Raw genomic sequence first — 55,785 nt, 5'->3', positions numbered from 1 at the left:
AGCGCTCGACCAGCGGCGGCCAGCTCGCGCTGCTGCGTTCCACCGAGCAGCAGATCGTCTGCAGCGGTCATGCGGCCTCGCCGGGAATGCCGGCGCGGGTCGCCATCATCTTCCACGGCTACGGCCGCGGCAGCATCGCGTCCGGCCAACGCAGCTGCGAGTTTGCCGACAACGACGTCTCGGTGTGCGACCTGCAATCGCCGTGGCGGATGACCTTGCGCGAGGATTTCGAGATCCTGTTGCTCGAACTGCCGCGTGAGCGGCTGCTCGGCCGGCTCGGGCATAATCGCTTGCGTTTGCCGGCGGTGCTCGGCGCGACGATCGCCGCTGCGTCCGTGCGTCCGGTGATGCGGACCCTGGGCGGCAATTTCGCGATCCTGGACAAGGCCGATCTCGCCACCGCCGAGGTCGCGGTCACCGAACTCGTCGCCGGCGCGCTGCTCGGCGAGACGCGGCTCGATGCCGAAGCAATGACGCAGGTCCAGGCCGGCCATCTGCGCCGGGTCGATGCCGCGATCGAGGCCCAGCTCGGCAATGCCGGCCTGACCATCGCCGACATCGCGCGGCAGGAAGGGTTGTCGCAACGCTATCTGCAACGGCTGTTCGAGCGGCAGAACACGACGTTCTCGGCTTATGTGCGCGAGCGGCGGCTGGAGCGCTGCTGCAACGACCTGATCGATCCGAACTATGCCGACCAGCGCATCGCCGAAATCAGCTACCGCTGGGGCTTCACCGATCAGGCGCATTTCAGCCGGATGTTTAGCGCGACCTACGGCACCTCGCCGCGCGACTTCCGCAAGGCGGTGCCGCGCGATGTGGAGGGCGAGCGCACGCGCGGCCGGCCGCGGCTGGCGCGTGGCACCGCAACGGTACTGCGGCTCGCACCAAGCCCGGTGGCGCGCGAGACGGTTGCGCCGCTGGAGCCGATCGTACCGGTTGCACCGCCGGCGGCTGTGCCGGAAGGGCGGGGCGCCCCGCATCACCATCTCAAGGTGTCCAGGGAGACCGCGCATTGGGGCTATCTCAGCCGCGCCATCCCGCCTGTCATGAGCGTGCAGTCGGGCGCGGTGGTGACAATCGAGACGCTGACCCAGCACGCCTTCGATGATTATGAGCGCATGATCAAGGGCGATCCCGGCGCGGAGAGCGTGTTTCGCTGGACCGCCGAGGGCAAGTCGGTCGAACGGCGCGGCGCCGGTCCGATGGACGGTTCGATCTTCGGCCGCGGCGCCGGCGAAGGGTTCGGCGTGCACATCTGCACCGGGCCGATCTATGTCTGCGGTGCGGAGCCGGGCGATGTGCTCGAGGTGCAGATCCTCGATATCTGGCCGCGGCCATCAGCCAATCCGGCCTACGCCGGCAAGTCGTTCGGCAGCAATGCCGCGGCCTGGTGGGGATTTCAGTACAACGATCTGATCGATCCGCCGGCCAAGCGCGAGACCATCACGATCTTCGAGACCGATGCAGAGGCCGAGTGGGCCCGCGCCGTCTATTCCTACCGCTGGACGCCGCAGACCGATCCGTTCGGCGTGCGCCACGAGACGATGGATTATCCCGGCGTACCGGTCGATCACGCCACCGTCGAGAAGCAGCCCGGCGTGCTCGCCGGCGTGCGGATTCCGGCGCGGCTGCATTTCGGCTTCATGGCGGTGGCGCCGCGCGAGTCCGACATCATCGATTCGATTCCGCCCGGCTATTTCGGCGGCAATGTCGACAATTGGCGCGCCACCAAGGGCACCACGCTCTATCTGCCGGTCGCAGTACCAGGCGCGCTGTTCTCGATCGGCGATCCGCATTTCGCGCAAGGCGATGGTGAGGTCAACGGCACCGCGCTCGAGCTTTCGCTCACCGGCCAGTTTCGCTTCATCCTGCACAAGAGCGGCAAGGCGACCAAGCCGCATGTCGAAGGGCTGGCGCACCCGCTTTTGGAAACGCCGGAGGAGTGGATCCTGCACGGCTTCAGCTACGGCAACTATCTGCGCGAGCTCGGGCGCAATGCGCAGTCGGAAATCTACCAGCGCTCGTCGGTCGATCTGGCGCTGCGCAACGCGTTCCGCGTGACGCGCAAATTCCTGATGGAGTGTTATCGCCTCAGCGAGGATGAGGCGCTGGCGCTGATCTCGCTCGGCGTCGATTTCGGCGTCACGCAGGTTGCCGACGGCAATTGGGGCGTGCATGCGATCGTCCGCAAGAGCATGCTCCCCGGGGCAAGCGGCGCCTGACGCCGGCCGGAGTTGCCGCCGTCAGGATTTCGCGAAACGATAGCGGCCGGTGCATCCGGCCGATCGGCGAAGCGACCTACTCGTCCTTCTTCGTCGGCTGCGACATGCGCTCGAGGCGTTCCTGCATGTCCTTCATCTGGCGGCGAAGATCGTCGATGTTGCCGTCATCGGGCGTGGGCTCCGGCACCTTTTCGGCCTCGCCGCCACCGCGTTGCGGCGCAAACGGCTTGAACATCGAGAAGGTCTGCTGGAACAGCTCCATGTTGCGGCGGACCTGTTCTTCCAGCGGCGCAAACGGCGTGCCGCTCAGCGCGCCCGCGATCTGCTTGCGGAATTTTTCCTGTTCCTTGGTCAGCGTCTCGATCGACTGTTCGAGATACTTTGGCACCACCATCTGCATGCTGTCGCCGTAGAACCGGATCAGCTGGCGCAGGAAGGTGGTCGGCAGCAGATTCTGCCCGGCCTTGTTTTCCTGCTCGAAGATGATTTGCGCGAGCACGGAGCGGGTGATGTCGTCGCCGGTCTTGGCGTCATAGACGAGGAAATCCTCGCCTTCCTTCACCATCGCCGCGAGATCCTCGAGCGTCACGTAGGTGCTCGTCCCGGTATTATAGAGCCGCCGGTTCGCGTATTTCTTGATCGTGGTCGGTTGTTCAGATTTTGCCATGGGCTCTCACTTCAACACCGAAGAACCTGGAACCCTACGGCATCGCCGCAGGGCAAAATGCAACGCATCGCAGCAAAGGTAAGCATTTTCAAAGCGGTTCGGCTACAGTTTTGTGCTGTGCGGTTAATTCCAAAGCATAGGATTTGCTCAGGAAAGTGCCAAGGGCGTCATTTTGAGTGCGTCGCGGCGCGATTTGCCCGACAGTGCGATTGACATGTCTCAACGAGGTTTACAGGATAGCCATCAAGAGACAGGCCCGCCAAATCGGCCGCCCGCCGTCGAGAAACCCAGCTACAACCCATAGGAGATGTCCATGTCAGACGATGTCGTCATCGTCAGCGCCGCCCGCACCCCCGTCGGTAGCTTCAACGGCGCTTTCGCCACCACCCCGGCCCATGACCTCGGCGCGATCGCCATCAAGGCGGCGCTGGAGCGTGCCGGCGTCGAGGGCGGTCAGGTCTCCGAAGTCATCATGGGCCAGATCCTCACCGCCGCGCAGGGCCAGAACCCGGCGCGCCAGGCCTCGATCGCGGCCGGCATCCCGGTGGAAAGCCCGGCCTGGGGCGTCAACCAGCTCTGCGGCTCCGGCCTGCGCACGGTGGCGCTCGGCTACCAGGCGCTGCTCAACGGCGATTCCTCGATCGTCGTCGCCGGCGGCCAGGAATCCATGAGCATGGCCCCGCACGCCCAATATCTGCGCGGCGGCGTCAAGATGGGCGGCCTCGAGCTGATCGACACCATGATCAAGGACGGGCTGTGGGATGCCTTCAACGGCTACCACATGGGCAACACCGCCGAGAACGTCGCCAAGCAGTACCAGATCACCCGGTCGCAGCAGGACGAGTTCGCGGTCGCTTCGCAGAACAAGGCCGAGGCGGCGCAGAAGGCCGGCAAGTTCAAGGACGAGATCGTCCCGGTCACCATCAAGTCCCGCAAGGGCGATATCGTGGTCGATGCCGACGAGTATCCGCGCCACGGCGCCACGCTCGACGCGATGGCCAAGCTCCGCGCGGCCTTCGAGAAGGACGGCACCGTGACCGCGGGCAACGCCTCGGGCATCAATGACGGCGCCGCCGCCGTCGTGCTGATGACCGCCAAGGAAGCCGCCAAGCAGGGCAAGAAGGTGCTGGCCCGCATCGTGTCGTGGGGCCAGGCCGGCGTCGACCCCAAGATCATGGGCACCGGTCCGATCCCCGCCTCGCGCGCCGCGCTGAAGAGGGCCGGCTGGAACATCGCCGACCTCGACCTGATCGAGGCCAACGAGGCGTTCGCGGCGCAGGCCTGCGCGGTGAACAAGGACCTCGGCTGGGATCCGGCCAAGGTCAACGTCAATGGCGGCGCGATCGCGATCGGCCATCCGGTCGGCGCGTCGGGTGCGCGCGTGCTGGTGACGCTGCTGCACGAGATGCAGAAGCGCGATGCCAAAAAAGGCCTCGCGACGCTGTGCATCGGCGGCGGCATGGGTATCGCTATGTGCGTTGCACGCGACTGAACAAAAGGCAGCGAGGCCGGTTAGGTGATGAAAAGATCATCTGTCAACCGCGAAGCGAGCTGATAAATAAGATGCCCGGCTTTGCGCCGGGCATTTTTGTTTCGAGGGGTTGTGAGTGCGTAGGCCGGAGTTATCCGGTTATAAAAGACGGCCAAGGAGGAAACGGACATGGCACGTGTTGCATTGGTGACGGGCGGAACGCGCGGTATTGGAGCTGCGATCAGCAAGGCGCTGAAAGCGGCGGGCTACGAGGTGGCGGCGAGCTACGCCGGCAATGACGCCGCGGCGGAGAAGTTCAAGGCGGAGAGCGGGATTCCGGTCTACAAGTGGGACGTCGCATCGTTCGACGCCTGCGCGGCCGGCGTCAAGCAGGTCGAGGCCGATCTCGGCCCGGTCGACGTGCTCGTCAACAATGCCGGCATCACCAAGGACACCGCGTTCCACAAGATGACGGTCGAGCAGTGGAATGCCGTGATCAATACCAACCTCGGCTCGCTGTTCAACATGACGCGCCAGGTGATCGAGGGCATGCGCGCCCGCAAGTTCGGCCGCGTCATCTCGATCTCCTCCATCAACGGCCAGAAGGGCCAGTTCGGCCAGGTCAACTACTCGGCGGCCAAGGCCGGCGACATCGGCTTCACCAAGGCGCTGGCGCTGGAGAACGCCAAGGGCGGCATCACCGTGAACGTGATCTGCCCTGGCTATATCAACACCGAGATGGTGCAGGCGGTGCCGAAGGATGTGCTCGAGAAGAACGTGATCCCGCAGATTCCGGTCGCCCGGCTCGGCGAACCCGAAGAGATCGCGCGGGCGGTCGTGTTCCTCGCCGCCGACGATGCCGGTTTCATCACCGGCTCGACGCTGACCGTGAACGGCGGCCAGTATCACGCCTGACGCGAGAAGCGTCGTCGCGTCGCAGGCGCGCACAATCGACCAGCGAATGCCCGGCCTTGTGCCGGGCATTTTCGTCTTTACAACGCGCCACACGCGAAGGAAGACGTGGCCGGCCGGGACATCGGCGAGCGGCTTCAGACCGCCATCCTTTGGACAGCCATGCCCGGCCACGACGGATTGATTTGAGATGACGACCCGAACTGCCACCCTTGTCGGACTGACCGCCATCCTGATGTGGTCGCTGCTGTCGGTCATGACGGTCGCGACCGGGGCTATCCCGGCGTTCCAGCTCGCGGCCATGACGTTTGCGATCGGCGCCGCGGTGGCGTTCGCGAGCTTCCTGTTGCGTCCATCAGCCTTCGGCGCATTGAAGCAACCGCTGGTCGCCTGGGTCGTCGGCGTCGGCGGGCTGTTCGGCTATCACGCGCTGTATTTCCTGGCGCTGCGCTTCGCCCCGCCGGCCGAGGCCGGCCTGCTCAATTACCTCTGGCCGCTGCTGATCGTGCTGTTCTCGTCGCTGCTGCCGGGCGAGCGGCTTGCGGTGCATCACATCGCAGGCGCGCTGCTTGGGCTCGTCGGCACCGTGCTGCTGTTCGCCGGCAACACCGGCGCCTTCACACAAGAGCAGATTCCAGGCTTCGCGGCCGCCTTCGTCGCGGCGTTCGTCTGGGCGTCCTATTCGGTGATGTCGCGCCGGCTCAAGGCGGTGCCGACCGATGCCGTGGCCGGCTTCTGCCTCGCGACCGCCGTGCTTGCCGCGCTGGTGCACATGATGGTGGAGACGACGGTGTGGCCCGCGACGCCGCTGCAATGGCTGGCCGTCATCGCGCTCGGCATCGGTCCGGTGGGAGCTGCGTTCTTCGCCTGGGACATCGGCATGAAGCGCGGTGACATCCGCGTGCTCGGTGCCGCATCCTACGCTACGCCGCTGCTCTCGACCGCGTTCCTGATCGCAGCGGGCTTCGCCAAGCCCAGCGCCAACATCGCGATCGCCGCGATCCTGATCGCCGGCGGCGGGTTGATCGCGGCCAAGGACATGGTGTGGAGGAGGAAAGCGTAGGATGGGTAGAGCGAAGCGAAACCCATCAACTCCTATCCACGCGGCAAGATGATGGGTTTCGCTACGCTCTACCCATCCTACGAAGAGGGTTGTTGCTACTGTTTCACCGTCACCCTGAGGAGGCCGCGACGCGGCCGTCTCGAAGGGTCGACGGCCCCGTCTGTGGCCGATTCATCCTTCGAGGCTCGCCCAGCGGCGCAATTGCGCCGCAAGGCTCGCACCTCCAGCGACAAAGGCGAAGCCTTTGCGCGGGGATGACGGAAAAAAGCTCCTACGAAGCCGGCTCCCAGCCCTTCGGCGCTAGCTCGAATTTCGCGAACTCGAATCCCGGCGCGACGGTGCAGCCGACCAGCGTCCAGTCGCCGCTGCTTTCGGCGGCCTGCCATGCATTCGCCGGCACGATTGCCTGTGGCTGCTCGCCGCGCGCCACATCCGGCCCGAGCGTGATCGAATGTGGGGCGCCGTCCTGCGCGATCCGCAATGTCAGCGGCGCGCCGGCGTAATAGTGCCACATCTCGACCGCGTCGATGCGGTGCCAATGCGAACGCTCGCCGCGCGCCAGCAGGAAATAGATCGCGGTCGAATGCGCGCGGCCATTGGCGTCGCAGCGCGCGTCGCGAAACGTCTCGCGATAATGTCCGCCTTCGGGATGCGGCTGCAGCGCAAGCCGCGCGATGATGTCGGCCGCCGAGAGGTCTGCCATCACGACTTGTTCTTGCGCTCGCGGAGTTCGCCGAACACCAGCGCCGGGTCGGCGCCCTTCATGTGCAGCTTGGCCGCCACCGCCGGCTCGTCGGCGCGCAGAAACACGTTGGCCTTCTTCTCGTCGCCGAGCAGCACGGGGATCGTCGGCTTGTTCTCGGCGCGCAGTTTTGTGACCTCCGCTGCGCGCGCCTGCAGGGCCGGATTGTCGGGCTCGATGGTGAGCGCGAACTTCACGTTGGAGGCGGTGTATTCATGGCCGCAGTAGAGACGGAAATCGTCCGGCAGCGAGCGCAGTTTCAAAAGCGAATCCCACATCATGGGGTAGGTGCCTTCGAACACCCGGCCGCAGCCGATCGAGAACAGCGTGTCGGCGGCGAACACCGCCTTCTCGCCATCGAACACATAGGAGATATGGTCGAGCGTATGGCCGGGAGTTTCGACCACACGGGCCAAGAGGCTGCCGACCTTGATGACATCGGCATTGGCGGCGCGCAGATCGACATTGGCGATCTTGGCCGACTGGTCGTGCGGGGCGACGACGCGGCAGCCGTATTTCTGCTTCAGCTCGGCGACGCCGCCGACATGGTCGCCATGGTGATGGGTGATCAGGATATCGGTCAGCGTCCAGCCCTCGCGCTCCAGCGCCTTGATGATCGGGCCGGCCTCCGGCGCGTCGATCGACGCGGTCGCCTTGGTCGCGGGATCGTGGATCAAATACCCGAAATTGTCGGTGAGGCAGCTGAAGGTGCGAATTTCGGCGGTCATGATATCTCCACGAACAAACGGGACGGACATTTTGGAGCATGATGTATTCGAAAAGGCCGGTATCGACTTTCCCGGATCATGCTTTTAACGCGCCCAATATAGGGGCGAAATATGGCGTTAACGCTCCGGCGGCAATGCAATTTTCGGCGCACCCGGGCAGCAGGGGGCGTGTTAGGCTAAACACCATGGACGTCATCGACCTGCGCGACTTCTATTCGCAGCGCCTCGGCATCGTGGCGCGGCAGCTGATCAACCGGGGTATCCGCGCGCGGTGGCCGAACGCGGAAGGCCAGCGCGTGCTCGGCCTCGGCTATCCGACCCCCTATCTCGGCCTGTTCCGTGAGTCCTGCGAGCGCTGCATTGCCTTCATGCCGGCGGCCCAGGGCGTGCTGAAATGGCCGACCGGCCGGCCGGCGCTGGCCACTCTGATCGACGAATTCTCGATGCCGCTGCCGGATGCCGCGGTCGACCGCGTGCTGCTGGTGCACGCGCTGGAGATGTCCGATGATCCGGAGCGGCTGCTGCGCGAGGTGTGGCGGGTGCTGTCGCCGTCGGGGCGGCTGATCGCGATCATCCCGAATCGCCGCGGCGTCTGGACGCGCACCGACGCCACGCCGTTCGGCCATGGCCGACCCTATTCGCGGGCGCAGATCACGCAGCTGTTGCGGCAGACCTGGTTCACGCCGTCGTCATGGGGCGAGGCGTTGTTCATGCCGCCGGTGCAGGGCAGCTGGTTCCTGCGCTCGGCGATGGCGTGGGAGCGGGTCGGCGCGGCGCTGTCGATGCCGTTCGCCGGCGTGCATATCGTGGAGGCGACCAAGCAGGTCTATCGCGCGATCCCCGCGCGCCGCGAGCGCACACAGCTGATCCCGTCATTGCGTCCGGTGCTGGTGCCGTCCTCGACGGCGACGCGCAAATCGACTCACGCAGAGTCGTGACGCGGACAATTCACCCTCCCTGTGAAGGGAGGGTGACAGATTCTCACGATTACTCGTTGCCCGGATTGAAGTCGTCGCTCGGCGCGGGCTGCGTCGCCATGTCCGGGCGCGGGCTGTGCGGACGGCGGCGGCGGCGCGGAAAGCGCTCGCTCCGTTCGCCGCGTTCTGCGCCGCCATTGCCTTCATAGGTGCCATTCACCTGCGGCTGCGCGCCGCCGGTGATGAACGAGGGCAGGCGATCGACGCCACCGGCATCGGCCATCGCGGGCTGCGGCTGGTTCTGCGGCTGCGGCTGATATTGCGGCTGCGGACGATGCTCGCGCTCGCGGTGCTCACGCGGCTGCTGGTCACGCTCGCGATGCTCGCGCGGCTGCTGCTGCTCGCGCTGGTACGGCTGCTGGCCGTTGTCGCGCATGAAAGGTTGCTGCTGCTGCGGCACGAAGCCCGGCTCCTGGCCGAAGCTCGAATAGCCGTCGCTGTCGTCGTCGCCGTCTTCGGTCGGGGTGACCTCGGCGTCGGGGCGCGGCGGCTGCTGATTCTGCCGGAACTGCTCCTGCGCGGCCGCGATGATCCGGTAGTAGTGCTCAGCATGCTGGTAGTAGTTCTCAGCTGCCACCGGATCGCCGGAGGAGCGCGCATCGCGCGCAAGCTGAACGTATTTCTCGGCCACGTGGGAGGCCGTGCCGCGGATCTTGATGTCGGGTCCGTTCGATTCGTACACCCGTGTCAGGGGATTCTGGCCGCGCCGGTTATTGTTGTTGTTATTGTTGTTGTTATTCCGGTTGCGCATCCGCTTGTTGTTCTGACCGTTTCTCATCTGTCGCCTTTTATTCCAGCCCTGAAGTGATTGCAGTCCACAGTCCGATTTCTCAGCAGTCCGATTTCTCAGAAGTCCGATTCCCAGAGTCCGATTCGGCGCGCGCCTAGGCACACGGAATCGCAATACCGTTCGAAGTGGTTTCGATGTCGCCGACCATCTCGTTCAGCAAAGTCGCGTGCAGCAAAGACGCGTTCCCCAACCGCCGGCAATCGCGCCAGCGACCAAATCATTCCGCCCGTTGAGACAGGCCCAGTTCTCGTGCGTAAGTCTTCAAGCGCAATAACAGGCTTTCGTTCGCTTGGCGGTCGAGAGCAGCACAGCTTCGGCTATTGCGCTCTATGTGACCTGCGTTCCTGGAACCTTTCGATCGGCGGGCTCTGCTGAACCCTGGTCATCACCCGTAACGGATTACGGGGCCAGCACCGATGTTGTGCCCGGAACGTAGTCGTTCCCGGGGGATAATCCAAGAGGTTTTTTTTCGTTCCAATAGGACTTTATCGGGGCAGTCGGCGGGCGGAAACGGCCCTCGGGATGCCCCCGAGATCGGCTTTTGGCGGCCCCGTTGGGGATAAGGCGGATGCCGTCATCAGCGCTTCAACGTCGCCGCTCTGACCCTGTCCGACTTCCACAACCAGAAATCCTCCTGAGGTCAGAAGACCCGCAGATTGCGAAATCAGCGCGCGATAGGCGTCGAGCCCGTCGGCCCCGCCGTCGAGCGCCGCGCGCGGATCATGCGCGCGCACCTCGATGTCGAGCCCGGCGATGTCGGCCGAGGGGATGTAGGGCGGGTTGGACACGATCAGCTCGAACGCGCCGGCCAGCCCGCGGCCGTAGTCGCACTCGATCCATGTCGTGCGCTGGCTAAGTCCGAGCGCGGCGGCGTTGCGGCTCGCGGTCTGAAGCGCCTCCGCCGAGATGTCGGTGGCGAAGCCATGCGCGTTCGGCAGTTCCGAGAGCAGTGCCAGCAGGATCGCGCCAGAACCGGTGCCGAGATCGGCGATCCGCAACGCGCGCTCGGCCATGCCGTCGGCGCGCAGCAGTTCGAGTGCGCGCTCGACCACGGTCTCGGTGTCCGGGCGCGGCACCAGCGTCGCGGCGGACAGGTGCAGCGCCAATCCCCAGAACTCCTTGACGCCGAGGATGCGCGCCACCGGTTCGCCGGCGAGGCGGCGCTGCGCGAGGCGCTCGAGGCGATCGGCTTCGTCCTTCGTCAGCGTGCGTTTGGCGCCCGTGATCATGCCGGTAAGATCGAGCCCTAGGACGGCGCCGACCAGCAGTCGCGCATCGAGTTCGGCGCCGTCGTGGCCGGCCGCTGTGAGGCGCGCGGCGAGGCTGCGCCTGATACTCTCGACGGTCTGGCCATTTCCAGCGGGTTCGCTCATGGCGCGTTGTTAGCCGATGGTCGATGCGGCGTCGATATCACTTGCGCCCCGTGCGGCCGGCGCGCACGGTCGAAATCTCAACCGATCGATCCGGAACGCGCGACCATGACGGGCTATGACGACCAGAACATCTTCGCCAGGATCCTGCGCGGCGAGGTCCCGAGCTTCAAGGTCTACGAGACCGACCGGACCTTTGCCTTTCTCGACATCATGCCGCGATCGCCCGGTCACACGCTCGTCATTCCGAAGGCGCCCGCGCGCGGCATCCTCGATATCGCCGAAGACGACCTTGCCGCGGTGGCGCGGTCAGCCAAGCGCATCGCCATCGCGGCGACGAAGGCGTTTGCCGCCGACGGCATCATCATCCAGCAGTTCAGCGAGCCCGCCAGCGGCCAGGTGGTGTTTCACCTGCACATGCATGTGATGCCGGTGAAGGCCGGCGTCGCGCTGCTGCCCGCGCAGACCGTCAAGGCGGAGATGGATGTGCTAGCAGATCACGCTAGGCGGATGATCGCGGCGCTGGGAGGGTGAGCTGCAGCTGGAAGCGGTCAGCGCGGAAGAGCGGCGCCAGCGGCAGTACGCTCCCTCTCCCGCTTGCGGGGGAGGGCTGGGGTGGGGGCTCTCTCCGCGAGTCACATTGTGGAGAAAACCCCACCCGCATCGCATCTCCGATGCGATGCGACCTAAGAGCGAGCTTCGCTCGTCTCGACCCCCGCAAGCGGGAGAGGTGCAGTGAGCGTGCGGTGAGATCTATTCTCCCTGGCTTCATCACGAATTAGCGGGTTAAACCCCGAGATAGCGCTGCAGGACGTCGGGCTGGGCCTTGATCTCCTGCGCCGGCCCCTCATGGACGATGTGCCCGTTGTTGATGATGTAGATGCGCTGCGCCAGCGCCAGCGTCGCGGCGAGGTTCTGCTCCACCAGCACGATGGTCTGTCCGGCCTCGGCCAGATCGCGGCACGCCTTCATCAGGTCGCGCACGATCACCGGCGCCAGGCCCTCGAACGGCTCGTCGAGCAGGATGATCTTGGGATCGCGCACCAGCGCGCGCGCGATCGCCAGCATCTGCTGCTCGCCGCCCGACAGGTCGGTGCCGCGGTTGCCGCGCCGTTCCCGCAGCCGCGGGAACATCTCGTAGATGCGGTCGAGCGGCCAGCGCTGCGAGGCGGTCAGGCCGGCGATCACGAGGTTCTCCTCGACGCTCAGGCTGCCGAAGATGCGGCGCTCCTCATGGACCAGCTGCATGCCGGCCTGCGCGATCTTGTGGCTCTTCCGACCGGAGATCTCGACGCCGTCGAACATCACCGAGCCGCGGCGCGGGGTCACCACGCCCATCAGGCTCTTCAGCGTCGTGCTCTTGCCGGCGCCGTTGCGTCCGAGCAGCGCCACCACCTCGTTGCGCTCGACGCGCATCGAGACGTCGAACAGGATGTGGGAATCCCCGTAATAGCTGTTCAATCCGTTGACCTCGAGCAGGCTCATGCGGCGAGCACTCCATGCACGCCGCCAAGATAGGCTTCCTGGACGGTCGAATTGCTTTTGATTTCTTCCGGCGTTCCCTCGACCAGCACGCGGCCCTCCTGCAGCACGGTGACGCGCTCGGCGAGCTCGAACAGCGCATCCATGTCGTGATCGATGATGATCATGGTGCGGCCCTGGCTGATCGACTTCAGCAGCTTGACGGTCTCGACGCGTTCGCGCGGGCTCATGCCGGCCAGCGGCTCGTCGAGCAGCAGCAGGCTCGGCGACGTCGCCAGCGCCAGCCCGATCTCCAGCCGCCGCTTCTCGCCATAGGCGAGCTCGGACACCGGCGTATCGGGCCTCGATGTGAGATTGACCAGCTCGAGCGTCTGCTGCACGCGCTCGGACAGGCCGGGGATGCTGTCGATGCTGCGGAACAAATCGAGCTTGAACTTGCCGCGCAGCGCCGACAGCGCCGCGATCACCAGATTCTCGCGCACCGTCAACCCGGCAAACAGCTGGTTGACCTGGTAGCTCTTGGTCAGGCCGAGCTGGCAGACGTCGGTGACGTTCATGCCGGTGATGTCGCGGCCGTCAAACAGGATGGTGCCCGAGGTCGGGTGCACCTCGCAGGTCAGCATCTTGAAGAAGGTCGACTTGCCGGCGCCGTTCGGGCCGATGATGCCGCGCAGCTCTCCGTGATTGACGGTGAAGTCGATGTCGCTGTTGGCGAGCAGGCCGCCATAGCGCTTGGTCAGGCCGCTTGCCTGGAGGATCGGTCCGGACGGATTGCCGCCGGCGCGAGCCGCCACCGGCTTCGGCGCGACGGGCGCTGCGGCGTGCCGCTCGCTGGCCACGGCGACGACCTCGGGTGCACTCTCCTCCGGCTCCTTGGCGCCGCGCTGTCCGGTCAGGAGGCGGTACAGGTCGGCGAGGCCGCCGATGATGCCGCGGCGCAGGAAGCATACCAGCAGCACGAACACGATGCCGAGCACGAGCTTCCAGGCCGCGCCGAGCCCGAGCGCCGCCTGCAGGAAGTCCTGCAGCGACAGCCACACCGCGGCGCCGACCAGCGGCCCGAACAGCGTGCCGCGGCCGCCGATCGCGGTCTGCATCACGAGCTGGCCCGACGTGTCGAAGGTGAACGCGTCGGGCGGCATGAAGGCCTGCAGCACGCCGAGCAGCCCGCCGGCAAAGCCGGCATAGGCGGCGGCGATCACGAAGGCGGTCAGCTTGTAGCCGTGGATGTTGTGGCCGACCGCGGTGGCGCGCAGCGGATTGTCGCGGATCGCGCTGAACACGGCGCCGACCGGCGAGCGCACGATGCGCAGCGCGATCACGACGCCGATGAAGTAGCACAGCGCCAGGAACTGATAGAGCGACCAGCCGGTGGTGAAGTGCAGGGTGGTGAAGCCGAGATTGAAGCTCGGGGTCGGCACGCCCGGCAGCCCATTCTCGCCGCCGGTGAAGTCCGACAGCGGATTGAACTCGACGAAGAAGAACACCTCGGCGATCGCCACCGTGATCATCGCGAAATAGATGCCGGTGCGGCGCAGTGCGATCAGGCCGATCAGATAGCCGGTGGCGGCGGCCGCGATCATGCCGATGACGAGCGCGAGCACGACGTAGGGAAAGCCGGCGCGCGTCAGCAGATAGGCGGCGACGAAGCCGCCGGTGCCGTAAAAGGCCGACTGGCCGAACGACAGCAGGCCGGTGAAGCCGAACAGGATGTCGAAGCCGAGGCCGAACAGGCCCCAGACCAGGATCCGGTTCACCGTGTTGGGCGCGAAGCCGAGCCACGGCAGCACGAAGGGCGCGACGATCAGGCCGGCGGCCGTCAGGAATTCGATCAGGTATGGGCGCTGTTTAAGCATCTAAATATCCGTCGTCATTCGCGGCCCTGCGTGCCGAGCAGGCCATGCGGTCTGAGCACCAGCACGAGCGTCATCGCCGCGAACAGCATGACGTAGGCGTAACCGGGGTTGAACATCGAGGTGATGCTGATGATCTCGCCGGCGATCAGTCCGCCGAGGATGGCGCCGGGAAACGAACCGACGCCGCCGATCACCACCACCACGAAGGTCTCGACCAGGATGTCGTCGCCGACACCCGGCGTCAGCGACACCACCGGCGCGTTGATGATGCCGGCGAAGCCCGCGGCCATCGCGCCGATGCCGAACACGATCATGAAGACGCGGTAGACGTTGATGCCGAGCGAATCGACCATCACCGAATCCTCGATGCCGGCGCGTACGATCATGCCGAGCCGGGTGCGGTACAGGATCAGGAATAGCGCGCCGAGCGCGACCGCGACGATGCCGACCACCGCGAGCCGGTAGGTCGGGTAGAACAGGAAGCCGAGCGAGGTGATGCCCTGCAACAGCGCCGGCGGCGGCACCACCTGCGACTGGCTGGTGAAGATCAGCCGCACGATCTCGACGAAGCAGATGCCGAGGCCGAACGTGACCAGCAGCTGGTCCTCATGCGGGCGATGGTAGAAGTGGCGGATGATGATCCGCTCCATCGCGACGCCGAGCAGCATCACGAACAGCGATCCGGCGATCACGGCGAAGATGAACGATCCGGTGTAGGAATAGGCCACATATCCGGCGTAGCCGCCGATCATGAACATGGCGCCGTGGGCGAGGTTGAGCACCCCGAGCGTGCCGTAGATGATCGTCAGTCCGGAGCTGATCAGCGCGAGCAGCGCGCCGAGCGCCAGCCCGTTGAAAAGTTGCGAGACGAAATTTGGCCAGTTGATCATGGCGCGCGTTCACTCAGCCGTTTATCTGGCCCGGTCAGTGGAGGATGCGTTCCGAGAAAAGCGGCGCCGCGGGCCGGGTCGCCCCGCCCACGGCGCCGAGTCTTCCCACGTTAATCAGGTGTAGTCGCCGAGATGGCAGCCGAACGCGTCCGGCTTCTGCATCAAGCCGTCGCCGGGGACGATCTCGATCACCTCGTAATAGTCCTCCTTGTTCTTCATCTCCTTTTCCATCTTGCCGCGGACGATGACGACGGGGCGGACGCACTGGTGATCCTCGGGGCGATAGTGGACGTCGCCGACCAGCGAAGGCAGCGTCTCGCCCTTCTCATAGGCCTTGATGACGTCGGGCGGATAGAAGCTGCCGGCTTCCTCGACCATGCGGGCCCAGTGCGCGAAGCTGACATAGGCGTTCTCGGCGCCCCATTCCGGCTTGTAGCCGTACTTCTTCTCGAAGGCCTCGTTGAACATCTTGGCCAGCGGATATTTGTCCTCGATGGTCCACCAATAATCGGTCGCGGCGTAGACGCCCTGCATCAGGCCGCCGGTCTCGCGGGCGATGAACGGCACCTGGTAGGGCACCACGAGCTTCATCTTGTCGAGCACGCCGAACTGCTTGGCCTGCTGCGTCGACAGCACGGCATCGTGACCCCAGTTGACGTTGATCAGCACGTCGGCGCCGGAATTCGCGACGTTGAGCAGATAGGACGAATAGTCCGGCGCGCCGAGCGGCGAGACCTGGTTGGTGACGGTGGTCCAGCCCGCCTGGGCGAGGTAGTCCTGCATCGACTTGGTGACGGTGTGGCCGTAGGTGTAGTCGGGCGTGAGGTAGGCGGCCTTCTTGTTCTTGCCGAACTGCTTGATCAGCACCGGCGCGATCGCCGCCGCGGCGGTCTGGCCGAAGAAGTTCTGGCGGAAGCCGTAGCGCACGCAATCCTTGCCGGTGGTGTCGTTGGAGCCGGAAATGCCGCAGACGAAGATCACCTTCTCGCGCTGCGCCAGCTTGTTCAGCGCCACCGCGACCGCGCTCGACGTGCCGCCGGTGATCATCACCGCCTTGTTCTCGGAGATGAAGCGCTGCTGCGCCTGCACGGCCTCGTTCGGCTTCGCCGCGGAATCGGCGACGCCGAACTTCAGCTCCTTGCCGAGCACGCCCTTGCTGGTCTTCGGCGAGATCTTCTTGATCAGCTCGTGGCCGCTGTTGATGTGCTCGATCGCGAGCTGGTAGCCCTTGAGCTCATCCTCGCCCTGCACCGCATAGGTGCCGGTGCGCGGCACCGAGATGCCGATGAAGGCCGAAGAGCCCGACGTGCCCGCGGGATAGGTTCCGATCACCGGATGGTCCTCGGCGAATGCCCGCGATGCGATCGAGGCCGGCAGCACGGTGCCGCCGATCAGGCCCGCGCCGGCTTGCAGCAAAGTGCGGCGCGAAACGTTCAGGGCGCTGCCCGGCCGAAAATCCTTGGTGCTCATCGCTCAGTATCCTCCAATTATATTGATTGTTGCCGCGCATGTTCACTCGTCGCCGGATCGGATCGATCGGCGGCACGATGCGCCGGCTGCAATCGAGCAGCCTGTCGCAGCTACAATTCCTCACCGGCATATTTAGTCAATGTCACCTTTCGTCGAATCATATCGGCCTACGATAGAAATAATATCGTTCTACGATGTATCGAGGGTTTACCGACCGGGTGCGGGTCCTGTAAGTGAGGGAGCGATGATCCAGGAGCCTTCAAGTCGCACCGGAAATGCCGGAGAGCACGCCGCGACCGAACACGGTGGCGCCGAGCAATCGGGCAGCCTGAGCATCCGCGCGGTCAACGTCCTGAAGGAGCTGGCGGTCGAGCTGCTCGACGAAGTGCCGCCGAAGATGGGCTGGACGCCGCCGGACGATCTGCTGCGCCTGCTCACCGCGCGCCATCTCGCGACGGCGCGAAATTGCGGACGGCAAACCATGCGCGAGATCATCGATTGGGCCGGGACGCGCGGAATAACGATCCCGTCTCCACATCACACCGGCAAGTCGTTGTCGGAGGTCTGGGGCGATCTGGTCGCGCGCGCCTCGGCCGGGCATCTCACCAAGAGCGAGATCACCGAGGCGCTGGAGAAATCCATTCGCCGCAGGAGCCCGCGGATTCCGGTCGCCTTCCAGATCGTGCTGCTGAAGATATTGAGCTCGACCTACGATCGCTGGCCGCAGCCCTGAGCTTGCCCGGCCCCGCCGCCGCTCGACCGTCAAACCGTTGAAAACATGGGTGGAAGGATGACCGGTAGTATGGTGCGTCCGGCGCGGGCTTGATAGCGTTGCACAGCGTCTGCCGTCCGGCGGAGCGAGCCAGCAGCAGGGCGATCGAATGCCGCAACCAAAGCAACGACGAGCGCCAGCCGGAGCAACGAAACGCAAGGCGGCGGCCGCGCCGGTGGACTACCGGGCGCTGGCGCAGTTTCGCTACGAGTTGCGCAGGTTTCTCGCATTCAGCGAGGAGGGCGCCCGGAAGGCCGGAATGACGCCGCGGCAGCACCAGGCGCTGCTCGGCATCAAGGGTTTCGTCGACCCCGGTCCGCCGACCGTCGGCGACATCGCCCGGTTTCTGCTGATCCGGCATCACTCCGCCGTCGAGTTGATGAACCGCATGGCAAAGCTCGGGCTGGTCAGCCGCCTTGCCGATCCCGACGACGCGCGGCGAGTTCAGCTCAAGCTGACGGCAAAGGGAGAGCAAAAGCTCCAGTCGGTCTCGAAGAAGAACATCGAAGAGCTCCGCCGCGTCGCGAGCCCGGCGTTGCGCCGCTTGCTGAAGTCTTCGCCGTCTTCCGGCGAGCCATGAGTGAAGCATCCGCCGGCGCAAGCGGCGGCGCGCGTCAGGCCGCGGCGCCCTGCGCGGCGAGCTGTGCCGCCTGGTGCTCGGTGGTCAGCGCATCGATCAGTTCGCCGAGCGCTTCGCCCGCGATCACCTGCGGCAGCTTGTAGAGCGTCAGGTTGATGCGGTGGTCGGTGACTCTGCCTTGCGGGAAATTATAGGTGCGGATGCGCTCCGAGCGGTCGCCGGAGCCGACCTTCTCCTTGCGGTCGGCGGAGCGAGCAGCTTCGACGCGCTGGCGCTCGGCATCGTAGATGCGCGAGCGCAGGATGTTCATCGCCGACGCCCGGTTCTTGTGCTGCGAGCGGCTGTCCTGCATCATCACCACGATGCCGGTCGGCAGATGGGTGATGCGGATCGCCGATTCGGTCTTGTTGACGTGCTGGCCGCCGGCGCCGCCCGCGCGCATGGTCTCGATCCTCAAGTCGGTGTCCTTGATATCGACGTCGACGTCCTCGACCTCGGGCAGCACGGCGACCGTGGCGGCCGAGGTGTGGATGCGGCCCTGCGTCTCGGTGTCGGGCACGCGCTGGACGCGGTGCACGCCGGATTCGAATTTCAGCTTCGCGAACGCGCCGCGGCCCTGCACCTCGGCGATGATTTCCTTGTAGCCGCCGACGGTGCCTTCGCTCGCCGAAATCACCTCGACCTTCCAGCCCTGCAAGGATGCGAAGCGCTCATACATCCGGAACAGGTCGCCGGCGAACAGCGAGGCCTCGTCGCCGCCGGTGCCGGCGCGGATTTCCAGCATCACGTTGCGGTCGTCCATCCCGTCTTTCGGCAACAGCGCGATCCGGATCTCCTGCTCGAGCTCGCCGAGCCGCGCCTGCAGCGTTTCCAGCTCGGCTTCCGCCATGCTGCGCATCTCGGGATCGGTCCCGGCATCCGCCAGCATCGCCTCGGTGTCGGCGAGTTCGCTACGCGCAGAACGATAGAGCTTCACCGCGTCGATCAGCGGATTGAGCTCGGCGAGCTCGCGCGTGATCTGCACATAGCGCTCGGACTTGACCTCGCCGAGCAGCTCGGCCTCGAGCGAGGCGTGATGGGCGAGCAGGACGTCGAGTTTGGCTTCGGGTAGCATGGCGGTATCTCGAATTGCGGAAGGTACGGAAGGGCGGCAGCGGCGACGGCAGCGTCGCTACAAGGCCAGCCCCTCGGTTTCCGCAAACTTCGTCAGCGCCGCGCGGATCGAGACGCTGCCGACCGGCGCATCCAGCAGCGGATTGATCATCGCCTCGGCCTTCTTGGCGTCGAGGTCGAGGATCAGCGCCTTGACCGGGCCGTGCGCGGTTGCAGACAATGAAAGCGAACGGTAGCCGATCGCGATCAGCGCCAGCGCGCCGATCGGCTTCGACGCCATCTCGCCGCACAGCGAGGCGGCCTTCTTCGCGGCCTTGGCCTTGCGCACGATGTCGCGCAGCGCGCGCAGGATCGGCGCCGACAGGATGTCGAAGCGTTCGGAGACCTTGGCATTGCCGCGGTCGACCGCAAACAGGAACTGGAACAGGTCGTTGGAGCCGACCGAGACGAAGTCGACCTTCTTCAAGAGCTCGTCGAGCTGGTAGAGCAGCGCCGGCACCTCGACCATGGTGCCGATATCGATCCGCTCGGGCAGCGAATGGCCGTGCTGGCGCAGATAGGTCAGCTCGCGCTCGACGATCGCCTTGGCCTGGTCGAACTCCGCGATGTCCGAGATCATCGGGAACATGATCTTCAGCGCGCGGCCGCCGCCGGCACGCAGCAGCGCGCGGATCTGGCCGCGCAGCAGGCCGGGACGGTCGAGGCCGAGCCGGATCGCGCGCCAGCCGAGCGCGGGATTTTCCTCGATCACGGTCTCCATATAGGGCAGCGCCTTGTCGCCGCCGATGTCGAGCGTGCGGAAGGTGACGGGCTTAGAGCCCGCGGCGTCGAGTACTGTGCGGTACAGCGCGAGCTGGTCGCTCGAGCGCGGCAGGTTCGGGCTCACCATGAATTGCAATTCGGTGCGGAACAGGCCGATGCCGGCGCTGCCGGTGTCGTCGATATGCGGCAGGTCGATGGTCAGGCCGGCATTGATCAAAAGCTCGATCGGCTGGCCGTCCTTGGTCACGCAGGCCTTGTCGCGCAGCGCCGAATATTGCGCCTGCCGCCGTGCCCGGAACCGGACGCGCTCGGCATAGGCGGATTCGATCTCGGTCGAGGGGCGGACATAGATCTCGCCGGAAATGCCGTCGACGATGATGGCATCGCCCGGATCGGCGATGCCGGGCGCGTTCGGCACCTCGCCGACCGCGGGGATGCCGAGCGCGCGCGCCACGATCGAAACGTGGGAATTCGCGGTGCCTTCCTCCAGCACCAGGCCGCGCAGCCGCTTGCGGTCATAGTCGAGCAGCGCCGCGGGGCCCATCGCGCGGGCGATCAGGATGGCGTTGTCGGGCAGCTGCTCGCGCGAGGGCGCATGGTCCTGGCCGACCAGCTGCCGCATCAGGCGATGGCCGAGATCCTCGAGGTCGTGCAGGCGGTCGCGCAGATAGGGATCGGTCGAGCGCAGCATGCGCGCGCGGGTGTCGGACTGCACGCGCTCGACAGCGGCTTCCGCGGTGAGGCCGGTGGCGACCGCCTCATGCAGCTTGTGCGACCAGCCCTGGTCGTTCGCGAACATGCGGTAGGCTTCCAGCACCTCGCGGTGCTCGCCGCCGTCGGCGACATCGCCGCGCTCCAGCATGCGGTCGAGATCGGCGCGCAAATTGGCGAGCGCGGTGTCGAGCCGCTTGATCTCCTTCGGCAGATCCTCGGCGATGTAGTTGGTGATGACGACACGCGGCTCGTGCAGCACGACATGGCCGAGCGCGATGCCGTCGGAGAGCACCGCGCCGGTCTTGTGCAGCGAGTGCCGCGCGGCGGGCTCGGCGCCGGGCTGCGCCAGCGCGGCAAGCTCGCCGGAGGCGATCATCTCCGCCAGCACCATGGCGGTGGTCTGCAGCGCCTCGACCTCTTCCTCGACATAGGTGCGCTTGGCGCGGTTCTGCACCACGAGCACGCCGAGCGTGTTGCCGGCGCGCAGGATCGGCACGCCGAGGAACGAGTGGTAGGCCTCTTCGCCGGTCTCCGGGCGGTAGGCGAAGGCCGGATGGCTTTGCGCGTCGGACAGATTGAGCGGCGTCGCCTCGCTGGCGACGAGGCCGACCAGGCCTTCATGCGCGCTCATCACGGTGCGGTGGACGGCGTCGCGGTTCAGACCTTCGGTGGCATAGAGCTCGAGGGTGTTGTCGATGCGCAGCACGTAGCAGGAGCAGACCTCGGCCACCATGTTGGCCGCGATCAGCACCACGATCTTGTCGAGCCGCTCCTGGGCGGAGACTTGCTCCGCCATGGTCTCGCGAAGCCGTCTCAACAGGATGCGGGGGCCTCCCGACGCGCTCCGCATGTGTTTCAGTCCCTCCCCACGAAGCCGGCGCACCGGTGCGGCCGGCCGCTGGCGTAAAACTCGTCAAAAACAACAATTTTAGTCATTCGGTGTCGCCGCTCGCCAGTTCCCGCCGATTCGCGATCACCGAAACTGTGCCACAGTTTGCGACAGCCTACCTGACTGGCCGTATAGCCAATCGAGGCTTGCTTTGCCAAGCAAAACGCCTGCCAGTAGCAAATAACGTCTGCGTCAGCCCAATGCTGCGCCCGCTAAGAGAAATTCTAACTCCGGGGCGGGCGGGGGAGCACGGCCAATGCTCGGTCTCGTCGTTCCGGGGCGCCGCGAAGCGGCGAACCCCAATGCGCAATTGCGCATTATGGAACCTCGAGATTCCACAATTCGCAATTGCGAATTGGGGTTCGATGCTGTCGCATCGCCCCGGAACGACAGCGGAGCGAGCCCCGCCCCTGCCGGTCGCGCCTACGCCTGGTCCAGGCCGTACAGCGTGTGCAGCGTGCGGACCGCGAGTTCGGTGTAGGCGGCGTCGATCAGGACCGAGAACTTGATCTCGGAGGTGGTGATGGCGCGGATGTTGATGTTGCGGTCGGCCAGCGCCTTGAACGCCTTGGCCGCGACGCCGGCATGGCTGCGCATGCCGCTGCCGATCACCGAGACCTTGGCGACGTCGGTCGCGGTATCGAGCCTGGCGTAGCCGATCTTGGCCTTGGCGGCGGTAATCGTATCCTTGGCGCGGTTATAGTCGCTGGCCGGAACGGTGAAGGTGAGGTCGGTGGTCTTGCCGTCCTCGGACACGTTCTGCACGATCATGTCGACATTGATACTGGCGTCCGCGAGCGGCCCGAAGATCGCGGCGGCGATGCCGGGCTTGTCCTCGATCTGGCGCACGGAAATCTGGGCTTCGTCCTTGGAGAAGGCGATGCCGGTGACGACGTGCATTTCCATGATTTCCTCCTCGCTGCAGATCAGCGTGCCCGGCGGCTGGTTGGCGTGCGGGTCGATATCCTCTGGCTTGTCGAAGCTGGAGCGCACGAAGATCGGCATGTTGTGCACCATGCCGAGTTCCACCGAGCGAACCTGCAGCACCTTGGCGCCCTGCGAGGCCAGTTCCAGCATGTCCTCGAAGGCGATCTTGTCGAGCCGGCGCGCCTTCGGCACCACGCGGGGATCGGTGGTGTAGACGCCGTCGACGTCGGTGTAGATGTCGCAGCGGTCGGCGCGCAGCGCGGCCGCGATCGCCACCGCCGAGGTGTCCGAGCCGCCGCGGCCGAGCGTGGTGATGCGGCCGGTGTCGGGATTGATGCCCTGGAAGCCTGCGATCACGGCGACTTCCTTGCGCTCCTTGAAGCGGGTGATGATCTCGGTGCCGTCGATATCGAGGATGCGCGCCGAAGCGTGCGCCTCCGAGGTCTTGATCGGGATCTGCCAGCCCTGCCAGGAGCGCGCCTGGATGCCGATGCCCTGCAGCACGATCGCAAGCAGGCCCGAGGTGACCTGTTCGCCGGAGGCGACCACCGCGTCATATTCGCGCGCGTCGTGCATCGGCGAGGCATCGGTGCACCAGGCCACCAGCTCATTGGTCTTGCCGGACATCGCGGAGACGACGACGGCGACCTCGTGGCCCGCGTCGACCTCGCGCTTCACATGCTGCGCGACGTTGCGGATACGATCGATATTGGCGACGGACGTACCGCCGAATTTCATCACGAGGCGGCCCATGACGACGCGTCTATTCCTTTAAGAGGATAAGTAGGTTAACCCACGCCGAAAACCGCAAGCGCGGGGACCGAAACGCGCGTATACATAGCGCCGCGCCCGGGGGCAAGCCGGTAGGTAGGGGGCCCTCGAGTGTCTTTTGGGGGTGTTTTGGCCGGTTGCGGGCGGGTTGTGGCGCACGGGTAACACGGGACAACTCGAAGGCGGATTGGATGGGACGTTATATCGACGAGATCCTGCAGCCTGGCGAGAAGGTGCTGTATTCCACCAATGCGCACTGGATGTTCTATTTGCCGGCGATCGGGGCCTGGATCGTGGTGCTGGCGCTCTTGATCCTGTCGCGGATGACGACGGTCGACGGCCTCGTGATGGCCTGCTTTGCGGCCGCCGCCGTGGTCGCGGTCGCGGCGCTGTACTGGACCGCCGCGGCCTGGTTCCACCGCTGGACCACCGAAACCGACGTCACCAATTTCCGCGTGGTGCACAAGAGCGGATTCATCAAGCGGCGCACCTTCGAGATGAGCCTCGACAAGGTCGAGAGCGTCGACGTCAACCAGAGCATCATGGGGCGCCTGCTCAATTATGGCGACGTCACCATCCGCGGCGTCGGCGAGGGCATCGAGACCATCAAGACCATCGCCGCGCCGCTGTCGTTCCGCAATTCGATCACCGCGCGATAGGGGCGCGCGCAATCATGGCCACGCAATCAACTCTTTCCGGTTCCTCCGCCAATGCCTCCGCCAGCTCGGTCGATCCGGCCGAGGTCGCGAAATTCTCGAAACTGTCCGATGAATGGTGGGATCCGCGCGGCAAGATGGCGCCGCTGCACAAGATCAACCCGCTGCGCCTGACCTATATCCGCGACGCCGCCTGTCGCAAGTTCGAGCGCAACGCCAAGAGCCTCAGCTGCCTGTCCGGCCTGCGCCTGCTCGACATCGGCTGCGGCGCCGGCCTGCTCTGCGAGCCGTTCACGCGGTTAGGGGCCCAGGTGATCGGGATCGATCCCTCCGCCACCAACATCGCTGCCGCGAAGCTGCACGCCGACAAGGGCCATCTGTCGATCGACTACCGCTGCACCACGGTGGAGGAGATGGACGCCCGCGAGCGCTTCGACATCGTGCTGGCGATGGAGGTGGTCGAGCACGTCGTCGACGTCGGCGCCTTCATCAAGCGTTGTACGGCGATGCTCAAGCCCGGCGGGCTGATGGTGGCGTCGACGATCAACCGCAATTGGAAGAGTTTTGCGCTGATCATTGTCGGCGCCGAATACGTGCTGCGCTGGCTGCCGCGCGGCACCCACGAGTGGAGCAAGTTCGTCACCCCCGCCGAGCTCGAGCGCTACCTCGGCGACGTCAACCTCACCGTCACCGAACAGGCCGGCGTGGTCTACAACCCGCTCGCCGACAAATGGACCGTGTCGACCGACATGGACGTGAACTACATGGTGGTGGCGGAAGAGGTGTGAGTTAGATACCACGGTCTCGGCCACACAATAGGTGTCGTCCCTGCGAAAGCAGGGACCCATAACCACCGGCCAATGTTGTTGAGTGCGATCTTGGTTCAGGACCTGCTTCGGAATCTGATCAACACCATCCATCTTATCTTCCGTTCAACCACCGTGCCCCAAACCGCTCCCTGCGGTTATGGATCCCTGCTTCCGCAGGGACGACAGCGAGATTGTGGTGCAATCGGTGGAAATGTGAGACGTTGTTGCCTCCCGAAAGGTGTCGTCCCTGCGAAAGCAGGGACCCATAACCACCGGCCCAGATAGTCGGGCGAGGTCCGCGTTCCGAGCATGTACTATGTCTACATCCTCGCAAGCCGGCGCCATGGTACGCTGTATATCGGCGTGACAAATTCCGTGCAGACAAGGCTCGAGCAGCATAAGGCTGGCAAAGGCTCGTCGTTTGTCAAAAGGTACGGCGTGTATCGCCTCGTGCATGTCGAGACTTACCAACTCGCAGAAGAGGCCATCACGCGTGAGAAGCAGCTCAAGCGGTGGAAGCGTGACTGGAAGATCGAACTGATCGAGCGCGAAAATCCGGAGTGGCGAGACCTTAGCGATCTGCTTGTCTGATCGGTGTGCCCCAAACCGCTTCTTGTGGTTATGGGTCCCTGCTTTCGCAGGGACGACAGCGAGTTTGTGGACATCGCGCAATCCAGTCATGCACCGTCTCGGTTGACCGCGTCAGCGGCAATCGGCACGCTGTGCGTGTCCTCCCGCCGGCATGCCTCATCCCCCATGTTCACGATCGCCTCGCTCTGGATTCCCTTCACCATCGTCGCCGCGTTCGGGCAGGTGGCGCGCAATGCGATGCAGCGGCATCTGACCGGGCCGCTCGGGACCTGGGGCGCGACCAATATCCGTTTCCTGTTCGGCCTGCCGTTCTCGGTGGTGTTCTTCGCGCTGGCGGTGCTGCTGACCGGCGATCGCGTGCCGTGGCCGGCGGCCGCATTCTGGCCGTGGCTGGTGACCGGCGCGCTCAGCCAGATCGTCGGCACCGGCTTCATGCTGCTGGCGATGAACGACCGCTCGTTCGTGGTGACCACGGCCTATATGAAGACCGAGGCGATCCAGACCGCGATCTTCGGCTTCATCTTCCTCGGCGACCATCTCACCACGACCAAGGTGATCGCGATCGTGATCGCGACCATCGGCGTCGTCATCACCGCGTTGCGGCCCGGTGGGCAGAAGAGCTTCGCCGACCTGCGCCCGACCGTGCTCGGCCTCGGCGCCGCCGCGGTGTTCGCGATCTCGGCGGTGAGCTTTCGCGGCGCGATCATCGCGGTGCCCTCAGTCTCATTTGTCACGGCGGCCTCCTACACGCTGATGTGGAGCCTCCTCGTGCAGACGCTGATCCTGTCGGTCTATCTGTTGCTGCGCGCGCCCGACGTGCTGAGGTCGATCCTCAAGCTGTGGCGGCCCTCGATGTTCGCGGGCTTCATGGGCGCGTTCTCATCGCAATTCTGGTTCCTGGCGTTCGCGCTCACCGCCGCCGCCAATGTGCGCACGCTGGCGCTGATCGAGGTGCTGTTCGCGCAGGGCGTGGCCTATTTCTCGCTCAAGCAGCCGTTCTCGCTGCGCGAGGTGTTCGGCATCGTCCTGATCGTGATCGGCGTCGCGCTCTTGGTCGCCGCGTAATTACCCTTTCACCGCGATCAGCACCGCGCCCGCGGAGATCAGCGCGATCCCGAGCCAGCCATAGGCCGAGGGGCGTTCGCCGAGGAAGGTGGCGCCGAACAGCGCCACCAGCACCACGCTGAGCTTGTCGATCGGCGCGACCAGCGTTGCGGGTCCGAGCTTGAGCGCGCGGAAATAGCAGATCCATGACGCGCCGGTGCCGAGTCCGGACAGCAGCAGGAACAGCCAGCTCTTGCCCGAGATCGGCCCGGACTGGGTGAACTGTCCGGTCGCGAACAGGATGGCCGACAGCGTGATCAAGACGATCACGGTGCGGATCAGGGTCGCGAGATCGGAGTTGATGCCCTCGACGCCGACCTTGGCGAAGATCGCGGTCAGCGCGGCGAAGACGGCGGAAAGAAACGCCCAGACCTGCCAGGAGGAGAATGAGTCGGGGGTCATCTGGGGCGCTCGGCGGTTTAGCCCCACCCGTCATTGCGAGCGAAGCGAAGCAATCCATAGCGCAACAAGCACGAAGCTGGATTGCTTCGTCACTTCGCTCCTCGCAATGACGAGGATGGAAGCGGCCCGCCCTAGTTCCGGTCTTCCGGCAGCGTCGGCAGGGGCGAGACCTCGACGCCTTCGTCGATCAGCGCGCGGGCCTCCTCGGGCGAGGCTTCGCCATAGATCGGCCGGTGCTCGATATCGCCGTAATGCATCTTGCGTGCTTCGTTCGGGAAGCGGTCGCCGACATTGTCGGCGTTCTTCACGATGTGGTCGCGCAGCTCCTTCAGCTTGCTGCGCAGCTCGCGCTCCTGCGCCATCACCAGCGATGTCGATTCATTGCCAGTCGCTTCGACGGCCGCGGCCGGCGCCGGCTGAGCCGGTTCGCGGCCCTTCTTGCTAACGACCTGCGGCGCCATGATGGCGCGCTCGATCTTGCTTGAGCCGCAGGACGGGCAATCGATCAGGTGACGCCGCTCCTGCGATTCGTAGGCCGCGGAGCTCTGGAACCAGCTCTCGAACTGGTGGCCGCGCTCGCAGCGCAGCGTGTAGCGGATCATGCCGAACCCCGGACGAGGTGCAGATGCTCCGGGCCGGCCTTGGGGTCGGCGATGCCGAAACGCCTGCCATGCTGCAGCGAGGGAATGGTCTTGCGCGCGGTCTCGACCTTGGCCGGATCGATCTCGGCCAGGAATACGCCCGGCTCGACGCCGCCCTCGGCGAGGATCTCGCCCCAGGGGTCGATGATCAGCGAATGGCCGAAGGTCTCGCGCTTGTTCTCATGCAGGCCGGCCTGCGCTGCCGCGAACACGAAGCAGCCGGTCTCGATGGCGCGGGCGCGCAGCAGCGTGTGCCAATGCGCTTCGCCGGTCTTGCGGGTGAAGGCGGACGGCACGGTGAGGAACGATGCGCCGGCCTCGGCCAGCGCGCGGTACAGCGCCGGGAAGCGCACGTCGTAGCAGATCGTCAGTCCGATCCGGCCCCAGGGCAGATCGGAGATCACGGCAGTCTCGCCCGGCTGATAATTGGCCGATTCGCGGTAGCTCTCGCCGCCCGGCAAATCGATATCGAACATATGGATCTTGTCGTAGCTCGCGAGCAGATTGCCCTCGGGCCCGATCAGGAACGAGCGGTTGACCGCCTTCTCCGGCGAGTAGCGCAGCGCCAGCGAGCCGATATGCAGGTGGATCTTCAGCTCGGCGGCCAGCGCGCGATACGCCTTCAGCGACGTGTCGTCCTCTTCGCTCGCCAAATGCTCGAACAGCGCCTTGCGGTTGAGCTGCATCATGTTGCTGACTTCGGGGGTCAGCACATATTTGGCGCCCTGCGCGGCGGCCTCGCGGATCAGCCGCGTGCCCTGCTCGAGGCTCGGCTCCGGCAGCAATCCGGTGCGCATCTGCACCATGGCGGCGGTGAAAATGTTCTCCGTCATCAGGCGCCGCCTCCGTTGCTGAGCAGGCCGTCGAGCTTGCCCTCGCGGTCGAGCGCGTAGAGTTCGTCGCAGCCGCCGACATGGGTCTTGCCGATGAAGATCTGCGGGAAGGTCGAGCCGGTACCGGCGCGACCGTACATCTCGTCGCGATAGGCCGGGTTGCTGGCGACGTTCAATTCGGTGAACGCGGCGTTCTTGCGCGTCAAAAGCGATTTGGCCGCGGTGCAATAACCGCAGCCCGGGCGGGTGTAGATTTCAATGGCAGCGGTCATGGTGCGCTCGGTTGAACCAGAATGTCAGATTATATGGGAGCGCGGTGGGTATCGACAACCCGGGCAAACACCAGCACGTCGACCTGCGCGGCTTTGGCGCGGAGCAGCGCCCGCGCGCAGGCATCCACCGTCGCGCCCGAGGTCAGGACGTCGTCGATCAGGATCACGCGGCGGCCCTGGACGTCAGCCTTGCGTTCATCAGCGACCCCGAATGCACCCTGGACATTGCTGGCGCGGTCCTTGCGTGACAGCCCGATCTGCTGCTCGGTGGCGCGGATGCGCCGCAGCGCTTCGGCAGCCATTTTGACGCCGCTCTGGCGCGCGATCACCTTGGCGAGCGCCCCGGACTGGTTGTAGCGCCGGCTCCAGCCGCGCCGCCAGTGCAGGGGAACCGGAACCAGCAGATCGGTTTCGCGGAGCAATTCCTTCCCCGCCCGCGCCATCCAGCGACCCATTGTCGGCGCCAGATCGGTGCGATCCTGGTATTTCAATGCGTGCACCAGCGTGCGCGCGACATCGTCATAGCGCACCGCGGCGCGGGCTCTGCTGTAGGCCGGCGGATTGGCGATCGCCTCCATCGACAGCAGTTCGGGCCCGGGATCATAGACGAAGGGAATGCCGAGCCGCGGGCAGAACGGCGGCGCGATGAACGACAATCTGGCCCAGCAGATCGCGCACACCCCCTCGCCATCGACCGGCTCACGGCACGAAACGCATAGCGTCGGCAGCGCGATGTCGAGCGCCAGCCGCGCCGTGCGCAGCCACGCACCCCCGATCGCGCCAAGCGCGCGCTGGACGTGACCGGTAATGGAGCGTGTCGGTGATGCTTCGGCGTCCATGGCGGGCGAGGCTAGCGTTTGAGCAGCGCCGGCTCAAGGCGCATTGCCTGCGGCGGCGGTCCGGCGTAACCAGCGGCATGGCAACGCCCCCGTCCTCAGCCCCCATCCTGTTCGATCGCGCCTTGCTCGGCGCGCGGCTCAAGCGTGCGCGGCGCGAGGGGGCGGCGACATTCCTGCTCGATCGCGCCACCGAGGACATGGCGGACCGCTTGCTGGCGGTGTCGCGCAGTTTTTCGGCGGCGGCCGATGTCTGGACGCCGGGTGACGGGCTCGCGGACGCCCTGCGCGGACGTGTCGCCGCGGTCGATGCGATCGGTTTCAGCGAGGCGGAAGCGCTCGGTCTGCCGCCGGAGTCGCTCGATCTTGTCGTCTCCGCGCTCGCCTTCCAGTTCGTCAATGATCTGCCGGGCGTGCTGGCGCAGCTCCGCCGGGCGCTGAAGCCGGATGGGCTGCTGCTCGCTTCGATGCTCGGTGGCGATACGCTGACCGAACTGCGGCAGAGCTTTGCCGCGGCGGAGGCCGAGTGCGAGGGCGGGGCGTCGCCGCGCGTCGCACCGTTCGCCGATTTGCGCGACATCGGCGCGCTGTTGCAGCGGGCCGGCTTCGCGCTTCCGGTCACCGACGTCGATCGCGTCGTCGTGCGCTATGCCAGTGCGTTCGCGCTGATGGCCGATTTGCGGCGGATGGGCGCGACCAATGTGCTGCGCGAGCGCCGTCACACCTTAACCCGCCGCGCCACCATGCTGCGGATGGCGCAGATCTACGGCGAGCGCTTCGCCGATCCCGACGGCCGCATCCGCGCCACCTTCGACATCGTCTGGCTCTCCGGCTGGGCGCCGCATGAAAGCCAGCCGAAGCCGCTCAAGCCCGGCTCGGCGAAAGCGAGCTTGGAGGCGGCGGTGAAGGGAAGTAGGCGTTAGGGGCGCAACGCGGCAAGGCTCCCTCTCCCGCTTGCGGGGGAGGGTTGGGGTGGGGGTCTCTCCACAAGTCGTATCGCGGAAATAGCCCCCACCCGGATCGCATCTGCGATGCGATCCGGCCTCCCCCGCAAGCGGGAGAGGCCGGCCGAGCCAGCGGATAAGTCGCATTCATACGCGATTGCCCCACCTTGCGGGGAAGGTGAGAGGCGCTTGCGCGATTTCGGAATAATGGAATTATGCCGGTGAGTTGCCCGACGTGTCAAGTCGCCCGGTCGAACGCCGGCCACCTCCACCCACTTTGCATGGGGTTGTTTTCGATATTTTGGCAGCGCGCCTCCCCCGCAAGCGAGGGCTTTGCGCAAAGGGGAATCTGCGATTCTCTAAGACCGATCTGAAGGGGGAGGCGGGGATGGCGTATCGGCAGGTTGGTCAAGCGAGCTTCGCAGATGCGCTGGTGTCGCGGCGGGGGAAAGGGAGTTCGGTGCTGAGGCGGATTTGCGAGCTGGTCGATTGGGCGGCTGTGGAGTGCGTGCTGCGCAGCCTTGCTGAACCGGAGCGTGGAGCGCCGCCCTATCCACGGCTGGTGATGTTCAAGGCGTTGCTGTTGCAGCAATGGTATGGGTTGTCTGATCCGGAGCTGGAGGAGGCGCTCGATGATCGGGCCTCGTTCCGCGAATTCTGCGGCTTTGTGCTCGGTGACGAGACGCCCGACCACACGACGATCTGGCGCTTCCGCGAAGCTTTGCAGCAGGCCGATCTGGAGGAGAGGCTGTTCGGCGAGATCCTGCGCCAGATCGACGCGCGCGGGCTGGTGCTGCGCCGGGGCACATTGATCGATGCGAGCCTGATCCCGGCGGCGGTGAAGCCGCCGAAGCCGCCGAAAGACCCGCTGCCGCTCGGCCCGGACGGGCGTGCGCCGAGCAAGCTGGTCAACAGCGAGCGGGATGCGGATGCGCGATGGACCAAGAAGGGTGGCAAGCGGTACTTCGGCTACAAGGCGCATGTCGGCGTCGACCAGGGCTCGGCGATCATCCGTCGCAGCAAGCTGACCGACGCCGCGGTCAACGACACGGTGCCGGCCGACGAGTTGATCTGCGGCGACGAGAAGGCGGTCTACGCCGACCAGGCCTATGACAAGCACGAGCGCCGCGCCCTCCTCGCGGCCCGGGGCATCAAGCCGCGGCTGATGTTCCGGCCCAACAAGCATCATCCCCTGACCGCGCGTCAGAAGCGCTTCAACGACGCCGTGGGACGGCGCCGCGCCCCGGTCGAGCAGGTCTTCGCGCGCCTCAAGGGCGTCTATGGCTGGGCGCGCGCTCGCTATCTGGGCTTGGCACGCAATCAGACCCATCTGCATCTTCTCTGCCTCGCCATGAACCTCAAACGATGGGCAATGCTGCGTCCAACGGGTGTTGCGCTGTGACCGCCGCTCCGCAATGCCGTCAATCGGCCGCCCAAACGAAGCTGTCCACTCCCGCGCGCCCCCAGAAGCCACGCAAAAAAATGCCTGACACTGGCCTGCACCCGCGCACGCCCGATTGCGCAAAGCCCTCGCAAGCGGGAGAGGCGACGAAGATCACAGCAACAGATCGATCAGATGCGGCAGCAGCGGGATGTCCGCGGGCGGCATCGGGTAGTCGCGTAGCTTGCTTGCGCGGACCCAGGCGAGGTTCTGGCCCTCGCGCGCCACCGCGATGCCCTCCCAGCGCCGGCAGATGTAGAGCGGCATCAGCAGATGGAAGGTCTCGTAGGCATGGCTGGCGAAGGTCAGCGGCGCGAGGCACGGCTCGCTCACGGTGATGCCGATCTCCTCGTGCAACTCGCGGATCAGGGTCTGCTCCGGCCGCTCGCCGGGCTCGATCTTGCCGCCGGGGAATTCCCACAGGCCGGCCAGCGCCTTGCCCTCGGGGCGCTGCGCCAGCAGCACGCGCTTGTCGGCATCGACAAGCGCGCAGGCGACGACGAGGGTCAGCTTGATGTCAGCCATGCGGCGGGGGATTCCTTCCGATCTTCAAGCTTTCATTAACCAGCAACGCGCTGTCAGCCAAACGATTTATGCCCGCGCGGCTTTCCGCGCTTGCGATAAGCCGGCCTTAATTCGTATCCGGCAAGGTGAAGGTTCTCATTTATCTGCCCATCATATTCTTTGCCGACATAACCCATGAGCACCTTGATCCGGACCATCAGCCGTTTCCGCCGCGATCGCTCCGGCAACATCGCGATGACCTTTGGCCTCGCGCTGCTGCCGCTCGTCGTCGCGGTCGGATGCGCGGTCGACTATTCCCGCGCCAACCAGATCCGCAGCAAGCTGATATCGGCCGCCGACGCCGCGAGCGTCGGATCGATCGCCAAGGCATCGCCCGGCTTCATTCCCGCCGGCGCCATGACCTCGGACGGCGAGATATCGGCAGGCGAAGCCGATGCGACCAAGATCTTCAACGGCAACATCTCCAACCAGAACGGCTTCACGCTGACCAGCGTGACGCCGACCATGACCAAGACCGGCGGCGTCATCACCTCGACGGTCAAGTTCACCGCCGATGTCCCGACCATGTTTCTCGGCTTGATCGGGCAAAGCAAGATGACGGTGACGGACGCGTCGACCTCGACCGCGAACATGCCGCTCTATATCGACTTCTACCTCCTGCTCGACAATTCGCCGTCGATGGGGGTCGCGGCGACGCCCGCCGACGTGACCAAGATGGTCAACAACACGTCCGACCAGTGCGCCTTCGCCTGTCACGACTACAACGACGCCAACAACTATTACAATCTCGCCAAGACGCTCGGCGTCACGACGCGGATCGACGTGCTGCGCAGCGCGACCCAGCAGTTGATGGACACGGCCGCGAACACTGCGACCTATGCCAGCCAGTACCGGATGGCGATCTACGATTTCGGCGCCTCGTCGAAGACGATCGGCCTGCGCGCGCTGTTCTCGCTCTCGACCAGCCTGTCGAGCGCCAAGAGTGCGGCCGGCAACATCGACCTGATGGGCGTCTACGGCAACAACGATTCCTACACCGCCGACAAGGACAGCCAGTTCTCGACGGTGCTTCCGGCCATCAGCAACGCGATCAGCGCGCCGGGCCCGGGCACGGCGGCCGCGCCGATGAAATATCTGTTCTTCGTTTCCGACGGCGTGGCCGACGAGCCGAATTCAAGCTGCCTGAAGCCGATCAGCGGCGGCAATCGCTGCCAGTCGCCGATCAACCCGGCGCTGTGCACGGCCATCAAGAACCGCGGCATCAAGATCGCGGTGCTCTACACGACTTACCTGCAGCTGCCGACCAACAACTGGTACATGACCTGGATCGATCCGTTCAATCAGGGCCCGTTCGGCCCGTCGCCGAACAGCCAGATCGCGCAGAACATGCAGGCCTGCGCGTCGCCGGGCTTCTATTTCGAGGTCAGCCCGACGCAAGGCATCGCCGACGCGATGAATGCGCTGTTCAAGAAGGCCGTCGCCGACGCGCGGATCAGCAGTTAGCTCTCTCACCGTCACCCCCGCGCAACGGCTTTGCCGTTGTCGCTGGAGGAGGCCGCAAAGCGGCCGTCTCGAAGGGTCGACGGCCAGGGCTTCTCTATGCGGCGCTCTCGTGGCCGTGCATCCTTCGAGACGCGCTACGCGCTCCTCAGGATGACGGGACTCACGCCGTCATTGCGAGCGAAGCGAAGCAATCCATCTGTCCGTACGCTCGGAACGATGGATTGCTTCGTCGCTTCGCTCCTCGCAATGACGGAGGTGGCGACGTTATGTCGGCCGCTACGACCGGTAATCCCCGTTGATCGCGACGTATTCCTTGGTGAGGTCGCAAGTCAGCACGCGGTCTTTGGCCTTGCCGAGGCCGAGCGCGACCTTGATCTGGATCTTCGGCGCCTTCATCGCCTCCGACACCTCCTTCTCGTCGTAGGACGGGTCGCGCGCGCCGCTCTTGGCGACGCGGATGCCGTTGAAGGAGATCGAGAGCTTGTCGCGGTTGGCGGGCTCGCCGGCCTTGCCGACCGCCATCACCACGCGCCCCCAATTGGCGTCCTCGCCGGCGATCGCGGTCTTCACCAGTGGCGAATTGGCGATCGACATCGCGATTCTGCGCGCCGATGGTTTGGTTGTGGCGCCCTCGACCACGACCTCGACCAGCTTGCGGGCGCCTTCGCCGTCGCGCGCCACCTGCTCGGAGAGATCAGCGAGGATCTGCTGGAACGCCTTGGTGAAGGCCTTCAGCCGCGGGTCGCTGGCGCGCGAGATCTTCGGCGCGCCATTGGCGGCCGCCGCGCCGGTCGCGAAGGCCAGCAGCGTATCCGAGGTCGAGGTGTCGCCGTCGATGGTCAGCGCATTGAAGGTGTCCTCGACGCCGGCCTTGAGCAGGGATTGCAGCACCGATGCCGACAGCGGCGCGTCGGTGAAGATGAAGGACAGCATGGTCGCCATGTCGGGCATGATCATGCCGGCGCCCTTGGCCATGCCGTTGATCGTCACCTTGGCCTTGCCGAGCTTCACGGTCGCGGTCGCGACCTTCGGAAAGGTGTCGGTGGTCATGATCGCCCTGGCCGCGTCCATCCAGAGATCGGGGGTGGCGGTCTCGGCGAGCTGCGCCAGCACGCCGTCGAACTTGGTGGCGTCGAGCGGCTCGCCGATCACGCCGGTGGAGGCGAGGAACACGTCCGATGTCGCGCAGCCGACCGCCTTCGCCGCGATCTGCGCGGTCAGCGCGGTGGACGCCTTGCCGGTCTTGCCGGTGAAGGCGTTGGCGTTGCCGGAATTGACCACCAGCGCGCGCGCCGATCCTTTTTTAGAAGATCCTGCGCCCTTCAGCTTGGCGCGGCACCATTCGACCGGCGCTGACGGGCACTTCGACTTGGTGAAGACGCCGGCCACCGTGGTGCCCTTGTCGAGCAGCGCGAGCAGCACGTCGGTGCGCCCCTTGTAGCGGATGCCGGCGGCAGCGGTCGCAAGCCGCACACCCGCGATCACGGGCATCTCGGGAACGTCGGGCGGGGCGAGGGGGGAGACGGCGGTGGACATCGGGAAGCTTCCGGCTACGGGGAGGGAAGCGCTCCATAACATCTCGCCGTGCGAAGCGGGAGAGGGCTGCGATGCGAACGCGCTGTCATGAATCGTTCAAGGAAGCAGTAGTCCCGATAGAGCCCAACGGGTGGTGTCCATCTGCTCCTTCCCCCTGAAAGGGGGAAGGTCGGGATGGGGGGCAGCCGCGGATGCCGCTGCATGCTGAGAGAGCAGATCCCCACCCGCTTTGCTCTGGCGAGCAAAGCGACCTCCCCTTTTCAAGGGGAGGTTAAGGCGGAGCAAAAACGCAAATGGCCGGGACAGGCCCGGCCATCGCAACAGCAACTACGTTCGCGAAGCTTACTTCTTCGGCGGCGCCATCTTGTTGTCGGCGGGCTTCGGCGCGTCCTTGGCGGCATCCGCCGGCGCGGCGGCGTCGGCCGGCTTGTCCATGCGCTCGACCTTGGCGGCCTCGCGCAGCTTGGCGACGTAGTCGGCCTGCGCCTTGCGGGTCACATAGGTCTCGATCTGGGCCTTCACCTGCTCGAAGTCGGGCGCCTTGCGGTTGCGCTTTTCCTCGACCTTGATGATGTGCCAGCCGAACTGCGACTTGACCGGATCGGAGATCTTGCCCGGCTCGAGCGAGAAGGCGACCGCGGAGAATTCCGGCACCATCTGCTCCTTGGTGAAGAAGCCGAGGTCGCCGCCGTCGGAGGCGCCGGGGTCCTTGGACTTCTTCTTGGCGAGCTCGCCGAAGTCGGCGCCCTTGTCGAGCTCGGCCTTGATCGCCTTGGCCTCGTCCTCGGTCTCGACCAGGATGTGGCGGGCGCGCACCTCCTGCTCGCCGGTGATCTGCTTGGCGGCCTCCTCATAGACCTTCTTCATGGCGTCGTCGGTGGTCGCGGCCTTGCCCTCGTTGGCAAGCAGGCTGTCCATCAACAGGCGGTTGCGGGTGAAGGCGAGCCGCTTCTTGAAGTCGTCATTGTTCTCGATCTTCTTGTCCTCGGCGGCCTTCGATACGATCTTCATGTCGATCAGGAAGGACAGCACGTTGTCCTTGCGGGTCGAGGGGTCCATCTGCTGCAGGCTCGGGCCGAGTTCCTCCTCGGCGAGCGCCACGTCGCTGGCGTGGATCTCCGAACCGTTGACCTTCGCCAGCACCGGGTCGGATTCCGCGGCCCGGACCGGGAGGCCGGCAGCCAGCACTGCGACAAGACAGCCCGTCGCGGCCAGGGTGGCGAGGCCGAGGCGCAGGCCGGTTTTGGTTTCCGGAGGCGAGGTGGTCATGCAAAATCCTTGTCTCAAAGGGGGGAAGCTCGAGCGGGGCGGACACTCGCCCAATCGTGTTACATTGGCAACGCGAAAGTCTTGTCAAAATGATGAATTCCTTGACATCTTGCCAGCGTTGACAACCCCCCGACCGGGCCATATCTCTGGCCAACCGCGTCAGCGGTGAGAGCGCTTATTTTGCTGCGTTTTTCGCCGTTGAACCCAGGATGGCCTGTTTCCCACTCAATTGGCGGAGGAGCTCCGGGCCGGGGCTCGAACCGTAGCGCGTCACGGTGAGTTGATAGGCGATCGGCGGACCATCTCAGGCTGTAATCCAGACTGAATTCCAAGACTATTCCAAAACCGAACTTCAAGACTGAACGAAGACCGAACCCGAGACCGAAGAACAGGAATTTCGCATGATCGGCGCGCTCGCCCGCAAGTTTTTCGGCTCCGCCAACGACCGTCGGGTCAAGGGGTATCAGTCCCGCGTCAACGCCATCAACGCGCTGGAGCCCGAGCTCGTCAAACTGACGGACGATCAGCTCAAGGCCCGCACCGCCGAATTCAAGCAGCAGCTCGCCAGCGGCAAGACGCTCGACGACATCCTGGTTCCGGCCTTCGCCACGGTGCGCGAGGCCGCCAAGCGGACGCTCGGCCAGCGCCATTTCGACGTTCAGCTGATCGGCGGCATGGTGCTGCACGAGGGCGACATCGCCGAGATGAAGACCGGCGAAGGCAAGACGCTGGTTGCGACGCTCGCGGTCTACCTCAACGCGCTCGCCGGCAAGGGCGTCCACGTCGTGACCGTCAACGACTACCTCGCCCGCCGCGACTCCGGCTGGATGGGCCAGATCTACGCCTTCCTGGGGCTGACCACCGGCGTGATCGTGCACGGCCTCGACGACGCCGAGCGCAAGGCCGCCTATGCCTGCGACATCACCTACGGCACCAACAACGAATACGGCTTCGACTATCTGCGCGACAACATGAAGTACCGCCTGGAGGACATGGTCCAGCGCGAGCATTTCTACGCGATCGTCGACGAAGTGGACTCGATCCTGATCGACGAGGCGCGCACGCCGCTGATCATCTCCGGCCCGCTCGACGACCGCTCGGATTTCTACAACACCATCGACACCTTCATGCCGAATCTCGCCAAGAAGGACGACTACGAGGTCGACGAGAAGCAGCGCACGGTGACGCTGACCGAAGCCGGCATGGAGAAGCTCGAGAACCTGCTGCGCGACGCCGGCCAGCTCAAGGGCGACTCGCTGTACGACGTCGAGAACGTCTCCGTCGTGCATCACGTCAACCAGGCGCTGCGCGCGCACACGCTGTTCACGCGCGACAAGGACTACATCGTCCGCGACGACGAGGTCATCATCATCGACGAGTTCACCGGACGCATGATGCAGGGCCGCCGCTATTCGGAAGGCCTGCACCAGGCGCTGGAAGCCAAGGAGCACGTCACGGTCCAGCCCGAGAACCAGACGCTGGCCTCGATCACCTTCCAGAACTATTTCCGGATGTACCAGAAGCTGTCCGGCATGACCGGCACGGCGCTGACCGAAGCCGACGAACTGTTCGACATCTACAAGCTCGAGGTCGTGGAGATTCCGACCAACCTGCCGGTGGCGCGCCTCGACGAGGACGACGAGGTCTACCGCACCCAGAACGAGAAATACGCCGCGATCCTTGCCGAGATCGAGCGCGCCAACAAGCGGCTGCAGCCGGTGCTGGTCGGCACGGCGTCGATCGAGAAGTCGGAAGTGCTGGCCGAGTACCTGAAGAAGCACGGCTACAAGCAGATCGACTTCACGTCCGAATCCGGCATGGAGAAGCTCTATGCCGCCGCGCGCGCGGGCAAGCCGGCAAAGCTGTTCGCGGTGCTGAACGCGCGCTTCCACGAGCAGGAAGCCTATATCGTCGCGGAAGCCGGCGTGCCGGGCGCGATCACGATCGCGACCAACATGGCCGGCCGCGGCACCGACATCAAGCTCGGCGGCTCGCTCGAGATGCGGATCCAGCAGGAGACCGCAGGGATCACGGATGAAGCCGAGAAGGCCAGGAAGATCGAGCAGATCAAGGCCGACATCGAGCGCTTCCGCGAGATCGTGCTGAAGGCGGAAGAGGATTTCGAGGTCGAGCCCGCCAAGGGCAACAAGCCCGCGAAAACCGTGAAGAAGCCGGGCGGCCTCTACATCATCGGCTCCGAACGTCACGAATCCCGCCGCATCGACAACCAGCTGCGCGGCCGCTCCGGCCGTCAGGGCGACCCCGGCCGCTCCAAGTTCTTCCTGTCGCTGGAAGACGATCTGATGCGCATCTTCGGCTCCGACCGTCTCGACAGCATGCTGCAGCGGCTCGGCCTGCAGGAAGGCGAGGCGATCATCCATCCCTGGATCAACAAGGCGCTCGAGAAGGCGCAGCAGAAGGTCGAGGCGCGCAACTTCGACATCCGCAAGAACCTCTTGAAGTTCGACAACGTCCAGAACGACCAGCGCAAGGTGATCTTCGACCAGCGCGTCGACCTGATGAAGGACGACAGCGTGGTCGAGACCGTGACCGACATGCGCCATGCCTTCGTCGAAGACGTGGTCACCAAATACATCCCCGAGCACGCCTATGCCGAGCAGTGGGACACCACCGGCCTCAAGGACGAGCTGAAGCGCGTGCTCGATGTCGATCTGCCGGTCGACGAATGGGCGAAGGAAGAGGGCATCGCCGACGAGGAGCTGCTGACCCGCATCGAGACCCATGTCGACGAGCGCATGGCGGCCAAGGTCGCGCAATGGGGTCCCGACGTGATGCGTTACGTCGAGAAGACCATCCTGCTGCAGACGCTCGACCATCTCTGGCGCGAGCACCTGATCATGCTCGACCATCTGCGCCAGGTGATCGGCCTGCGCGGCTATGGCCAGCGCGACCCGTTGCAGGAGTATAAGACCGAGGCCTTCAACCTGTTCCAGGAGATGAGCGCGCATCTGCGCGAGGCCGTCACCGCGCAGCTGATGCGGGTTGAGATCGTGCCGCCGGAGGAGCCGCCGGAGCCGCTGCCGCTGATGGAGGCGCACAAGCTCGATCCCAACACCGGCGAGGACGAGTTCGCGCAGGCCCGCCTGACCGAGGCCACCTACGCCCAGGCCTCGCTGGCGCCGGGGATGATTGCCACCGACCGCAATCCGAACGACCCCGCAAGCTGGGGCAAGGTCGGCCGCAACGAGGACTGCCCCTGCGGGTCAGGCAAGAAGTACAAGCACTGCCACGGCCGGTACGCGTAAGGGCGCCACTCCAGCGAGCCCAGCGTTGAAAAGCAGGCGCGCGCAGCCCGCTGTGCCTGCTGTTCGCACGATAGCCGCTTAGCTACTTCGGCGTGTCGTAGAGCGGCTTGCCCTTGTCGACGATATGGACGGTCAACAGCTTGATCGCCTTGTCGCCGACGACCTTGTAGGCGCCGTGCGGTGCATCGCGCATGGTGATGCCAACTGCGCCGGTCGGAATTGCCACCTGCTTTCCGTCCGGCAACTCGATGGTGCCGCCTTCGAGGAAGTAGTACGACTCCTCACCATTATGGAAGTGCAGCATCGACGTGTCGCCGGGCTTCAGTTCGCTGATGCTCGTGATGACCTCCATGTTGGTGCCGCTCAAATCGGCTCGCTTCAGCTCTTTTCGAAACGGCGAGTCCTGTGCACTCGCGGGCGTGACCAGCATTGCAGTCAAAGCAAGTCCGACAATCGTCTTCATGGAAATCGTGCCTCCCTGAAAATGGTATTGAGAAATACCTGCTAGCTTCTTGGAAATTGCGCATGCCGGCAAGGTGATTGGCTTGGCAAGATACATCCCGCACCGCAAACGCGGGCCTGCTCTCACCGGAGAAAAATCCGGTGCGGCCGGTCGCCCCGGACGACGCGGCGGGGCAATTGGCCCGCCGGTCGCAACCGCATCGTCATCAGCCCGCATACGCCTTGTCGAGATCGGCGATCACGATCTTCTGCATCTTCAGCATCGCCTGCATGACGCGGTCGGCCGCCATGCGGTCGGGATCGCTGAGATAGCGGCTCAGCGCCGACGGGATCACCTGCCAGGACAGGCCGAAGCGGTCCTTGAGCCAGCCGCAGCGCGATTCCTGACCGCCGTCGGTGAGCTTCTCCCAGAAATAGTCCACCTGCTCCTGGGTCTCGACGTTCAGGAAGAACGACACTGCCTCGTTGAACTTGTGCTGCGGCCCGCCATTGAGCGCGTAGAACCGCTGTCCCTCGAGCTCGAAGGTCGCCATGAAATCGCTGACGGTCTCGATCTTGGCGTTCGGAAACACCGATTGGTAGAAGGCGACGGCATCGCGGACGTTGTTGTCGAGCCAGAGGAACGGCGTGATCGAAGTCATGACGGGAAGTCCTCGCTAATTGTCGATCGGGGAAGCCTGCGCGACGGCGCGCGAAGGCTGCGCCGCAGGGCGCGCCCCAAGGACGCACCAAACCGCCGCATCCCGACATCTCCTGCCGGTCTTTTTTCGATGGTTTCGGTAGGAGCGCGCCGGGCCGGCGCGGCCTTAGTTGGCGCTGCCGATCAGGCTTTCCAGCAGGCGCTTGAGCTCGGTGGTCGACTTGTCACCATAGCTCTCGACGATGTGCTCCTCCTGGCTCACCGCGAGCGAGTTGAGCCGCCGGCACAGCGCCTTGCCGCGGTCGGAGACGAACATCAGCACCTTGCGGCGATCCTTGGGATCCTGGACGCGGTAGACCAGGGCGTCCGACACCATGCGGTCGATCATCTTGGTCAGCGTCGGATGGTTGAGCAGCACAGCATCCGCAAGCTCGCCCATCGAGTGGCCGTTGCCGTCGGACAGCACTTTCAGGATGCGCCACTGCTCGACCGGCACGCCTTCCTTGGCGAGCCGCGTCTCCAACTGCCGGTTGATCTCCCGGTTGGCTTGCGCCAGCAGGTAGGCGAGATGTTCGGTGATCGGGGAATTTTCTTTCGGCGGTTTAGCCACGGCGTGAGACCTGGTTCCTGACCCGGTGAATGAATGTCCGGCAACTCATGCCGTTTCTATATGCACTTCAAATGTTGAATATTCAATATTTTCACCTAGGATATTCCCCCAACCAAGGGGCGGATGCCGCGCCCGCCCGCTGGCTGCGTTGCGTACTGCTTCCCAGACAGGAGTTGGCGTGCTCTCGACGGTCTCTTTCCAGGCGTATGGCGGCATGCCCGTCGCGCCGCCGCTGCTGTTTCGAAACCCGTCGTCCTGCGCGGCCGATCTCGCTTTGACCCTCAAGCCCGGCTCGTCGCGCCGTCGCGGCACCGACAGCAAGCTTAGAATCGGCAATTTCATCACCTTCTCCGGCGCGCCCGGGATCTGGGGGCCGATCTCCGCCAACAGCGTCATGCTCGCGGTCGCGGAGATCAACCGCCGCGGCGGCATCCGCGGCCGCGAGGTCGAATTGTCGATGTACGACGCCGGCGGGCCCATCGAGGAGGTGGTGCGCCGCGCCGAGCGGGCGATCGCGTTCGACGAGATCGATGTCATCATGGGCTCGCATATCTCGGCGGTGCGCCTCGCGCTGCGCAAGGTCACAGCTGGCCGCATCCCCTATGTCTACACGCCGGTCTATGAGGGCGGCGAGCGAACGCCCGGGGTGATGGCGATCGGCGAGACGCCGCGCGCGGAGAGCCGGCCGGCGATCCACTGGCTCACCGAGGTCAAGAAGGCGCAGCGCTGGTATTTGATCGGCAGCGACTATGTCTGGCCCTGGCAATCGCATCGCGCGGTGAAGCGCTACATCAAGGAGGCCGGCGGCCGGGTCGTCGGCGAGGAATTCGTCCCGCTCGGCGAGGACAATCACGAGCCGCATCTGGCGCGGATTCGTGCAGCACAGCCCGACGTCGTGCTGATCAGCCTGATCGGCACCGACAGCATCACCTTCAACCGCGCCTTCGCCGAAGCCGGGCTTGCGGCGACCACGCTGCGTTACGCCGGCGCGATGGATGAGACCGTGATGCTCGGCATCGGCCCGGACTCGACCGAGAATCTGTTCTGCGCCTCCGGCTATTTCGGCTGCGTCGATTCGCGCGCCAATGACGACTTCCGGACCAGCTACCGTGCGATGTTCGGCGCGCATGCGCCGCCGATCGGCTCGGTCGGGCAGTCCAATTATGAGGGGATGCGTTTTCTCGAGGCGGCGGCCAATCAGGCGCGCTCGCTGTCGATCGGACCGTTGTCCGCCGCAGCGCACAACCTCGTCTACAGCGGCGCCCGCGGCACCGTCACCATCCGCGACGGCCGCGCCGAGATGCCGATCTATCTTGCCGAGGCCGACGGTCTCGACTTCAATGTGATCAGGACGATCTAGATGGACCGGGCGATGCCGCGCTCGCCGCGCGGGTTGCCGGTGCCAGACAGGAGCAGGTGTGCATTCGACGCCCTACGTCATGGCCCGAACCTCGAGCAACAGGTATGGCGGCCTTCCATACCCGCCCTCCCTGCTGTTCCGGAACCTGACGTCGGCGCGGTCCGATCGGGTATTTTCCCCAATGGATCGGGACGGTTTCGGTCCGCGCGGTGCGCGCAGCCGGCTGCGGATCGCCGGCTTCGTCTGCTGCACCGGCTCGCCCGGGATGTGGGGACCGGCCGCGACCTCGAGCGCGCAGCTTGCGGTCGCCGACATCAACCGGCGCGGCGGCATCCTCGGCCGCGAGATCGAGTTCTCGGTCTATGACGCCGGCGGACCGATCGAGGAGGTGCTCGACCGCGCCGAGCAGGCGATCGCGTCCGACGACGTCGATCTCATCATGGGCATGCACACCAGCGCGGTGCGCGTCGCGCTGCGCGGCCTGATTACCCGCAGCAAGATCCCCTACATCTACACGCCGGTCTATGAGGGCGGCGAGCGGACGCCCGGCGTCATCGCGATCGGCGAGACGCCGCGCTGGCAGAACCGGCCGTCGATCCACTGGCTGGCCGAAGCAAAGCGCGCCTCGCGCTGGTACCTGATCGGCAGCGACTATGTCTGGCCATGGCAGTCGCACCGCGCGGTGAAACGCTACATCAAGGAGACCGGGGGCCAGGTGGTCGGCGAGGAGTTCGTGCCGGTCGGCGAGGACAATCACGAGGCGCAGCTGGAGCGCATCCGTGCCGCGAAGCCCGATGTCGTGCTGATCTCGCTGATCGGCACCGACAGCGTGACCTTCAACCGCGCCTTCGCCGATGCCGGCCTTGCCGCCCCCACGCTGCGCTTTGCCGGCTGTTTCGACGAGACCGCGCTGCTCGGCATCGGCGCCGACAAGACCGAGAACCTGTACTGCGCTTCCGGCTATTTCCCCTCCGTCGGCTCGCAGGCCGGCGACGATTTCAGGGAGCGCTATCGCGCGATGTTCGGGGCGTTCGCGCCGCCGGTCGGCTCGTGCAGCGAGTCCGCCTATGAAGGGTTCTGCCTGCTCGAGGCCGCCGCCAACCGCGCCGGCACGCTGGACATGCGGCCGCTGCTGGCGGCGGCGGACAACCTCGTCTATCGCGGGCCGCGCGGTCCGGTCACGGTGCGCAGCGGCCATGCCAGGATGCCGATGTATCTTGCCGAAGCCGACGGCCTCGACTTCAGGGTGATTAAGCCGATCTGAGCGGTACGACGGCGTCGCCGGAAGGTTTTGCGAAATAATACTTGAAAAGGAAAATATTTCCGTTTTCAATACAGCAACGGGGTGAGCGGTTCGCGCGGGCAACGCGACGCTGCGCCCTGCATCGAGGGATCAAATCCAAAGATCAAAAGCTATCAGGAGAGCGCCGTGACCGTCGTCCTTCCCACGCCAACGCAACTTCGTGCCGTCGCCGAGCAGTGCGGCCTGTCACTGACCGATGAGGATGTGGCCTCGTTCCGCGGCCTGATGCAGGGCTCGATCGACGCCTACAACGTCATCGCCGCGATGCCGGACGAGCTGCCCAAGGTGAAATATCCGCGCACGCCGGGCTATCGCCCGTCGGCGGAGGAAAACCCGCGCAACGCCTGGTACTACAAGTCGACTGTGAAGGGCGCGGCCTCCGGCAAGCTCAAGGGCAAGACGGTGGCGCTGAAGGACAACATCATGCTGGCCGGCGTGCCGATGACGAACGGCTCGTCGACGCTGGAAGGATATATCCCCGATTTCGACGCCACCATCGTCACGCGCATGCTCGATGCCGGCGCCGAGATCGCCGGCAAGACCCATTGCGAGCATTTCTGCCTGTCCGGCGGCAGCCACACCAACTCCTACGGAGCGGTGCACAATCCGCACAAGATGGGCTACTCGGCCGGCGGCTCGTCGTCGGGCTCCGGCGTCGTGGTCGCGCTCGGCGAGGTCGACATGGCGATCGGCGGCGACCAGGGCGGCTCGATCCGCATGCCGTCCTCGTTCTGCGGCACCTACGGCATGAAGCCGACCTGGGGCCTCGTGCCCTATACGGGCATCATGCCGATCGAGATCTTCGTCGACCACACCGGCCCGATGACCGCGACGGTGGAGGACAACGCGCTGCTGCTCGAGGTGATCGCCGGCGACGACGGCTACGATCCGCGCATCAAGGCGCCCAAGGTCGAGGATTACACCAAGGCGCTGGGCAAAGGCGTCAAGGGCATGAAGATCGGCATCCTCAAGGAAGGCTTCGAGCAGCCGACCGCGGAGGCCGCGGTCAATGAAAGCGTGCACGAGGCGGCCAAGCGCTTCAAGGATCTCGGCGCGTCGGTCGACACCGTGTCGATCCCGATGCACATGGTCGGCCCGGCGATCTGGACCCCGATCGGCACCGAAGGCCTGACCCAGACCATGATGTTCGGCGACGGCTACGGCCTCAGCCGCCCCGACCTGTATTCGACCTCGCTGATGGATTTCCATCGCGGCTGGCGCCGCCAGGCGGACTCGCTGTCGGAGACCACCAAGCTGTTCATGATGCTCGGCACCTACATCAACAACAGCTTCGGTCCGCGCTTCTACGGCAAGGCGCTCAACATCTCCCGCCGCCTCGCCGCGGCCTATGACAAAGCGTTCAAGGATTACGACCTGCTGCTGCTGCCGACCACGCCGATGAAGGCGCCGGCGCTGCCGGCGGCCAATGCCAGCCGCGAGGACTATGTCGCCCGCGCGCTCGAGATGATCACCAACACCGCGCCGTTCGACATCACCCATCACCCGGCGATGTCGCTGCCCTGCGGCATGGTCGACGGCCTGCCGGTCGGCTTGATGCTGGTCGGCCGGATGTTCGAGGAATCCACCATCTACCGCGCCGCGCACGCCTTCGAGCAGGCCGGCGACTGGAAGAAGATGTGAGGCGCCGCTTGTTGCAGACGCAGGCTGGATGGATCGAACGCCGGATCGAACGACATGGCTAGCACTTTTGCCGCGGCGTTCGAGATCGTGAGCTTCGGCGCGATCATCGTGCTGGTGGTGCTCGGGCTCGGCATCATCGCCAGCATGATGGGCATCTTCAACTTCGCGCAGGGCGAGTTCGTCCTGCTCGGGGCCTATGTCACCTATCTGGCCTACGCCCATGGCGCACCGGTCTGGCTCGGCATGGTCGCGGCGCCCTTTGCGGTCGGCGCGATCGGCTTCGTGCTGGAGGCGCTGATCATCAGGCGGTTCTACGCCGCGCCGATCGTGGCGATGCTCGGCACCTATGCGCTCGGCCTGATCATCCGCGAGAGCGTGCGCGGCCTGATCGGCGGCTTCTATCTCACGGTGCCTGAGCCGATCGGCGGTTCGATCGACCTCGGCTCGGTCCACATCTCGGCCTGGCGCTTCACCATCATCGTGATCACGCTGCTGGTGATGGGTGCCTGCTATCTCTTGCTGGCGCGCACCTCGTTCGGGCTTCGGGTCCGCGCCACGCTGGAGAATCCGGCGCTGGCGCGCGCGTCGGGCATCTCGACGCCCCTGATCTACGGGGCGACCTTCGCGTTCGGTGCGGCGCTCGCCGGGCTTGCCGGCGCGCTGATCGTGCCGGTGTTCAGCCTGTTTGCCGACCTCGGCATCCGCTTCCTGATCCAGGGCTTCGTCGCCGTGATGGTCGGCGGGGTCGGCTCCTTCATCGGTCCGGTCGCCGGTGCTGGTGTGATCGGCACGCTCAGTGCGGCGCTGCCATGGGTGATGTCTCCTGTCGTCGCCGACGTCCTCGTCTTCGTGCTCGCCATTGCCTTCATCAAATTCCGCCCGCAGGGCCTCATATCGGGAAAAGGGGTTTAGTCAGATGTTCGATCGCACCAATCTCACGCGCCGCCGCTTCATGAGCAATTTCGCGTTCGCGACCGGCGCGCTCGCGACCGGGGTCGGCAGCTGGGTGGTCAGGCCCGATTGGGCCAACGCCGCCGAGGGACCGATCAAGGTCGGCATCGCGACCGACCTGACCGGCCCGATCGCCTATGCCGGCAACGCCGACGCCAACGTCGCCAAGATGGTGATCAAGGAGATCAACGCCGGCGGCGGCCTGCTCGGCCGGCCGCTCGAGCTCTACATCGAGGACACCGCCTCGAATGAATCGGTCGCGGTCGGCAATGTCCGCAAGCTGATCCAGCGCGACAAGGTCGACATGGTGCTCGGCGGCATCACCTCGTCGATGCGCAACGCGATCAAGGATCCGATCGTGGCGCGCGGCAAGACGCTCTACATCTATCCGCAGCTCTACGAGGGCAAGGAGTGCACGCCCTATCTGTTCTGCACCGGACCGACCCCAGCGCAGCAATGCGACACCTTCATTCCCTGGCTGATCAAGAACGGCGGCAAGAAGTTCGCGCTGCCGAGCGCCAACTATGTCTGGCCGCACACGCTCAACGTCTACGCCCGCAAGGTGATCGAGGCGAACGGCGGCGAGGTGGTGTTCGAGGAATATTACCCGCTCGACCAGGTCGATTTCTCGGCCACCGTCAACCGCGTCATCTCCAACAAGGTCGACGTCGTCTTCAACACCGTGATCCCGCCTGGCGTCGGCCCGTTCTTCAAGCAGCTCTATGAAGCCGGCTTCCTCAAGAACGGCGGGCGGCTCGCCTGCGTCTACTATGACGAGAACACCCTCAACATCAATCAGGCCAACGAGATCGAGGGCCTTGCGAGCTGCCTCGACTATTTCAAGGTGCTGACCAAGGAGGATCCGTTCGATGCCAAGCTCCAGGCGGCCTATGAAAAGGATTTCCCCGGCAACTTCCTGTTCGCGGCCGGCAGCGCCGCCACCGGAACCTATCGCGGCCTCAAGCTGTGGGAAGCCGCGGTCAAGGAGGCCGGCAAGGTCGACCGCGACTCCGTGGCGGCCGCGCTCGACCACGCCAAGATCGCCGAAGGGCCGGGCGGACCCGCGGAGATGGTGCCGGGCAAGCGTCACTGCAAGATGAAGATGTACACCGCTGTTGCCAAGGGCGGGAACTATGAGATCGTGGCGCGCAGCGACGGTCTCGTTGATCCCAAGGAATGCTGAGCGATCAATGGTTGGAGCAAGAGAGGCTGTCGCACGCGTCGGTGAGGAACCAGATGTCGTGACGGGCGAGGGTGCACCGGCCGCAAGCGCGCCGGCGGGACGAGTATCGGCAGGATGGAAGGTCCTGCCGATCGTGGAAGGGCTGGTGCTGTTGATCGCACTGGTCCTGCCATGGGTGCTGCAGGATTATCTCACGGTGTTCGCCACCCGCGTGGTGATCCTCGCGCTGTTCGCGCTGTCGTTCGACCTGGTGTGGGGCTATGCCGGCATCATGAGCTTCGGCCAGGCGCTGTTCTTCGGCGCCGCCGGCTACGGCGTGGCGCTGTTGGCACGCGATCTCAACGTCACGTCGATCCTCCTGATCCTGCCCGCCGGCACCTTGATCGGGCTCACCGCGTCGCTCTTGCTCGGCGGCTTCCTGCTGCTCGGGCGTTATCCCTCGAGCGTGATCTTCGTCTCGCTCGGCACGCTCACCGGCTCCTATGCCGCGGACCGGCTGGCGCGCGGCTGGTACTATCTCGGCGGCCAGAACGGCATCCCGTCGATCCCGCCGCTCACCCTCGGCAGCTACGAGTTCGAGGAGGGGCCGATCTACTACTACATGGTGCTCGGCATCCTCGTGGTCGTCTATCTGCTCTGCCGCTTCCTGGTGCGCTCGCAATTCGGCCTCGCGCTCGCGGGCCTGCGCGAGAACGAGCAGCGCATCGCCTTCTTCGGCTACAAGGCGCAGCATTTGAAGGCGATCATCTTCGCGGTCGGCGGCACCATCGCCGGTCTCGCCGGCAGCCTCTATGCCTTCCACGAGGGCTTCGTCTGGCCCAACATGCTGGGCGTCGTGTTCTCGACCCAGGTCGTGCTCTATGTGCTGTTCGGCGGCTCCGGCACGCTGATCGGCGCCGTGATCGGCACCGTGATCATCGAGGGCGTCAGCTTCTGGCTGTCGGACAATTACCGCGACGTCTGGCCGATCATCCTCGGCGTGCTGCTGCTGCTCGTCATCATGTTCCGCCCGCTCGGGCTGATCTCCTTCGTGCTCGGCGAGCGCGAGCGGGTCGGCAGTTTCGGCAAAGCCCCGAAGGAGACCGGCAATGCCGCTCCTTGAGGCGCAAGGCATCAGCAAGGTGTTCGGCAAGCTGACCGCGCTCGACGGTGCGGCGCTGACCGTCGGCGAGAACGAGTTCCACGGCCTGATCGGCCCCAACGGCTCGGGCAAGAGCACGCTGATGAAATGCGTCGCCGGCGCCGAGGTGCCGACCACGGGCAAGGTCTCCTTCATCAACACCGACATCACCGCGTTCACGCCGACCGAGCGTGCCCGCGCCGGCATGAGCCTGAAATTCCAGATCACCTCGGTGCTGCCAACGCTGACGCTGTACGACAACATCCTGCTGGCGCTGCAGGCGCACTGCTCGCTGTTCGACCTGGTGCTCTCGCGCACCCGCAAGAAGCTGCACGACCAGGTGATGACGATGCTGACCCAGTTCCGGCTCGCCGATCGCGCGCATGATGCCGCCGCGGCGCTGTCGCACGGCCAGCAGCAATGGCTCGAGATCGCGATGGCGCTCGCCGGCAAGCCGCGGCTGTTGCTGCTGGACGAGCCGACCGGGGGCATGAGCCTCGAGGAGCGCCGCGTCACCGGCGAGCTGTTGCAGCCGATCAAGCAGCATTGCTCGCTCGTCATCGTCGAACACGACCTCGATTTCATCCGCGACATCTGCGACCGCCTCACCGTGCTCGACCAGGGCAAGGTGCTGGCCTCGGGAACGGTCGCGGAGATCCAGGCCAACAAAAGCGTCCAGGAGATCTATCTTCGCCGTGCCTGAGCAAACCTTCCTCGATATCCGGCATCTCGATGCCGGTTACGGCCGCAGCCAGGTCCTGTTCGATGTCAACATCGGCATTCCCTGGCGCGGCGGCGTCGCCGTGCTCGGCCGCAACGGCGCCGGCAAGACCACGCTGATGAAGACCATCGTCGGCGAGCTCGCAAGCTCGCAGGGCGAGTTGTTCTTCGACGGCCGCGACATCACGCGGCGCCGCACCGAGGAGCGCGTGCGCTCTGGCATCGGCTATGTGCCGCAGGAGCATTCGGTGTTCGCCCGCCTGTCGGTGCGCGACAACCTCGCGGTCGGCTCGCTGTTCAATCCGGATGCCAGCGCGGTCGATCGCGTGCTGGCTATCTTCCCGAAACTCGGCCAGCGGCTCGACCAGCCGGCCGGCACGCTGTCCGGCGGCGAGCGCAAGATGCTGGCGATCGGCCGCGCCATGCTCGGCAATCCAAAGCTGCTGCTGCTGGACGAGCCGACCGAAGGCGTCTGGATCGGCGTGATCGAGGAGATCACCGACCGGCTGATCGAGCTCGCCAAGAGCATCTCGGTCGTGATCGTCGAGCAGCATCTCGACCTCGCGCTGCGCGTCGCCGACTATGCCTATGTGCTGGACCGCGGCCGCGTCGCGCTGCAGGGCGGTGCGAGCGAGGTGCGCAGCGATCCGGAACTGCTGCGCTATCTGGCGCCGTAGCAGGCTTCAATGCGGCAGGCGGTCGGCCTTGCGGCCGATCACGCCGTCTCCCGGCGTCCGCGTCCGCCGTGCCGATCGCATCTCGCGACGCACATACCAGGCCGCGACCGAGCAGATCAGCCAGGCAAGCGATGCGGCGATGAAGGCGGCCGGGACGCTGCGATCCACCGTCAGCGAGAAGACGATGGCAAATGCCAGCATGCCGACCGCGCCGAGCGCTGCGCCCACGGCATCGAGCGCCGCGGCCTGCTGCCCGCGCCATGTGCCGTCGAGGCCGGCGTTCCGCTTGCGGCGGATTTCATGCTTCTCGATCAGGGTTGCGCTGGCGCAGAAGATGGCGGGGAGTGCAAGAAAGGCGCCGCCGACATAGGCGCCGCAGGTGCTGCTGATCAGGCCGGTCAGGACGGTGACGCCGCCGCCGAGCACGAAGCGGATCAGATATTCGGCCCAGCGGCTTTCCCTGAGCGAGGACAATGAGACGCGGACCGGTGTCATGCCTGTCCTCCGGCAACACCCAGCAAGCCGAACACGATTGCGAGCCAGACGATCAGCGCCAGCAACGTGGCGGGGGCGGCGCGGAGTCTCGCGCGGATCAGCAGTTGGCAGACCACGAAGCTATAGACGGCCAGCGCAACGGCGCCGGCCATCATCGCGCGGCTCTGCAGGCCGGCGTAGTCGGCGCCGTGCTGATACACGGCGATGCCGAGGGTGGCGAGCGCAACCGACGGCGCCGCGCCGAACAGGCCGGCAAAGCTCTTCGGACGCAGAATGTCGCCCAGCATCGCGAAGGCCGACACCACGGCTCCGCCCACGAGAAAGCGGATGACATATTCGGTCATCACGCCTTGCTCCGCGGCGGATCGTCACCGGGATAGCCGGTCCATAATCGCAGCAGCCGCTCGAGAACAGCGCCGAGCCCAAATCCCGCGATCACGTCGCTCGTCCAGTGAGCGAGAACCGCAATGCGCGTCAGCGAAAGGCCGACCGCGACCACCTGGATTACGCGGCGCGCGCCGGCGGGCAATGTCGCGGCCGCCGACGCCAGCGCGCCCATATGCAGCGCGTGGCCGGATGGAAAGGCGTCGTCGCGCTTGCCCGAGATCGGGATGCCATTGGCGTGGCCGACCACGGTCAGGCGATCCGGGCGGGTTTGATTGAACAGCAATTTCAGGCCATGTGGCAGCAGCGACGCTGCGACCGTCACCAGCAGCGCGTGATTGCCGGCGCGCTCGAGCGAGGCGCCGCGCCCGCGTGAGGCGAGCCAGCCGGCCGCGGCGAGCGCAAGCAGGACCTTTTCGTCAGCGCCCCAGGTCAGTGTGCGGGCGATCTCTTCCGGCGCAGGTGCGGTGTTGCGGGCGATCGCACGCGCGATCATGGCGTCCGCCGCGGTCGGGCGAATGGTGATCGGGAAGGGGGCGCCTCGCTGGTGGCGTGCTCGAACTCTGGCTGTCGTAAGCATGGTCAGGTTCCCATCCAACGCGCCAGCCGCGGCATGGGTCCTATCACGGGACGTGCAGGGCGTCGCCCGAAGGAACCAAATGCAGATCGATGGTCTTGAACTCTTGCCCGTCTCGACTTGATCCCAAAGCTTCATCCCGAGGCTTCGCGCGCCAACCGGGATGCACGGCGGGCGATGGATTGTAGTCAGGGAGAGGTGTCGATGACGGAGCCGGACGTTCGCAAGGGGATGCCGCCGGTCAAGCTTTCGCGCGATGAATTCGAGCGGCGCTACCGGAAGCGATTTGCCGATCCGGTTTTTCAATCCATGCAGACGGAGCTCACGACGATCATCGCCGGTGCCTGGGACGCCTATCGTCAATCGCGCAAGGCGCCGGTCACCCGCAAGGCCGGCCCCGGTTTTGCCGATCCCGACTATGATCTCGCGGTCGATTGGCTGTCCGCGCGCGATGCCATCGATGAAGCGCAGCGCAGGCACGACGATCCAAATGGAGCGCCGCATATCCTGCTGATCAACGGCTCCTCGCGCAGCGAACATACTTGTCCCGGCGAGATGTCGAAAAGCTGGCGCATGGTCGAGATCGCCGAGTCCGCCTTTCGCGAGATGGGCCTCGCGGTCGATGTGCTCGATCTGTCGCGGCTGACGTCGGAGTTCGGCAGGGAGATTCATCCCTGCAAGTCCTGCGTGTCCACCTCGATGGCGCTCTGCCACTGGCCGTGCAGCTGCTATCCAAACTACTCACTCGGGCAAACCGACGACTGGATGAACGAGATCTATCCGCTGTGGGTGCGTGCGCACGGCATCATGATCATCTCGCCGGTCAACTGGTACCAGACGCCGACCGGACTCAAGGCGATGATCGATCGCCTGGTCTGCGCCGATGGCGGCAATCCCGACCCGACCTCGACCCACGGCAAGACCGCGAGCGAAGCCAAGGCGCTCGAACTCAAGGGTTGGCCATACCCTAAGCATTTGCGCGGCCGGCATTTCGGCATCGTGGTCCACGGCGACAGCATCGGCGCGGAAACGTGCCGCCGCTTTCTTGCGGACTGGCTCACCGACATGGAGTTGATCTCGGCCGGCGGCAGGGCCGAGACCGATGGCTATGTCGGTTACATGAAGCCCTATGCGACGTCGCATCGCGATCTGGACGAAGACAAGGCCTTTCAGGAACAGGTGCGCAATGTCGCGCTGGCGCTCGGCGCCGCCGTCGACCTCGCGCGCACCGGGCATCTGGAAGATCCCGGCAAGGGGCTTGAGGACCCGCAGCCGAAGTAGGGTTGGAATCCGGGTTCCCAAAGGAACGAAGGCCCCCGGCTGTCCGTTAGGCCGCGGGAGGAAGTCACAATGCGCTATATTTCGATTGCAGCTCTTGTTGCTGCTGCCATGATGAGCAGCGGTGCCGCGTTGGCGCAGCATTCCGGTACGCCATCGGAACAGAGCGCGTGCACGCGCGATGCACAGCGCTTCTGCCGGAAGGACCTCGGCAACGACGGTGCCGTGCAGAACTGTCTTCAGATGAAGCGGGCCAGCCTGAGCCGAAGCTGCAAGAAGGTTTTCGAAAGCCACGGAATGTAACGGTCGCCTGCCAGCGCGCATGCGGCGTGAGGGAGCGTGGCGTTTGAACCTGCGAGCTGGCGGTACGGCGCCTTGAGTGCGATCGGCGCCCGGCTTTCCCTGCGCGGTCTGCCAACGGAGAGGGCGGAACGAAGAGCAAAGCTCGGACAAATCATGTCGCGAGAACGTTGTGGTGTGACTCACAGACCGCGCCACACATTCAGTGTCGTCCTGGCGAAAGCCAGGACCCATTACCCCAAATGCCAATTGTTGCGCGACGCTGGGGCCCCGGTCCCGTTCACGATCAAGTTCGGTGGTTATGGGTCCTGGCTTTCGCCAGGACGACAAGGGAAAGCGCCGCGCCTACTTCACCGCCGAGAAGCGGGTGTCGAACGAGTTGGTCTGCACGACAGGCGCGGAGCCGGCGAGTTGGGTCGACGACGACGGGGCCGGTGCGGCGGCTGCGGCGGTGGTGACCTGCGGCTTCGGTGCGGGCTTGGCGGCCTGCTTCGGCTCAGCCTTGGGGGCGACGCGAACCACCGATTGCGGCTTGGCCTCGGCGACCTTCGGCTTGGCCGGTGCGGCAGCGGCCGGAGCCGGGGGCGATGCGGTCGTCTTGCTGGCGTCGGCGGTGCCGCCGATGCCGACCTTGCGGGCAAAGCTGGAGAAGAAGCCTTCGGATTTGTCAGAGGTGGATTTGTCAGAGGCGGATTTGTCGGACGCGTTCGCCGAGGCAACGCGGGTGCCGGCCGACGATGGGGTCGCGACCGGGGTCGACGACGTCGTCGCCACGACCGGCTCTTCCTGCTGGACCGCGAGATTGGGCTTCGGCGGGTTGACCGTGCCGGGGATCGTGCCGGGCGCGCGTGCCAGCGACATCGACGCCAACGCCTGACTGTCGCCGCCTTCGGACAGGCCGGTGTTTCCTTCCGGAATCTTCGAGGCGAAGACCGCGTTCATGCCGCCGTCGATGCCGGTGTTGAGGCGTGCAACGGGCGTACCCTTGGACACCAGCTTGGCGGTCTCGGCGGCGTCGCGCTGCTCCTTCTCGTGCACGGCGCTCGCGATCTCCTCGGGGATCACATAGGCCGGGCACTTCGCGGAGGCGTCGAACGCCGGATCGCGTGTCGCGCCCGGCGCCTTCACCGCGTCGAACACGTACTTCTTCTCGCAGAAATCGACCTTCGGCTCCTGCTTCGTCACCTCGAAATGATCATAGCCTTCCTTGATCATCTTCCAGAAAGGCATGTTCGGATTGTTGCGGTGCTTGGCCATGTTCACCGGCGTCATCCGGAACGGATAGGCCTGCAGCTGGAACGCCTTCTGGCCGCCGAAGAAGGATTCGCGGCCGAGCGAGTAGATCTCGGCGATCTGCTCGTCGGTCATCGCGTAGCAGCCGCGCGAAGAACAGTCGCCATGCACCATCAGCTGCGAGCCGGTGCGCCCGAGCGCCTTGTCGAAGGCGTTGGGATAGCCGGTGTTGAACGACAGGTAATAGGCCGACTGCGGGTTCATCTGGCTCGGGTTGATCGAATAGAACCCCTCGGGCGCCTGGCGGTCGCCCTCGCGGACCTTCGGACCGAGATCGCCCGACCAGCGGCAGATCGGATAAGTCTTGAGCAGCGCGAACTGGCCGGAGCGGTTCTGCTTCCAGACCTCGAGCTCGGCCTCCTGCTTGAACAGCCGCACCAGGATCGGCGACTGCATGTCCATGTCCTTTTCGGTCATGGCAGCGACGAGCTTTGGCGGGACCGGCTGGTTGGCCTTGGCGTTTTGCGCGAGCGAGATCTGGTCGCTGTCACAACCGGCGAGCATGACGCCTGCGGCGAGGATCGCCGAGGTCAGAAGCGCGCGTACGAGCGTGCGATGAGTCAAGTCCGAGCTCCACACCCACCGGGCGATTTTCGCGACCCCAACACGGCGAATATGCCCTGAAGCCATTGTGTAAAATATTAGCCTTCGACGACCCCTGCTCGCAACCTGAACCGGGGCGGACAGCCCTCACGGTAGCAGGCATGGTTCAAGGAATGTTAAAGACCCGGCTCGGGGCCCAATTAGGGCAAAATTGGTCGATTTGGGCGAAAAATCGGGCGGTTTGGGCGCCTCAGCCGAGCTTGCGGCCGATATCGAGAAACTTCTGGCGGCGCTGTTTGCGAATCGCGTCCGGATCAAGATTTCGTAGGTCGTTGAGCGCCTGGGCGATGGCGTCGCCCGTGGTCGCGATCATCGCAGCGGGGTCGCGATGAGCGCCGCCCGAGGGCTCCTTCAGGATCTGGTCGATCACACCGAAGCGCAGCATGTCCTGC

At 65.3% G+C, this 55,785-nt stretch carries 54 protein-coding genes (2 of these 54 cut by a window edge); 26 read left to right on the top strand and 28 right to left on the bottom strand.

The window, feature by feature from the left end:
* Positions 1–2,222, top strand: partial view of an acetamidase/formamidase family protein gene (locus ACVWYP_RS03480; protein WP_304497751.1) — the 3' portion only. 145 nt of this gene lie to the left of the window's left edge; 2,222 of the gene's 2,367 nt are visible here — the last part of the coding sequence; its start codon lies off the left edge, out of view; its stop codon occupies positions 2,220–2,222.
* Positions 2,223–2,298: 76 nt separating this feature from the next.
* On the opposite strand, the gene phaR is transcribed toward ACVWYP_RS03480, so the two are convergent.
* Entirely contained in the window at positions 2,299–2,889 is a 591-nt protein-coding gene (phaR, locus tag ACVWYP_RS03475; RefSeq protein ID WP_304497750.1) for a polyhydroxyalkanoate synthesis repressor PhaR, read from the bottom strand.
* A 313-nt stretch (positions 2,890–3,202) separates the two neighbouring features.
* Between phaR and ACVWYP_RS03470 the strand changes: the two genes are divergently transcribed.
* The 3 genes from ACVWYP_RS03470 (at position 3,203) to yddG (ending at position 6,335) form a co-directional block, all read left to right on the top strand.
* Positions 3,203–4,381, top strand: coding sequence for an acetyl-CoA C-acetyltransferase (locus ACVWYP_RS03470; protein ID WP_028343574.1), 1,179 nt, complete (start codon positions 3,203–3,205; stop codon positions 4,379–4,381).
* Between the two features lie 168 nt (positions 4,382–4,549).
* Positions 4,550–5,275 (top strand): acetoacetyl-CoA reductase, encoded by a 726-nt coding sequence (gene phbB, locus ACVWYP_RS03465; RefSeq protein ID WP_028343575.1) that lies wholly within the window; start codon positions 4,550–4,552, stop codon positions 5,273–5,275.
* A gap of 187 nt (positions 5,276–5,462) precedes the next feature.
* A complete protein-coding gene (gene yddG, locus ACVWYP_RS03460) occupies positions 5,463–6,335 on the top strand; it encodes an aromatic amino acid exporter YddG (protein ID WP_304497749.1) in 873 nt (290 codons plus the stop codon).
* 271 nt (positions 6,336–6,606) lie between these two features.
* Here yddG and ACVWYP_RS03455 read toward each other — a convergent pair whose 3' ends face one another.
* Positions 6,607–7,038, bottom strand: a complete 432-nt coding sequence (locus ACVWYP_RS03455; RefSeq protein WP_304497748.1) for a cupin domain-containing protein — start codon at positions 7,036–7,038, stop codon at positions 6,607–6,609.
* Positions 7,038–7,805, bottom strand: a complete 768-nt coding sequence (gene gloB / locus ACVWYP_RS03450) for a hydroxyacylglutathione hydrolase (RefSeq protein WP_304497747.1) — start codon at positions 7,803–7,805, stop codon at positions 7,038–7,040. Before gloB ends, ACVWYP_RS03455 begins: the two co-directional genes overlap by 1 nt.
* 185 nt (positions 7,806–7,990) lie before the next feature.
* Between gloB and ACVWYP_RS03445 the strand changes: the two genes are divergently transcribed.
* The gene (locus ACVWYP_RS03445; protein WP_028343579.1) at positions 7,991–8,743 is read left to right on the top strand and encodes a class I SAM-dependent methyltransferase; all 753 of its coding nucleotides are present in this window, start codon (positions 7,991–7,993) and stop codon (positions 8,741–8,743) included.
* 49 nt (positions 8,744–8,792) lie between these two features.
* Here the strand turns inward: ACVWYP_RS03445 and ACVWYP_RS03440 are convergent, their stop codons facing one another.
* Entirely contained in the window at positions 8,793–9,560 is a 768-nt protein-coding gene (locus ACVWYP_RS03440; RefSeq protein ID WP_304497746.1) for a DUF4167 domain-containing protein, read from the bottom strand.
* Between the two features lie 497 nt (positions 9,561–10,057).
* Complete coding sequence (gene prmC, locus ACVWYP_RS03435) at positions 10,058–10,945, bottom strand: peptide chain release factor N(5)-glutamine methyltransferase (RefSeq protein WP_304497745.1); 888 nt, start codon at positions 10,943–10,945, stop codon at positions 10,058–10,060.
* 105 nt (positions 10,946–11,050) lie between these two features.
* Between prmC and ACVWYP_RS03430 the strand changes: the two genes are divergently transcribed.
* A complete protein-coding gene (locus ACVWYP_RS03430) occupies positions 11,051–11,476 on the top strand; it encodes an HIT domain-containing protein (RefSeq protein WP_304497744.1) in 426 nt (141 codons plus the stop codon).
* A 252-nt stretch (positions 11,477–11,728) separates the two neighbouring features.
* On the opposite strand, the gene ACVWYP_RS03425 is transcribed toward ACVWYP_RS03430, so the two are convergent.
* From ACVWYP_RS03425 to ACVWYP_RS03410, 4 genes are all read right to left on the bottom strand, one after another.
* Complete coding sequence (locus ACVWYP_RS03425) at positions 11,729–12,427, bottom strand: ABC transporter ATP-binding protein (protein ID WP_057015566.1); 699 nt, start codon at positions 12,425–12,427, stop codon at positions 11,729–11,731.
* A complete protein-coding gene (locus tag ACVWYP_RS03420; protein WP_304497743.1) occupies positions 12,424–14,280 on the bottom strand; it encodes a branched-chain amino acid ABC transporter ATP-binding protein/permease in 1,857 nt (618 codons plus the stop codon). Before ACVWYP_RS03420 ends, ACVWYP_RS03425 begins: the two co-directional genes overlap by 4 nt.
* 14 nt (positions 14,281–14,294) lie before the next feature.
* Positions 14,295–15,170, bottom strand: coding sequence for a branched-chain amino acid ABC transporter permease (locus tag ACVWYP_RS03415; RefSeq protein WP_304497742.1), 876 nt, complete (start codon positions 15,168–15,170; stop codon positions 14,295–14,297).
* A gap of 114 nt (positions 15,171–15,284) precedes the next feature.
* Positions 15,285–16,640 carry a substrate-binding protein gene (locus ACVWYP_RS03410; RefSeq protein WP_304497741.1) on the bottom strand — a complete coding sequence of 452 codons (1,356 nt, stop codon included), beginning with the start codon at positions 16,638–16,640 and terminating at the stop codon, positions 15,285–15,287.
* 244 nt (positions 16,641–16,884) lie between these two features.
* Between ACVWYP_RS03410 and ACVWYP_RS03405 the strand changes: the two genes are divergently transcribed.
* Complete coding sequence (locus tag ACVWYP_RS03405) at positions 16,885–17,373, top strand: hypothetical protein (protein WP_304497740.1); 489 nt, start codon at positions 16,885–16,887, stop codon at positions 17,371–17,373.
* Positions 17,374–17,521: 148 nt separating this feature from the next.
* Positions 17,522–17,992 carry a MarR family winged helix-turn-helix transcriptional regulator gene (locus ACVWYP_RS03400; protein ID WP_304497739.1) on the top strand — a complete coding sequence of 157 codons (471 nt, stop codon included), beginning with the start codon at positions 17,522–17,524 and terminating at the stop codon, positions 17,990–17,992.
* 34 nt (positions 17,993–18,026) lie between these two features.
* Here the strand turns inward: ACVWYP_RS03400 and prfA are convergent, their stop codons facing one another.
* The 3 genes from prfA to ACVWYP_RS03385 all read right to left on the bottom strand — a co-directional run bounded on the left by prfA (position 18,027) and on the right by ACVWYP_RS03385 (position 23,150).
* Positions 18,027–19,106 (bottom strand): peptide chain release factor 1, encoded by a 1,080-nt coding sequence (prfA, locus tag ACVWYP_RS03395; RefSeq protein ID WP_304497738.1) that lies wholly within the window; start codon positions 19,104–19,106, stop codon positions 18,027–18,029.
* A 57-nt stretch (positions 19,107–19,163) separates the two neighbouring features.
* Positions 19,164–21,431, bottom strand: coding sequence for a phosphoenolpyruvate--protein phosphotransferase (ptsP, locus tag ACVWYP_RS03390; protein WP_028343590.1), 2,268 nt, complete (start codon positions 21,429–21,431; stop codon positions 19,164–19,166).
* Between the two features lie 462 nt (positions 21,432–21,893).
* Entirely contained in the window at positions 21,894–23,150 is a 1,257-nt protein-coding gene (locus ACVWYP_RS03385) for an aspartate kinase (RefSeq protein ID WP_028343591.1), read from the bottom strand.
* Positions 23,151–23,359: 209 nt separating this feature from the next.
* Between ACVWYP_RS03385 and ACVWYP_RS03380 the strand changes: the two genes are divergently transcribed.
* The 4 genes from ACVWYP_RS03380 (at position 23,360) to ACVWYP_RS03365 (ending at position 26,289) form a co-directional block, all read left to right on the top strand.
* The gene (locus ACVWYP_RS03380; protein WP_028337324.1) at positions 23,360–23,827 is read left to right on the top strand and encodes a PH domain-containing protein; all 468 of its coding nucleotides are present in this window, start codon (positions 23,360–23,362) and stop codon (positions 23,825–23,827) included.
* Between the two features lie 14 nt (positions 23,828–23,841).
* Positions 23,842–24,612 (top strand): bifunctional 2-polyprenyl-6-hydroxyphenol methylase/3-demethylubiquinol 3-O-methyltransferase UbiG, encoded by a 771-nt coding sequence (gene ubiG, locus ACVWYP_RS03375; RefSeq protein ID WP_304497737.1) that lies wholly within the window; start codon positions 23,842–23,844, stop codon positions 24,610–24,612.
* A gap of 330 nt (positions 24,613–24,942) precedes the next feature.
* Positions 24,943–25,224: a GIY-YIG nuclease family protein gene (locus tag ACVWYP_RS03370; protein ID WP_304497736.1), complete on the top strand. Its 282-nt coding sequence runs from the start codon at positions 24,943–24,945 to the stop codon at positions 25,222–25,224.
* A gap of 165 nt (positions 25,225–25,389) precedes the next feature.
* A complete protein-coding gene (locus tag ACVWYP_RS03365) occupies positions 25,390–26,289 on the top strand; it encodes a DMT family transporter (RefSeq protein ID WP_304497735.1) in 900 nt (299 codons plus the stop codon).
* Here the strand turns inward: ACVWYP_RS03365 and ACVWYP_RS03360 are convergent, their stop codons facing one another.
* The 5 genes from ACVWYP_RS03360 to ACVWYP_RS03340 all read right to left on the bottom strand — a co-directional run bounded on the left by ACVWYP_RS03360 (position 26,290) and on the right by ACVWYP_RS03340 (position 29,315).
* Positions 26,290–26,730, bottom strand: coding sequence for an EamA family transporter (locus ACVWYP_RS03360; protein ID WP_304497734.1), 441 nt, complete (start codon positions 26,728–26,730; stop codon positions 26,290–26,292).
* Positions 26,731–26,861: 131 nt separating this feature from the next.
* On the bottom strand, positions 26,862–27,332 hold the full coding sequence (locus ACVWYP_RS03355) for a DUF1178 family protein (protein WP_304497733.1): 471 nt from the start codon (positions 27,330–27,332) through the stop codon (positions 26,862–26,864).
* The gene (locus tag ACVWYP_RS03350; RefSeq protein ID WP_168858580.1) at positions 27,329–28,204 is read right to left on the bottom strand and encodes a carbon-nitrogen hydrolase family protein; all 876 of its coding nucleotides are present in this window, start codon (positions 28,202–28,204) and stop codon (positions 27,329–27,331) included. Before ACVWYP_RS03350 ends, ACVWYP_RS03355 begins: the two co-directional genes overlap by 4 nt.
* A complete protein-coding gene (grxC, locus tag ACVWYP_RS03345; RefSeq protein WP_304497732.1) occupies positions 28,204–28,476 on the bottom strand; it encodes a glutaredoxin 3 in 273 nt (90 codons plus the stop codon). The genes ACVWYP_RS03350 and grxC overlap by 1 nt, the downstream gene beginning before the upstream one ends.
* A 29-nt stretch (positions 28,477–28,505) precedes the next feature.
* Positions 28,506–29,315, bottom strand: a complete 810-nt coding sequence (locus tag ACVWYP_RS03340; RefSeq protein WP_304497731.1) for a ComF family protein — start codon at positions 29,313–29,315, stop codon at positions 28,506–28,508.
* Positions 29,316–29,392: 77 nt separating this feature from the next.
* Here ACVWYP_RS03340 and ACVWYP_RS03335 point away from each other — a divergent pair, with 77 nt between their 5' ends.
* Both ACVWYP_RS03335 and ACVWYP_RS03330 read left to right on the top strand, forming a co-directional pair.
* Positions 29,393–30,235: a methyltransferase domain-containing protein gene (locus tag ACVWYP_RS03335; protein ID WP_304497730.1), complete on the top strand. Its 843-nt coding sequence runs from the start codon at positions 29,393–29,395 to the stop codon at positions 30,233–30,235.
* Positions 30,236–30,644: 409 nt separating this feature from the next.
* On the top strand, positions 30,645–31,658 hold the full coding sequence (locus ACVWYP_RS03330; protein ID WP_259244704.1) for an IS5 family transposase: 1,014 nt from the start codon (positions 30,645–30,647) through the stop codon (positions 31,656–31,658).
* A 153-nt stretch (positions 31,659–31,811) separates the two neighbouring features.
* Here the strand turns inward: ACVWYP_RS03330 and ACVWYP_RS03325 are convergent, their stop codons facing one another.
* Positions 31,812–32,222, bottom strand: coding sequence for a (deoxy)nucleoside triphosphate pyrophosphohydrolase (locus ACVWYP_RS03325; protein WP_028343243.1), 411 nt, complete (start codon positions 32,220–32,222; stop codon positions 31,812–31,814).
* 174 nt (positions 32,223–32,396) lie between these two features.
* Here ACVWYP_RS03325 and ACVWYP_RS03320 point away from each other — a divergent pair, with 174 nt between their 5' ends.
* Positions 32,397–33,725, top strand: coding sequence for a TadE/TadG family type IV pilus assembly protein (locus tag ACVWYP_RS03320; protein WP_304497729.1), 1,329 nt, complete (start codon positions 32,397–32,399; stop codon positions 33,723–33,725).
* A 276-nt stretch (positions 33,726–34,001) separates the two neighbouring features.
* On the opposite strand, the gene argJ is transcribed toward ACVWYP_RS03320, so the two are convergent.
* Entirely contained in the window at positions 34,002–35,261 is a 1,260-nt protein-coding gene (gene argJ / locus ACVWYP_RS03315; RefSeq protein WP_453945777.1) for a bifunctional glutamate N-acetyltransferase/amino-acid acetyltransferase ArgJ, read from the bottom strand.
* A 342-nt stretch (positions 35,262–35,603) separates the two neighbouring features.
* Positions 35,604–36,530 carry a peptidylprolyl isomerase gene (locus ACVWYP_RS03310; RefSeq protein WP_028343245.1) on the bottom strand — a complete coding sequence of 309 codons (927 nt, stop codon included), beginning with the start codon at positions 36,528–36,530 and terminating at the stop codon, positions 35,604–35,606.
* A 401-nt stretch (positions 36,531–36,931) separates the two neighbouring features.
* On the opposite strand from ACVWYP_RS03310, the gene secA reads away from it, so the two are divergent.
* Complete coding sequence (secA, locus tag ACVWYP_RS03305) at positions 36,932–39,796, top strand: preprotein translocase subunit SecA (protein WP_304497728.1); 2,865 nt, start codon at positions 36,932–36,934, stop codon at positions 39,794–39,796.
* An 82-nt stretch (positions 39,797–39,878) separates the two neighbouring features.
* Here secA and ACVWYP_RS03300 read toward each other — a convergent pair whose 3' ends face one another.
* The 3 genes from ACVWYP_RS03300 to ACVWYP_RS03290 form a co-directional block, all read right to left on the bottom strand.
* Positions 39,879–40,355, bottom strand: a complete 477-nt coding sequence (locus ACVWYP_RS03300) for a cupin domain-containing protein (RefSeq protein WP_304497727.1) — start codon at positions 40,353–40,355, stop codon at positions 39,879–39,881.
* Positions 40,356–40,464: 109 nt separating this feature from the next.
* Entirely contained in the window at positions 40,465–40,899 is a 435-nt protein-coding gene (locus ACVWYP_RS03295; protein WP_304497726.1) for a VOC family protein, read from the bottom strand.
* 165 nt (positions 40,900–41,064) lie between these two features.
* The gene (locus ACVWYP_RS03290) at positions 41,065–41,508 is read right to left on the bottom strand and encodes a MarR family winged helix-turn-helix transcriptional regulator (protein WP_016847408.1); all 444 of its coding nucleotides are present in this window, start codon (positions 41,506–41,508) and stop codon (positions 41,065–41,067) included.
* A 178-nt stretch (positions 41,509–41,686) separates the two neighbouring features.
* Between ACVWYP_RS03290 and ACVWYP_RS03285 the strand changes: the two genes are divergently transcribed.
* The 8 genes from ACVWYP_RS03285 to ACVWYP_RS03250 all read left to right on the top strand — a co-directional run bounded on the left by ACVWYP_RS03285 (position 41,687) and on the right by ACVWYP_RS03250 (position 50,463).
* A complete protein-coding gene (locus ACVWYP_RS03285) occupies positions 41,687–42,868 on the top strand; it encodes a substrate-binding domain-containing protein (protein WP_304497725.1) in 1,182 nt (393 codons plus the stop codon).
* Between the two features lie 79 nt (positions 42,869–42,947).
* On the top strand, positions 42,948–44,132 hold the full coding sequence (locus ACVWYP_RS03280) for a substrate-binding domain-containing protein (protein ID WP_304500426.1): 1,185 nt from the start codon (positions 42,948–42,950) through the stop codon (positions 44,130–44,132).
* A 165-nt stretch (positions 44,133–44,297) separates the two neighbouring features.
* Positions 44,298–45,812 (top strand): amidase, encoded by a 1,515-nt coding sequence (locus ACVWYP_RS03275; protein WP_304497724.1) that lies wholly within the window; start codon positions 44,298–44,300, stop codon positions 45,810–45,812.
* Positions 45,813–45,866: 54 nt separating this feature from the next.
* Positions 45,867–46,724 carry a branched-chain amino acid ABC transporter permease gene (locus ACVWYP_RS03270; protein ID WP_304497723.1) on the top strand — a complete coding sequence of 286 codons (858 nt, stop codon included), beginning with the start codon at positions 45,867–45,869 and terminating at the stop codon, positions 46,722–46,724.
* Positions 46,725–46,728: 4 nt separating this feature from the next.
* Positions 46,729–47,946, top strand: coding sequence for a substrate-binding protein (locus ACVWYP_RS03265; protein ID WP_304497722.1), 1,218 nt, complete (start codon positions 46,729–46,731; stop codon positions 47,944–47,946).
* 7 nt (positions 47,947–47,953) lie between these two features.
* The gene (locus ACVWYP_RS03260) at positions 47,954–49,048 is read left to right on the top strand and encodes a branched-chain amino acid ABC transporter permease (RefSeq protein ID WP_253588262.1); all 1,095 of its coding nucleotides are present in this window, start codon (positions 47,954–47,956) and stop codon (positions 49,046–49,048) included.
* Positions 49,035–49,769 carry an ABC transporter ATP-binding protein gene (locus ACVWYP_RS03255; RefSeq protein ID WP_028343255.1) on the top strand — a complete coding sequence of 245 codons (735 nt, stop codon included), beginning with the start codon at positions 49,035–49,037 and terminating at the stop codon, positions 49,767–49,769. Before ACVWYP_RS03260 ends, ACVWYP_RS03255 begins: the two co-directional genes overlap by 14 nt.
* On the top strand, positions 49,762–50,463 hold the full coding sequence (locus tag ACVWYP_RS03250; protein WP_304497721.1) for a branched-chain amino acid ABC transporter ATP-binding protein: 702 nt from the start codon (positions 49,762–49,764) through the stop codon (positions 50,461–50,463). The genes ACVWYP_RS03255 and ACVWYP_RS03250 overlap by 8 nt, the downstream gene beginning before the upstream one ends.
* Before the next feature lie 6 nt (positions 50,464–50,469).
* Here the strand turns inward: ACVWYP_RS03250 and ACVWYP_RS03245 are convergent, their stop codons facing one another.
* Genes ACVWYP_RS03245 through ACVWYP_RS03235 form a run of 3 tightly spaced genes read right to left on the bottom strand, consistent with a single transcriptional unit; the run spans position 50,470 to position 51,922 of the window.
* Positions 50,470–50,958 carry a DUF3147 family protein gene (locus tag ACVWYP_RS03245; RefSeq protein WP_304497720.1) on the bottom strand — a complete coding sequence of 163 codons (489 nt, stop codon included), beginning with the start codon at positions 50,956–50,958 and terminating at the stop codon, positions 50,470–50,472.
* Positions 50,955–51,302, bottom strand: coding sequence for a DUF3147 family protein (locus ACVWYP_RS03240; RefSeq protein WP_304497719.1), 348 nt, complete (start codon positions 51,300–51,302; stop codon positions 50,955–50,957). Before ACVWYP_RS03240 ends, ACVWYP_RS03245 begins: the two co-directional genes overlap by 4 nt.
* Positions 51,302–51,922: a phosphatase PAP2 family protein gene (locus tag ACVWYP_RS03235; RefSeq protein ID WP_439711129.1), complete on the bottom strand. Its 621-nt coding sequence runs from the start codon at positions 51,920–51,922 to the stop codon at positions 51,302–51,304. Before ACVWYP_RS03235 ends, ACVWYP_RS03240 begins: the two co-directional genes overlap by 1 nt.
* Positions 51,923–52,123: 201 nt before the next feature.
* Here ACVWYP_RS03235 and ACVWYP_RS03230 point away from each other — a divergent pair, with 201 nt between their 5' ends.
* Together ACVWYP_RS03230 and ACVWYP_RS03225 are read left to right on the top strand one after the other, a co-directional pair.
* Positions 52,124–53,200, top strand: a complete 1,077-nt coding sequence (locus tag ACVWYP_RS03230; RefSeq protein ID WP_304497717.1) for a flavodoxin family protein — start codon at positions 52,124–52,126, stop codon at positions 53,198–53,200.
* Positions 53,201–53,269: 69 nt separating this feature from the next.
* Complete coding sequence (locus ACVWYP_RS03225) at positions 53,270–53,500, top strand: hypothetical protein (RefSeq protein WP_304497716.1); 231 nt, start codon at positions 53,270–53,272, stop codon at positions 53,498–53,500.
* A 342-nt stretch (positions 53,501–53,842) separates the two neighbouring features.
* Here the strand turns inward: ACVWYP_RS03225 and ACVWYP_RS03220 are convergent, their stop codons facing one another.
* Entirely contained in the window at positions 53,843–55,354 is a 1,512-nt protein-coding gene (locus ACVWYP_RS03220; protein ID WP_304497715.1) for a L,D-transpeptidase family protein, read from the bottom strand.
* 229 nt (positions 55,355–55,583) lie between these two features.
* Positions 55,584–55,785, bottom strand: the 3' portion of a protein-coding gene (locus ACVWYP_RS03215; RefSeq protein WP_018269178.1) for an acetyl-CoA carboxylase carboxyltransferase subunit alpha. 761 nt of this gene lie beyond the right edge of the window; only the last 202 of its 963 coding nucleotides appear in the window; its start codon lies off the right edge, out of view; it ends in the stop codon at positions 55,584–55,586.

The sequence above is a fragment of the Bradyrhizobium sp. USDA 3262 genome (assembly GCF_054060035.1).
The sequence above is the reverse complement of the archived record's forward strand: the minus strand, read 5'-3'. Positions and strand labels throughout refer to the sequence as shown.

Bases quoted from the DNA above. Each gene is read 5' to 3' on its own strand.
- gloB (WP_304497747.1), bottom strand. From the start codon at position 7,805: ATGACCGCCGAAATTCGCACCTTCAGCTGCCTCACCGACAATTTCGGG.
- ACVWYP_RS03245 (WP_304497720.1), bottom strand. From the start codon at position 50,958: ATGACACCGGTCCGCGTCTCATTGTCCTCGCTCAGGGAAAGCCGCTGG.
- ACVWYP_RS03330 (WP_259244704.1), top strand. From the start codon at position 30,645: ATGGCGTATCGGCAGGTTGGTCAAGCGAGCTTCGCAGATGCGCTGGTG.
- ACVWYP_RS03310 (WP_028343245.1), bottom strand. From the start codon at position 36,530: ATGACCACCTCGCCTCCGGAAACCAAAACCGGCCTGCGCCTCGGCCTC.
- ACVWYP_RS03295 (WP_304497726.1), bottom strand. From the start codon at position 40,899: ATGACTTCGATCACGCCGTTCCTCTGGCTCGACAACAACGTCCGCGAT.
- ACVWYP_RS03240 (WP_304497719.1), bottom strand. From the start codon at position 51,302: ATGACCGAATATGTCATCCGCTTTCTCGTGGGCGGAGCCGTGGTGTCG.
- ACVWYP_RS03380 (WP_028337324.1), top strand. From the start codon at position 23,360: ATGGGACGTTATATCGACGAGATCCTGCAGCCTGGCGAGAAGGTGCTG.
- prfA (WP_304497738.1), bottom strand. From the start codon at position 19,106: ATGCTACCCGAAGCCAAACTCGACGTCCTGCTCGCCCATCACGCCTCG.
- ACVWYP_RS03265 (WP_304497722.1), top strand. From the start codon at position 46,729: ATGTTCGATCGCACCAATCTCACGCGCCGCCGCTTCATGAGCAATTTC.
- phbB (WP_028343575.1), top strand. From the start codon at position 4,550: ATGGCACGTGTTGCATTGGTGACGGGCGGAACGCGCGGTATTGGAGCT.
- ACVWYP_RS03320 (WP_304497729.1), top strand. From the start codon at position 32,397: ATGAGCACCTTGATCCGGACCATCAGCCGTTTCCGCCGCGATCGCTCC.
- ACVWYP_RS03280 (WP_304500426.1), top strand. From the start codon at position 42,948: ATGGCCCGAACCTCGAGCAACAGGTATGGCGGCCTTCCATACCCGCCC.
- ACVWYP_RS03455 (WP_304497748.1), bottom strand. From the start codon at position 7,038: ATGGCAGACCTCTCGGCGGCCGACATCATCGCGCGGCTTGCGCTGCAG.
- ACVWYP_RS03410 (WP_304497741.1), bottom strand. From the start codon at position 16,640: ATGAGCACCAAGGATTTTCGGCCGGGCAGCGCCCTGAACGTTTCGCGC.
- secA (WP_304497728.1), top strand. From the start codon at position 36,932: ATGATCGGCGCGCTCGCCCGCAAGTTTTTCGGCTCCGCCAACGACCGT.
- ACVWYP_RS03385 (WP_028343591.1), bottom strand. From the start codon at position 23,150: ATGGGCCGCCTCGTGATGAAATTCGGCGGTACGTCCGTCGCCAATATC.
- ACVWYP_RS03335 (WP_304497730.1), top strand. From the start codon at position 29,393: ATGGCAACGCCCCCGTCCTCAGCCCCCATCCTGTTCGATCGCGCCTTG.
- ACVWYP_RS03370 (WP_304497736.1), top strand. From the start codon at position 24,943: ATGTACTATGTCTACATCCTCGCAAGCCGGCGCCATGGTACGCTGTAT.
- ACVWYP_RS03470 (WP_028343574.1), top strand. From the start codon at position 3,203: ATGTCAGACGATGTCGTCATCGTCAGCGCCGCCCGCACCCCCGTCGGT.
- prmC (WP_304497745.1), bottom strand. From the start codon at position 10,945: ATGAGCGAACCCGCTGGAAATGGCCAGACCGTCGAGAGTATCAGGCGC.
- ACVWYP_RS03340 (WP_304497731.1), bottom strand. From the start codon at position 29,315: ATGGACGCCGAAGCATCACCGACACGCTCCATTACCGGTCACGTCCAG.
- phaR (WP_304497750.1), bottom strand. From the start codon at position 2,889: ATGGCAAAATCTGAACAACCGACCACGATCAAGAAATACGCGAACCGG.
- ACVWYP_RS03325 (WP_028343243.1), bottom strand. From the start codon at position 32,222: ATGGCTGACATCAAGCTGACCCTCGTCGTCGCCTGCGCGCTTGTCGAT.
- ACVWYP_RS03415 (WP_304497742.1), bottom strand. From the start codon at position 15,170: ATGATCAACTGGCCAAATTTCGTCTCGCAACTTTTCAACGGGCTGGCG.
- ACVWYP_RS03255 (WP_028343255.1), top strand. From the start codon at position 49,035: ATGCCGCTCCTTGAGGCGCAAGGCATCAGCAAGGTGTTCGGCAAGCTG.
- ACVWYP_RS03350 (WP_168858580.1), bottom strand. From the start codon at position 28,204: ATGACGGAGAACATTTTCACCGCCGCCATGGTGCAGATGCGCACCGGA.
- ACVWYP_RS03235 (WP_439711129.1), bottom strand. From the start codon at position 51,922: ATGCTTACGACAGCCAGAGTTCGAGCACGCCACCAGCGAGGCGCCCCC.
- ACVWYP_RS03260 (WP_253588262.1), top strand. From the start codon at position 47,954: ATGGTTGGAGCAAGAGAGGCTGTCGCACGCGTCGGTGAGGAACCAGAT.
- ACVWYP_RS03225 (WP_304497716.1), top strand. From the start codon at position 53,270: ATGCGCTATATTTCGATTGCAGCTCTTGTTGCTGCTGCCATGATGAGC.
- grxC (WP_304497732.1), bottom strand. From the start codon at position 28,476: ATGACCGCTGCCATTGAAATCTACACCCGCCCGGGCTGCGGTTATTGC.
- ACVWYP_RS03360 (WP_304497734.1), bottom strand. From the start codon at position 26,730: ATGACCCCCGACTCATTCTCCTCCTGGCAGGTCTGGGCGTTTCTTTCC.
- ACVWYP_RS03230 (WP_304497717.1), top strand. From the start codon at position 52,124: ATGACGGAGCCGGACGTTCGCAAGGGGATGCCGCCGGTCAAGCTTTCG.
- ACVWYP_RS03400 (WP_304497739.1), top strand. From the start codon at position 17,522: ATGCCGCAACCAAAGCAACGACGAGCGCCAGCCGGAGCAACGAAACGC.
- ACVWYP_RS03440 (WP_304497746.1), bottom strand. From the start codon at position 9,560: ATGAGAAACGGTCAGAACAACAAGCGGATGCGCAACCGGAATAACAAC.
- ACVWYP_RS03445 (WP_028343579.1), top strand. From the start codon at position 7,991: ATGGACGTCATCGACCTGCGCGACTTCTATTCGCAGCGCCTCGGCATC.
- argJ (WP_453945777.1), bottom strand. From the start codon at position 35,261: ATGTCCACCGCCGTCTCCCCCCTCGCCCCGCCCGACGTTCCCGAGATG.
- ACVWYP_RS03270 (WP_304497723.1), top strand. From the start codon at position 45,867: ATGGCTAGCACTTTTGCCGCGGCGTTCGAGATCGTGAGCTTCGGCGCG.
- ACVWYP_RS03430 (WP_304497744.1), top strand. From the start codon at position 11,051: ATGACGGGCTATGACGACCAGAACATCTTCGCCAGGATCCTGCGCGGC.
- ACVWYP_RS03425 (WP_057015566.1), bottom strand. From the start codon at position 12,427: ATGAGCCTGCTCGAGGTCAACGGATTGAACAGCTATTACGGGGATTCC.
- ptsP (WP_028343590.1), bottom strand. From the start codon at position 21,431: ATGCGGAGCGCGTCGGGAGGCCCCCGCATCCTGTTGAGACGGCTTCGC.
- ACVWYP_RS03420 (WP_304497743.1), bottom strand. From the start codon at position 14,280: ATGCTTAAACAGCGCCCATACCTGATCGAATTCCTGACGGCCGCCGGC.
- ubiG (WP_304497737.1), top strand. From the start codon at position 23,842: ATGGCCACGCAATCAACTCTTTCCGGTTCCTCCGCCAATGCCTCCGCC.
- yddG (WP_304497749.1), top strand. From the start codon at position 5,463: ATGACGACCCGAACTGCCACCCTTGTCGGACTGACCGCCATCCTGATG.
- ACVWYP_RS03355 (WP_304497733.1), bottom strand. From the start codon at position 27,332: ATGATCCGCTACACGCTGCGCTGCGAGCGCGGCCACCAGTTCGAGAGC.
- ACVWYP_RS03365 (WP_304497735.1), top strand. From the start codon at position 25,390: ATGTTCACGATCGCCTCGCTCTGGATTCCCTTCACCATCGTCGCCGCG.
- ACVWYP_RS03300 (WP_304497727.1), bottom strand. From the start codon at position 40,355: ATGTATCTTGCCAAGCCAATCACCTTGCCGGCATGCGCAATTTCCAAG.
- ACVWYP_RS03405 (WP_304497740.1), top strand. From the start codon at position 16,885: ATGATCCAGGAGCCTTCAAGTCGCACCGGAAATGCCGGAGAGCACGCC.